The sequence below is a fragment of the Gilvimarinus gilvus genome, assembly GCF_030518155.1.
In the GTDB taxonomy this organism is placed as follows: domain Bacteria; phylum Pseudomonadota; class Gammaproteobacteria; order Pseudomonadales; family Cellvibrionaceae; genus Gilvimarinus; species Gilvimarinus gilvus.
In genome coordinates, this window is record NZ_JAULRU010000418.1 from 1 (window position 1) to 57671 (window position 57671).

Here is a 57671-nt window from a genome sequence, read left to right on the forward strand (position 1 = left end):
GGGCAATGCTGTTCACTTAAGAGGAGCAGCATTGCGATCCACCGGATAGCGAGTCTTTGATATCTTAACCGTTCGAGGCGTTGTTGGTCTCGAACGCCTTTCTAAAAACAGGCTGCCGACTCCGGCTCTAAGCTCTGACAATCGCCGCCCTGTCCCCGACAGTGGATTGGAACCCGCCATCACAATCAGCTGCACGGCTATGTACTGACAGACTGGCTTAAAGCGTATCTGCGATGGCGAGCGCTCAAAGGCTATGGCTGCCAGCGCCGCCTCTCGCCGGATAATATTGTACGTCAACAGCAAGCCCCACAACTCCTGATAGACCAGCTCTACCTTCTTGCTACGCAGCGTGACCGCGTTTTGTTGCATTGAGCTTTTTATATCTCTAAACCCCAGCTCTATCTCCCAGCGCTCTTGGTATAGCTTGGCAATATCGCTGGCGCTGTATTGTTCTACTGGCAATGAAGTCAACACCGTTTTCATGCCTCCTTTCACTTGATAACTGACTTGCCTGGCGTCCCAGTACTCGGGTAGCGCCGGGTTTTTCTTTCTTGCTTGAGGGGATACCTGCATACGCACCAACGCATCGTTTTTCCCATAAACGGCGAGCGTCTCTCGCTTAATATTTTTCCGCTCAGGGATCAGCCAGTGACGGCTTTCACCTTGTGTGGCAAGCGTGAGCAGTAGGTCCGCGCTCCAAAACCCCTTATCAAACAAAGTGATTGAGCGATCAGGTAGCTGGGAGAGAAACGAGGTGGCAAGAGGAATTTCTCCCCGGCGGTAGGGGCTAATCTGCGCGTCCACGACCGTATGCGAGCGGACATTCATCAGGGCGACTAGCCGCAGCATCGGAAACGGCGTCTGGCGCTGAGTGGAGGTATTGCCCGAGCCAAAGTGCTCACGCAACTCTGCTGTGTCCTGTGTTCGAAACAAGGCCCCGTCGACGGCAAAGACTTGGAGTCCTTGCCACTGATCGCCCGGATAACGCTCATGTCCCCAACACTGTCCTGTTTGACGGAACAGCCATTGTACCGGGTCTGCGCCGAGGCGTTTACGTGCCTCGGTTATACCGCTGCGAGCCAGAAGTTCTTGTGACGCCAATCCTTGCGCACAAATGTTCAGACGCCGAGCCACTTCATGTACGGGCTCATCACGAAAGACCGCCATACCTAAGACAAGCCATAGTACCTGATCGGCAGGCAATCGACGCCTACGGATACTGGCTGAGTGTGTTAAACGCAAGGCAGACTCAACCCACTCAACGGGGATGTTGTGCGTAAAGGTACTAAGGTCGGAGAAGTTAAAGAGATCACTTAGGTCGAGAAGGTCTTGTTGAAAAGCCATAAAAAAATCCGATTCCATGCTTGAAATCGGATTTTCTACTAGGCCACGCTGTACTTCAAATGCTTAAGTGAACAGCATTGCCACTGTGTGGGGCCTTTTTTATGCCTGTTAAAAATACCGCAGCCGACAGGACGGGACGATAACCCGCGAAGCGGTGTTCGACTCATTCGCCGGGAGCGAATGAGCACAGCCACAAGGCTGCCCGAAGGGGGAGCACCACGGATGGTGCGAAAAACAAAATGGCAGGATAGCCATTCTGCACAGCGGGTATGCGCTGCCCGAAGGGAGAGGGCCAGGGAAGGACCGAGTGTATCCCGTCCTGTTCGTCGCTGCTCCATTTAGTTGGGCTTTGGGGCTGCGGTGGCGTACATACTCGGTTTGGCGCCGCGGATCCCATAATTGGGCCATTTTTAAGCTCAATTATCATACTTCTGTCATATTCCTGTGCGAACTTAACTCTGAAGCGGAACTTAACCGTGTTCTGCCGCTCTACAGTCAGGTAATAAAGACATTGAGGTAATTTTGATGCAAGACTATCTAGAAGAGTTGCTCGATGTAACTCAAGACGATTTAGACGATGAATACTGCGAAGACTACGCCGAAGTATAATGGCCACACACTGGCCATTATCGGCCGGTTTCCTACCTGAAAGCCCTAAAATCGGAACTAAATCCCACATTTACACCACACTTCGGCTCAAAATCAAGTCAATTGCTGATTTATAAGCAAGCCAACCCTATAATCAAGCTATGACTTGGACAAGTTGGTAATTGCCCGACTGGAGTAACAGGTGTTCGAATGTCTGCCCGTGACGAACTGAAAGAAGCGATAGCGATCTTTGTCGATGAACGAGTCGATAGGGAGCTGCAATATCCGGAATTCGAAGCCGTAATGGATGGTTTTGTGCCCATGCCTGACTTCGCCGGAAAAACCGTAAAGGCGGTCTACCTTCTAATCAATCGCGATTTCAAACTTAAAGCCTGCGTGTTTTTCAAGGTTGATTTCGATGTGAACGGCATGATCACGGCTAAGTGGAACGTGCCATTGCAACAATTGGCAACTTCGGCAGCGAAAGGACCCGATTTGGGTGCGGGTCCAATAGCCCTGGCATGCTATAGCCAGTGTTCGATTCCCGTTCAGCAAGGCAGCTTGTGGGATCCAGTTATGGAGCCTGGCCGAAACAGCTTTGTGCTGCTTAAAAAGTCGACTGCCGCAAACAAGCTTGGCCTCGTATTCCCGGACATCGAAGACGACTCTAGGCTTGTTAATGCTTCGGTAAATGACCGTGAATTAAAAGATAAGCTAGAGCGGGAATACGCCAGAGAGATGCGCACTCGACTCGCTCACACATTGAAAGAGCAACGGTTGCGAATCAACACCATAAAGAGCCAAGCGGCCTTGAAACTGGATGGGCTCAAGCGCGAACATCAGGATAGGTTAGGTAAGTATCAGGCAGAAATAAGAAATTTGCAGGAGTCAAATCTGGCACTGCAAAGCCAGGTAGATAGTCTGCACAAAGACTTAGAGCTTAAAGATACCAAGGTACAAGGTATTCGCGAATATTTTGAGCATAAGCTGAGTTCGACGAAAATGGATGGCGGGGCCCAGCTTGAAGCTTTAGAGCAAGGCTATTCGCAAGAGTTAGAATTGCGTATTGCGGAGGTAAGTGAAGAGCTGCAGCAGCAGCTGGACATGAAGGACATGGAGCTGTTTTATCGGCAGCAGCAGGAAGAGGCGCTGCGAGAAGAATTGGATAAACTGCGTGGCGAGCACGAAGAACTGGTAGAGCACGGTGCCACTAAAATACTCGACCCGCTTACCAAAGCGGGAATTAGTTTTGTTGCTTATCAGCCCGGACTTGGGCAGATTACTTTGCCCCCCGAGGAGGTGGCAAACTTTGTTTCTTCTCCGTTGGAATTCGCCGCAGACAAGTGTGGCGTACCCATTGAAAATTACCGCTTGTGGCTAGACCACTTTCAATCGCCATACTGTAATGCCAAGGATCAGGACGGAGAAGAGTGTGGTGTAGGAGTGAAGCGTGTGCCAGAACCCACTGATTTTCACGATGGCGAAACCAACCGATGCGATGCTCACCGCAGTATTGGTGGCGGCTTAGTCGCCGGGAGAGGCTAGTGAGCGCGCTAAGTGCCGACGCTGAGCTCTTGGATCGCGCCATGCAAGTGCGTTATCAGCCTGTTTACCTGCCAGAATGTACTAAAGCTGGGGTCACCGTGCGACTACGCCGTGATGATTTGATTGACGATCTGGCGGTAGGCAATAAGTTTTATAAATTGTTTTTAAATATAAAGCAGGCTAAAGCTTCCGGTAAAAACCGGATTGTTACGCAAGGTGGCCCCTGGTCGAATCATATTTTGGCAACGGCGCTGGTATCGGCTCAATATGGGTTGAAGAGCAAAGCGTTTATCCGAGGCGCACATCACCGCTTTTTCAGTGAAACATTAAAGGACTGCATCTCAAATGGGATGGAGCTAGAGTTCGTTAGCACTTCGAAGTATGACCAGTTAGGTGCGCAAGATGTTCAGGCTGAGGATTTTTTTGTGCCCGAAGGGGGAAGTAATAAAGCAGGCGTTGCCGGTTGTGAATACATCGGGCGTGCGCTAAAAGCACTTCCATACAAGCCAGCGAGTGTATGCGTGGCTGTGGGCACGGGCGGAACCTTCGCCGGATTGGTAAAAGGCTTGAATGGGTGGTGCCATACAGTAGGAGTGCCTGTTTTAAAGGCCGCCTCCGGTTCAACTAAACTGTATGGTCTGGACTCAATTAGCCGCTATCCGTGGAGCTTAATATGGGGCTTTCATTTGGGGGGGTACGCAAGGAAACTACCCAGAAGTGCACTGGACTTTTGTAGACAATTTGAAGCCAGAAATTCTATTGCACTCGATCCAGTCTATACGCTGAAGCTGTTGTGGAGTATTGAGCGCCTGGCGTCTCTCGGTTATTGGCGGCGAGGTCAGAGCGTGGTGGCCTTGCACACAGGTGGGTTGCAAGGGCGCAGAGGTTTTTCTGACCAACTCGATTGGCAGGAACCCAAATCACTTAACGCAAGTAATTGTTATGGATAATTTAGTGCAACAAAATCATGCGCCAGTCCCCGTAGATCCGGTGTTGATCAAATCTCTGGTGCCAATCAAAGAAATGAGTTCGGCTCACCTAAGTGAGCTACTCAAGTACGCGCAAACTGAATTTTTATACAAGGGCCAGACTTTATTTAACCGTGGCGCGGTTGATCATTGTCACTTGTACCTGTTGTACGGTGATATCCTGCTGGAAGATGACAAGGGGCAGGAAACTCTGATTAAAGGTCGTGCATCCTTGTTGCCCATCGCACATTCAAAGCCGCGTAAGTATCAGGCTACAGCTCTTACCGATTGTTCCGTATTGCGGTTTGACAGTGAGGTTTTGGATAAATTGCTCACCTGGAGTCAAGTTGCAGATTATTTACATACGATAATTGCGCGCGATCGTGATATGGATGAGGATGTTCAATGGATGATGCAAGTCTTGCATTCCAACCTTTTTTTCAAAGTATCCCCTCTGAATGTTGATGAAATATTTGCCAAAATGACGGCTAGATTGGTCGATGCTGATGAGGTCATCATACGACAAGGGGAGTTAGGGGAGCATTGCTATTTTATTAAGGAGGGGCGTGCAGAAGTAACCAGACAAGGTGCCACTGGTGTCGAGTTGATTGCCGATATTGGTGAGGGGCGCTGTTTTGGCGAAGACGCATTGGTAAACGATGCCCCACGTAATGCCACGGTTACAATGACTACCGACGGTGTCTTGATGTGCTTAATGAAGCAAGATTTTTATCGGTTGATTAAATCCCCCGAAGTGTCGGAAATTTTGTTTAAAGATCTGGACACCGGTGAAAAATCGACACATGTTTTAGTGGATGTTCGTTCTGACGAAGAGTATGGGGAAGGGCACCTTCCTTACGCGGTTAATGTTCCGTTGCATTTGCTTGGAATAAAATCACGGCTGCTGCGCCTCGGTGTAGAGTATGTCTGCTATTGTGATACGGGGCGCAGGAGTCAGGCAGCTGCACACTTATTGACTGAGCAGGGTTACTCCGTAAAGGCGCTTGCGCAGTGTGATGCCGTGTTTAGTGCCCCAGAGCAGGTTGCAACGATGGAAGTTGGGAACAACTATGTGTTGCGTGACGGTCGTTCTGTGTCCGGCCAGTAGTCGGACACCACGAAAAATCTCTTTTTTTCTTTCCATTTGCCGTCAAAATCGCGAAACAGCTCAGCAACCATACGCGGGCGATTATCATAGCGAATCTGGCTTGCTAGCGCGATTTTAAGTTGCTGCGCGCTAAGCGGCTGTAGACGGGCGTGGTATATTGCTGGGCCCAGCCAGCGGTTGCGTGGAATCACTGAATAGAACTCAGCTGCACACACTTTGTCTAAATTGGCAACATGAAGCCATACATTTTGCTTGTGCCTAATTAGGCGGTCGGAAATCGGCTTTATATGGTCGAATGGGAAAAACAACATACCTTTGAGTATGAGCGCTTGTTCTGTATTAGCGTTGTCTATATTCAGTTGCCGCAACCTGTTCTGGGTTATCTCATGTCCGAGAATTGGAAATTGATGTTCCTGCATGCGGCCAATCTTTTTACCTAAGTTATCATTGGTGTTAGGTCCTATCCACTGGTCATAGTTGTTTTCGTCGGAACCCGAGAGCAGATAGAACTTCACTGCGGCTTCAATGTGTATTTGGCGGGTTCCTTGTTTAACGATAAAATCCAAAGCACCAAGTGTTCTGCCAGACTTGCTAATCTGTAAGTTGTAAGCGAGCACTTCAGTTTGCGTTGTGCGCTGCCAGAAAAACGCCCACAAAGATTCAAAGTAGAGCCCGAGCCTGGTGCTTTTACGCTTGGCAAGGTGCTTAAACAGTGGATCAGGGTCTCGATCCAACTTGCGCAGCCAAGCTGCGCAATTAGCCAAATCGTTCTCAGGGCTATATAGGTTCACGCCACACATCTTTTCGGCACAAATCAGATCCGGGCCCAGGCAGCTCTGAGCAAGGTCACGTACCTGTGGCGTTGCTAGCGAATGTAAAAATTCAGTCAAAGGCTCGATGATAAGCTCCGTTTATTGTTGGCGTGATATGATCCTCTTGCCATAATATTAATAATTCAAAGCTGTGGGGACCCTGATGACACAATTTTCTCGTATTGGGCTTATAGGCCGCTTAAACAACGACCGGGCCAAGTATACCGTACGCCGCCTAATACAGTTTTTACAGACGTGCGAGGCAATCGTTGTTGTCGAGCAGCAAACGGCTATGCTCTGTGAAGTGGACACGGAGTATCCGGGCATTGATGTTGTCGATATGGCGGAGCTTGGCCGAAGTTGCGATTTGGCCATTGTGGTTGGCGGTGATGGCAGCCTCCTCAGTGGCGCGCGAGACCTAGTTGAGTACAACGTGCCTATTCTGGGTATTAATCGCGGCCGTTTAGGCTTTCTAACCGACATCGTACCTGAAGATATTGAACAAAAAATATCCGAAGTATTGACGGGAAAGTACGTTACTGAAGAGCGGTTTATGCTCGACATGCAAGTCGAGAGGGCCGGCCAGACGTTGTGTGGTGGGGATGCGTTAAATGACGTTGTATTGCACCCTGGCGAGTTTATCCGGATGCTCGAGTTCGAACTCTACGTCGATGGCCACTTTGTTACATCGCAACGTTCAGATGGCATGATCGTATCGACTCCGACCGGTTCTACCGCTTATGCGCTAAGTGGAGGCGGCCCGATTATGCACCCGAAGCTTGACGCCATTGGCCTGATTCCAATGAACCCGCACACCTTGAGTAGTCGCCCCATGGTAGTGCCCGGTGACAGCGTTATTGATATTTTAGTGGGCGAGGGTAACAGTGCCATTCCGCAGGTCACCTGTGACGGACAGACCCACGACCCGGTGCGTGGTGGAGACCGGGTCGTCATCAGCAAAAAGCCGCAAAAGCTACTTTTAATCCACCCGCTTAACCATAATTTTTACGAGCGCTGTCGCTCTAAGTTGGGTTGGGGGGGACACCTTCTTGAGAAGTCATGACGAGTAGGTTGGCGGGGCATCGTTTAGAGATATCAGCGTCGAAATTGGACATTATCGGCGATGTACACGGTTGTGCGGTAACCCTGGAGCGATTGCTTGAGCGGCTTGGTTACAGTCGCAAAGGGGGGGTATTTCAACACCCAGAGAGGAAAGTTATCTTTGTCGGCGATATCATTGACCGCGGCCCCAGAATCCGTCATGCACTGGGCTTAGTTCGGGATATGGTGGATGCTGGCAACGCCATACTCGTACTGGGGAATCATGAGCTACATGCGCTTTTTTACTGCTTGCCCAATCCCCGTGTTCCCAGCAACTACCTAAGGCCCCGTACACCACGTAACGCTCATATCATCGAAGACACCCTAGAGCAGTTCGCAAACTACTCTGGCGACTGGCTGGATCACCTAAGGTGGCTAAAACAACGCCCTTTGTATTTCGAGGTGCCGGGCCTTAGAGTCGTTCACGCCTGCTGGGATGCGGACGTTATTGCCAGAAGATGTGCCGTCATCGCGGAAGATGACTGGGCCCAACTCGCGGATCCGGCGAGCTCCCTTTCGCGTGACATCAAGCGGTTAACCTCAGGTGTTGAATTGCCACTTCCCAGCCCCCACATTATGACGACGGCCGAGGGTTTTAAGCGACACAGTTTCCGGGCGAGTTTTTGGCATAAAAATCCTCGGGTGTTGGGGGATATAGCCTTTCAGCCCGACCCATTACCTACAGAAGTTGCCCAATTACCGATCGATGAAGCTATTAGGCGTGAATTGGTGATGTATGCTGATGACCAACCGCTACTCTTTGTCGGCCACTACTGGCTCAATGGCGCACCCAGGCCGATTACATCAAATATTGCCTGTTTGGATTACAGTGCGGTAAAGTTCGGCCGCTTGGTTGCCTATCGCTGTGAGGGCGAGGCGCAAATCCACCCGAATCATTTTAACTGGGTTTATGTAGACCCTTAGGCCTATTTTTTGTCCTGGATACCCATTCAAACGTTCCCAATTGAGCAGGATCTTGCTCAAATTCACCATGTTTTGCAAAGTCGTGGACTGGTGCATCGGGTTATAGAGTACAACGGTAGACAAGTACTCTACGTGAGCGAGCAATACCAAGACGCAGCTCGCCAGCTGTTGGCTATGTGGCAAAGAGGGGAGCACATTGACAGGAATTACGCCAGCGCCGCTGCGGTCACTGTTAAACCTGCGATGCAGCTGCGTCAAACTCCGGTAACTTTGGCGCTCATACTCCTGAGCGCATTGGGGTATGTGTTGGTCGCCATACCAGAATTGATTCACTGGCAGCTCGCGCTGATGTTTGTTCCCATGGACCTTGTGCAAGGTCAATGGCTGGATGTGCAATCACTGAGCGATACGTTCGAGCGCGCGCAATACTGGCGTTTAGTGACTCCAGCTTTTGTACATTTTTCGATCTTGCATCTGGTTTTTAACAGCCTCTGGACCTGGGAGCTGGGACGTCGAATCGAACGTTTGAATGGTGCATTGTTCGCCATGTTGTTCTTCTTGTTTGCAGCTTTTGCCGCAAATATCAGCCAGTACTTTTGGCCTTCGGACGCCGCGCGCTTTGGCGGAATGTCTGGTGTTGTCTATGCCTATTTAGGGTATATAGCAGTCATTCATAGGTTGTTGCCCCGGCCTGAAACCAGTTTACCTCGCGGAATTACGGCTTTTATGTTGGCTTGGTTGGCGATTTGTATGACGGGTATAGTCGACCAGGCCATCGAAGGTGGTGTCGCCAATGGTGCCCATCTGGGTGGCTTAATAGCAGGTGTTGCCATTGCACTTTTGCAAGCCATGTTTAAACGAACGCATTCGGAGCGGACATGAACGACGATTTCAGGCAGGTTATTGCCAATCTTACCCCAGAGGTTTACCAAAACCTGAAAAGAGCCGTCGAACTGGGCAAATGGCCTGACGGTAAGGTGCTTACCCAAGAGCAGCGGGAAACCTGCATGCAGGCGGTTATTGCGTTTGAGCACCTTCATGTGCCTAAAGAGGAGCAGTCTGGTTATGTCCCACCCAAGCCTGGCGATGCTTGCGATACTGATTCAGACGCTGGTCAAAGTGCGGAGCAACCTATCAAATGGCAGTGATACCTGTAAAAACCTTACCTGGCGATGTAACTGGCGCATTGAGGAAAATGTCCGTTGAACTCTCAGCCAGTGGCGATGCAGTGGAATACTCATTGCACTGTGGGGACGCAGTATTCTCAGCTAACGCACTGATTGGTCAAACCTTGACCCTTGCCTATACGGGTGAAATTCGCTGCCTCCATTGTGATCGCAAAACCCGTAAGAGTTTCAGTCAGGGCTACTGCTACCCCTGTTTTCAGTCTCTTGCTCAGTGCGACTCGTGCATCGTCAGCCCGGAAAAATGCCATTACCACCTCGGGACGTGCCGTGAACCGAGCTGGGCCGAACAATTCTGTATGAACGATCATGTTGTTTACCTGGCAAATTCATCGTCGCCGAAAGTTGGCATTACGCGGGCCACGCAAATTCCCACACGCTGGATCGACCAAGGTGCTGTGCAGGCGCTGCCCATTTTCACAGTGCCGAATAGGCGAATGGCGGGGTTGGTTGAGGTTGCTTGCAAACCGCATATCAGTGACCGGACTCAATGGCAGAGAATGCTTAAAGGCAGCCCTGATCCCGTTGATTTACGGCAAATTGCCATTGAGCTGATCGACAAGCTGGAACCGGAGCTCGAGCAATTGCGCAGCGAACATGGGGCGGACAGTATCGTATCTTTGCTAAGCGCTGAAGCTGAAAGCGTCGATATATGCTACCCGGTACCGACTCCACCGCTAAAAGTAAAATCCGTAAACCTTGAAAAAACCCCGGTCTTTACCGGCGAGTTGACTGGTATAAAAGGCCAGTACTTAATTTTTGGTGACCAGGTGCTGAATGTACGGAAGTTCGGTGGTTACCATGTCACAATTTTCGTTTCCTGAGGCCACTATGAATATTGCTGAGCCAACTTCTGCTGTACAAACTGTCTATTTGAACGACTATCAGCAGCCGGCATATTGGATTGATAAAACCGAGCTGGAAGTCGATATATACTCGGGAGAAACTTTTGTACGCTCCCGCCTAACGATGCGTAAGAATTCATCCATTGAAGGAGCCCAGCTGGATTTACATGGTGAAGGCTTAGAATTGCTCGAAATCGCAATAGACGGTGAACCACTGTCAGAAGAGCGATATGTACAAGGCCCGTCTGTATTATCACTTACCCCTGAGACTGAAAAATTTGTCCTGGAAACTAAGGTGAGAATCGAGCCTGAGCAAAATACTTCGCTCGAGGGCTTGTACCGATCGCGCACTATGTACTGCACACAATGCGAAGCCGAAGGCTTTCGCAAAATCACCTATTATCTTGATCGCCCGGATGTTATGAGTGATTTTACGACTCGGGTATCAGCGGATAAGTCTCGGTGCCCCGTACTATTATCCAATGGGAATCTGGTTGAGGCCGGAAGTTTGGACAATGGCCGGCACTTCGCAACCTGGCACGACCCTCATAAGAAGCCCGCCTACCTATTTGCATTAGTGGCGGGCGACTTGGCTAAGGTGGAGGACAGCTTCACAACCTGCAGTGGCAAGCAGGTGGCGTTAGAAATTTTCGTTGAAGAAAAAGATCTCGGCAAATGCGATCACGCCATGCAGTCGCTTAAGAAATCCATGCAATGGGATGAGCAAACCTATGGGCGCGAATACGATTTAGATATATTTATGATCGTTGCTGTTGACGACTTCAATATGGGGGCAATGGAGAATAAAGGACTGAACATTTTCAATACCTCCTGTGTGCTGGCAAGCCCCACAACAACCACTGACGCAGGTTTTCAGCGGGTGGAGGGTGTGGTTGCTCACGAGTACTTTCACAATTGGTCTGGTAACCGCGTTACCTGCAGGGACTGGTTTCAGTTGAGCCTTAAAGAGGGCTTTACGGTTTACCGAGACTCTGAGTTTTCTGCGGATATGGGCTCGCGCACCGTTAAACGGGTTGAAGATGTATCTTTGCTGCGCACTCATCAGTTTGCAGAAGATGCAGGACCTATGGCGCATCCAATACGCCCGTCAAGCTATATGGAAATTTCCAATTTCTATACATTAACAATATACGAAAAAGGCGCTGAGGTTGTGCGGATGATAGCAAATCTGCTGGGGCCGGAGCTGTTCCGAAAGGGCACTGATTTGTATTTTGAACGGCATGACGGCCAGGCGGTTACCACCGAAGATTTTGTCCGGGCTATGGCCGATGTCTCCGGTCGAGATTTTTCTCAATTCGACAATTGGTACAACCAGGCGGGCACACCGGAGCTCACAATCGTTGATGCTTATGATGAAAACGCCCGGGAGTATACGCTCACCGTTTCCCAGTACACACCGGCCACACCCGAATGCGCTGTTAAAAAACCATTCCATATACCGCTGCGCATGGGCTTGATTGGAGAAGCTGGCGAGTTAGCCTTGACGCTTGCAGACGAGATCGCGGAAGACCTGCCAGAGGACAATACCGATCGCGTATTGGAAGTAACGCAGACGACGCAGAGTTTTGTGTTTCACAATGTGCCGGAAAAACCGGTTCCGTCGTTACTGAGAAACTTTTCGGCGCCCGTCAAATTAAAATACGATTATAGTCGGGACGATCTGTGCGCCATAGTCATGCGTGACAGCAACGGCTTTACCCGTTACGAAGCCGTGCAAAGTTTGTGTATGGCTGCCATCAACGATGCCATGGCCGCCGGCGAGGGCGGTCGATTTGTGCTCGACGAGCGCTTGCCGCGGGTCTATCGAAGCTTGTTCGCTCAAGCAGAACTCGATCAAGCCATGTTCGCCTATATGCTGACTCTGCCCGCTGAGGGTTATATCGCTGAGCAGCAGAGCGAGATAGACCCTCAAGCGATTTATCAAGCCCGTAGCAAAGTGAAAAGTGCCTTAGCGCAAGCATTGGCTGGCGAGCTTGAGCAGACCTACCGCGCATTGTCTGTTGACGTCGAGTATAGCGCCGACGCGGAATCTATTGCGCGGCGCAGCCTTAAAAATGTATGTTTGTCCTATCTAATGGATCAGCCTTCGGACGCGACGTTAGAATTGTGCAAAACTCAGTTTGAGACTGCAACCAACATGACCGATGAAATTGCTGCATTAACAGCGATGGTAATGTCGGAAAATGCCAAGGCGCAGGCTGCAGCGGCAGTCGCCTTATCCGATTTTTATGTAAAATGGCGTGACGAGGCACTGGTGGTAAATCAATGGTTTGCTCTGCAGGCGCGCAACCCCGCTGCGGGCGGCCTAAAACGAGTGAATGACCTGCTGCAACACGAGGCCTATGACAGCTCGAATCCCAATAAAATTCGTGCCGTTATTGGCGGATTTTGTGGTGGTAATACCCCAAACTTTCACAGTTTAGGTGAGACGCCAGAGCAGGGCGGTTATGCGTTCCTGGCGCAACAAATTCAACAACTTGATGCAAAAAATCCGCAAATAGCGGCGCGCTTACTAACGCCGCTAACGCGCTGGCGTCGCTACGCGCCGGCTTATAGCCAGGCCATGCGTAGCCAACTGGAGGCCTTGCTGGAAATGCCGAGCTTATCTCCGGACTGTTATGAGGTGGTCAGTAAAAGTCTGGCATGATAGACAGGCAGAGTCATGCGCAATTAGGAGAATAGGTGGATGAGTGAGTCCAAAAGCAACAAACTTGTTATCGCGATATCTTCCCGGGCGCTGTTTAATCTGGATGAAAGTCACCGGGTTTACACCGAAAGCGGCTTAGAGGCGTATGCTCGCTATCAAATGGAGCATGAAGAAGAGCCTCTCGAGGTCGGTGACGCCTATCCAATGGTAAAGAAGTTGTTGCATCTAAATGAAAGCTTACCAGGTGCTCCCAAAGTTGAGGTTATATTGCTTTCCCGCAACAGCGCGGATACGGGGCTGCGGGTCTTTAACTCCATTGAGCATTATAAGTTAAACATTACTCGCGCGGCCTTTTGTGGTGGTCTCAGTCCCTATCGCTATGCATCTGCGTTTGGCTGTCAACTGTTTTTATCCACTGAAGCCGACGATGTGAGGCACGCGCTAGAGCACGGAATTGCCGCTGCAACCTTGATGGCGCCGAAAGCGGGTAGCAATAATCAAGGGGAGCTGCGTTTCGCCTTTGATGGTGATGCGGTCCTTTTTTCCGATGATGCCGAGCGAATTTTTAAACAAGAAGGCTTGTCGGCCTTCACCGCCAGCGAGCGAGCCGCGGCCAAAACCCCATTGCCAGGTGGGCCCTTTAAGCCGTTTCTCGATGCACTACATCGATTACAGGCTGAGTTTGTAGACGCGGAGTCTTGCCCAATACGCACAGCGCTCGTGACAGCCCGCTCGGCGCCCGCTCACGAACGCGTTATTCGCACACTGCGGGCCTGGAATATTCGAATTGACGAGTCTTTGTTCCTCGGTGGTCTCGCCAAGGGTGAATTTTTAAAAGCCTATGGCGCGGATGTTTTTTTTGATGATCAGCAGGCCCATATTGATTCGGCGAGTGCCCATGTGGCGACCGGCCATGTACCACATGGTGTAGCCAACAGCCCAGAGTTTGCCAAAAAAACGTTAAAAATCGATCAGTAAAGGCGCAATATCTAGATTTTTGGTGCTTCTTGCAAAAATTGACTATTCTTGTCCTGAATAATCAACTATATTTTTATAACACGATTTCCAATGGCCATTTGGAGGGCTTATGAAGCTGCAACAACTCCGGTATATATGGGAAGTGGCTCACCACGACCTAAATGTATCCGCGACGGCGCAGAGTCTGTATACCTCGCAGCCAGGCATTAGCAAGCAAATAAGGCTGCTGGAAGACGAATTAGGTGTGGAGATATTTTCGCGCAGCGGAAAGCACCTGACCAGAATTACACCTGCGGGTGAGGCGATTTTGAAGACGGCAGGGGAGATCCTGCGCAAAGTCGAGAGTATCAAGCAAGTTGCGCAAGAATTTAGCAACGAGCGTAAAGGCAGCCTTTCAATTGCGACTACTCACACACAGGCCCGCTATGCACTGCCACGAGTAATAGAAGGCTTTATCGATCAATATCCTGAGGTCTCGTTGCATATGCATCAGGGTACGCCGATGCAGATCTCGGAGATGGCTGCCGATGGGACAGTAGACTTCGCTATTGCGACAGAAGCTCTTGAGTTGTTCAGTGACCTGGTGATGATGCCCTGTTATCGATGGAATCGCTGCATTGTCGTGCCTAAAAATCACCCGCTGGCAAGCCTGTCTGAGCTTAGTCTCGAAGAGGTCGCAAAACACCCGATTGTGACCTACGTATTTGGCTTTACCGGTCGCTCAAAGCTCGATGAGGCCTTTATCAATCGCGGCTTGGCGCCTAAAGTTGTATTCACGGCCGCCGATGCTGACGTAATCAAAACCTATGTTCGCCTTGGCTTGGGTATTGGAATCATCGCCCATATGGCGTTCGACGAAACTCTGGATAGCGACTTAGTGGCGCTCGATGCGAGCCACTTGTTTGCATCGAGTGTGACCAAAATTGGATTTAGGCGGGGTACTTTCATACGCGGTTTTATGTATGACTTTATTCAGCAGTTTGCACCTCATCTTACCCGCGACGTGGTAGATCAGGCCTATGCGTGTCACTCTAGGGCCGAGCTTGAAGAGTTGTTCGCAGGCATTCCACTTCCTTCCTATTGAGTCTTTGCCGGGGTTGTGACTTGCAACCCTGGTACATTTCAACTTTCTTAGCGTGTTTGTGATCTAAACCTGGTCATCAAACGAATACCTATACAGATTTCAGATTATGTACAGGTGCTTAGCCATATGGAAGATTCAGCCAAAATCCCGGTTGCTATCAGTCAATGCTTGCTCGGAGAGCGCGTTCGCTTTGACGGTGGCCACAAGCGCTCGAGGTATGTAACCGATCAGCTAGGGCAGTATTTTGATTTCCAGTCATTCTGCCCCGAAGTCGCTATTGGATTAGGTATACCACGCAAACCCATACGCCTAGTCGTAACAGACGCGCAGACCCGGGTCCAGCAAGTGGATAACCCTCAGATGGATGTTACCGATGAACTGCGTCAGTACGCCGCTGAAGTCGCGCCCGGATTGCATGATATTTGCGGATACATTTTTATGCAAAACTCGCCAAGTTGTGGGGCGTATGGCATGAAGCGCTATGGCGAGAACGGCTACCCTTTGGATAAAAAGGGGCGCGGCGCTTTTGCAGACGAGATTATGCAACGGCTACCACTTCTCCCTGTCGAGGAGGCTGGTCGTTTGAATGATGCTGGGCTTCGGGAAAACTTCATCACCCGAGTTTTCGCTTATCGTGACTGGAAGCTTTCAGTAGCGGCAAGCCCATCGCCTAAAGCACTGATTGATTTCTATTCGCGCTACAAGTATCAGGTAATGGCGCACCATGTACCGAGCTACAAAGCCATCGGTAAACTTCTCGCGGACCTAAAAACGCCGCCGATTGAGCAAGTTTGTGATGAATTTGTACGCATTTTCATGACTGCACTGGAGCATTTGGCGACGCGCAAAGGCAATACCAACACAATGATGCACTTGCGTGGTTACCTAAGAGAGCAACTAAACGTCCGGGACAATCAGGAACTCAGCGACTTGATTGAAAATTACCGACTTGGGTTGGTGCCGCTGGTCGTGCCTATGACGCTATTAAAACATCATTTGATGAAAGTGGATGATGAATACCTACACTGTCAGACTTTCTGGAGTCCTCACCCTGAGCGCTTAGGTCTGCGCAATGTCATTGCCAGTTAAAGCCCCGACGAGCGGCTACAGTATAGGCGAAGTCGCCCGTATGAGCGGGGTCAGTGTGGCCGCGCTGCGCGCGTGGGAAAGGCGTTATGAATTTTTAAACCCTGGTCGGAATGATCAAGGGCACCGCTTGTACGCCGAACATGACCTCTGGTTAGTCTTACAAGCAAAGAAAATGATAGAGCACGGCATCTCACCGGGAAGCATAGACCTGGACTGGTTTGTAGGTATTCAAAACACGGATTGTTCTGAGCTTAATCAGCAAGTGTTACAGAGTCTCGACCTTGGCGATATGTCAACCACGCTTTCACTGTTGTCGCGGTTGAACGAAGCGGCGGACGATTGTCTTATGCATGAGCTCTTCTGTCTTGGCCAACAAACCACACGTATGCGCCGAGCCGATGGTAGAGGCGATCTTCTGCTCTCGCATTTGCTCAATTACGCATCAGGGAGCGATGCATCTGCGTTGCCGCTAGTGGTGGTAATTTGCCCGAAAGAGTTCGCCTTTTGCTTTCGTTTAATGGGTGTTGCCGCCGTTAAGAGGGGCATAGTCAATCTGTTAACCATTCCTGCTACTAGACCTTATAGCGCGAGTATTCCGTTGCCGTGTGAAGGTGACGAGGCTGTAAAGATCTACATGGCACGTTCACTCGATAGCACGGAAGATCAGAGAGATTTGAGTGGTGGCGCTTATGTCGAATATTTCGATAATCCCAAAGACATAGTCACGCGTATTTTCAAGCCTGACATGCGTAAGGAAGTAGTGCAGGAGAGAAGAGGATCAGATGAAAACTGAAGAAGAAAACGGCCTAATTGAAAAACTAACGGGACAATACCAATCGTTTAGTGCAGGCTCGATTGATTCTATCGTGGACCTGTACTCAGAGGATGTCGAGTTTATCGATCCGGTGCAAAGAATCGTAGGTAGGTCCGCGTTGCGTTCATATTTTCAGGCGCTGGGATTGAATCTTACTTTTTGTCATTTTAGTTTTTCTTCGACAGTAAAAAGCAGAGGGGACGACGGTAATGATATCGCTGTACTGTTTTGGATTATGCGGTTTTCGCATCCAAAGCTTAACGGTGGAAATGCGAGTGAGTTAAGTGGCTGTTCACACATAATCTACACTGATAAGGTCATCTACCAGCGAGACTATTACGATTTGGGCGAGATGGTGTATGAAAGTATTCCTCTGTTGGGGAGTGTCATTCGCCGCATTAAGTTACGTTTGGGTGAGAAATGACAAGACTTGTTTGGTTTCGAAATGATTTGCGTACAATCGATAACCCCGCATTACACTATTGTTGTGAGGGTGAAGTAGAAGAGGCGTCTCGCGCAAACAGTATTCGTGTAGCGGCTATTTACGTACTATGCCAGGAATACATCGACACCCACCCGATTGGTGAGAAAAAGCTGGGCTTTATCAAAAACGCGCTGCTCAACTTGTCGTCCGATCTGGCTCAGCTGGGTATAGTATTGGATGTTCTGTACGTCGAGCGAAAACGGGATATCGCAGAATCTGTTGCTGACTATTGCCAAAAATGGAAAGTGACCGATGTTTACCTAAACAAGGAATACCCTTTAGATGAGCGAGAGCGGGATCGAGATGTAGAGAAACGCTGCCTCGAAGAAGACATTGCCTTTCATTCGTATCATGATCGCTGTTTGATCCCCCCGGGAGCTGTGAAAACTCAGGCCGGAAGCTACTACAAGGTTTTTACGCCGTTTTCCAAAGCGTGGTTGCAACTTGCGCGTGCGACTGATTTTACTGTTTATCCCAGGCCGTCTTCTGTGCGAGAACCCGTTGATGTTGCGCATCGGGCAATCGAGGCTGTTTTCCTGAATGTCACCAAAGAAGGTAATAGTTCTTTGTGGCCTGCGGATGAGAAAAGCGCACTGGAGGCACTTCGCACTTTTACCAAAAATCATATAGTCGACTACCACAATTACAGAGATATACCTTCCGAGCTCGGTACATCTAAGATTTCACCTTACCTCACTGTTGGCCTATTGAGTCCTAAACAGTGTTATATAGCAGCCCGCCAGGCAGATGCATCAGGCAATTCCCAAGGTGTTTCAACTTGGTTGAACGAATTGATATGGCGCGAGTTTTATATGCATGTGGTCGCGATTTTTTCGAAGGTATGCAAGGGGTTTCCGCTTATTACCTACACAGAAAATATTCCATGGCGCGATAGTGAGGCAGACTTTGAGAAGTGGTGTGCAGGCATAACCGGCATCCCTATCGTAGATGCCGCTATGCGGCAACTCAATAGCACCGGTTGGATGCACAATCGACTGCGTATGGTGGTGGCGATGTTTTTAACCAAAAACCTCTTAATTGATTGGCGCAAAGGGGAGGCATATTTTATGTCTCAACTTATTGATGGCGATTTTTCGGCCAATAATGGGGGTTGGCAATGGTGTGCATCGACAGGTACAGATTCTGCACCGTACTTTCGTGTTATGAACCCTGTAGCGCAATCCGAACGATACGATCCTAAAGGGGACTTTATTCGCCAATGGGTTCCGGAGTTGGCTCACTTGGACAATAAAAAAATACACAATCCCAGCGGAGTAAATGGTTATCCGGAGGCAATGGTAGATTTAAAGTCGACTCGTAAAGAGGCTATTGCCGTCTTTAAATCCGCAAAAGACGCGGTAACAGGAGAATACAATGAGCTCTGAAACATTAGCCGGACGGAAAATTCTTCTAACTGGCGGAACACAGGGCATAGGGTATGCCCTACTTGAGCTGTTACTGCGCTCCAATTGTACAGTGTATGTTTTGGCTCGCAATACTGATCCGCTATCGCGGCTGGTTGAACAGTATCCGGGGCATGTAATTCCCTTAGCTGCGGATGTAGCCGACGCAGAACAGTTGAAGGCTGCACTGGAAGACGTTGCGGAAATTGATACTTTAATTCTCAATGCGGGAACATGTGAGTATATACAGGCGAGTCATTTCGATTCTAAGTCATTTGCACGTGTGCTGGGTGTAAATTTACAAGGAAACGCCAACATACTGGAGTTTACGATACCCAAACTGCTTGAATCGCAGAGGGGGCCGCACATTGTAGGTATTTCGAGTTTGGTGACTGAGCTTGCACTGCCACGATCCGAAGCCTACGGTGCAAGTAAGGCCGGATTCGAATATCTCTTGAGTTCTTTGCGAGCTGATCTTTATAGGTATGGTGTTGATGTCACTATTGTTCAGCCCGGGTTTGTAGAAACCCCTCTGACGGATCGCAATGATTTTGAAATGCCGTTCATCATGAAAGCTGACGAAGCCGCCCGGCATGTGCTTAAGGCGATAACACAGCGACGATACACTTATCGTTTTCCCTGGCAACTGGCGTTGACAATGAGAATCGCCGCAAAATTTCCCGTTCCTATGATTCTAAAGTTCGTACAAAAAATGGCGCCCAAGCATGAGCAGTGATATTAAAAGAATAGCCATTATTGGCGCTGGTGTGAGTGGTTTATACACCGCTTATCTCCTCAATAAACAATATGACGTGACAGTATTTGAAAAAAACAAAGATATTGGAGGCCACACTGCAACTAAGACGGTGTCGGTTCCTTCGGGCGATTACTGTATTGACACAGGATTCATTGTATACAACGATCGCACTTACCCCAACTTTATTAAGCTGCTAGATGAGCTAGGGGTTGAAGGGCAAAATACCAACATGGGGTTTAGTGTCAGTTGCGACCATATTGGATATGAATACGCCGGAACGTCGTTGGGTGGATTATTTGCCCAACGAAAAAATTGGCTGAGTATCAAGCATTGGAAGCTCCTACTTGATATTACCAAATTCAATAGATTGTGCACCAAGCTCTATCAGGCCAGGAAAATATCACAAGATGCGACCCTCGGAAGCTTCTTGCTAGAGCATAAATTCTCAATCGAGTTTGAACGCTACTACATTCTGCCTATGGTCTCGGCAATCTGGTCTTCTGGTACCGAAATGGCGAGTCAAATGCCATTGCAGTTCTTCATTCGATTTTTCTATAACCATGGCCTGTTAACAATATTCAATCAGCCTCAGTGGAAAACGGTAACCGGTGGCTCTCATAGCTACTTGCAACCATTAACCGAGATGTTTGCCGATAGAATCGTTACCGAGGCAAATATACAGTGCGTAACAAGGGAAGATCGGGGTGCGGTATTACACTTTTCAGGGGGGACAACTGAACGGTTCGACGGTATTGTGTTCGCGTGCCATAGTGATGAGGCACTTAGCTTACTAAGCTCTCCTTCAACGGTCGAACGAGAAATATTAGGCTCGATACCCTACAAAGGAAATCAGGTGGTGTTGCATACAGACGCCTCAATATTGCCTTCAGCAAAATCAGCCTGGGCGAGCTGGAATTACCGATTAGATGGCACTGGCGATAGCCAGACGCTGCTTACCTACAATATGAACATTCTGCAAAATATTGATTCGCCCGAGACATTTTGTGTTAGCGTCAACCCTAACAACAGAATTGACGAAAAACTGATTTTAGGTCAATACACGTATCATCACCCGGTGTTCACACAAGAGTCGGTTTTGGCGCAAGAACGCTGGCAAGAAATATCTGGTGCAGATCGAATCTACTACTGTGGTGCGTATTGGCGTAACGGCTTTCATGAGGATGGGGTAGTTTCTGCGCTCAATGTAGCCAATCAGTTTGGTGTCAGTCCATGACCGCAGTCGGCAGCGCTATTTATTCGGGAAAGGTAAGGCACCGGCGCATGCTGCCAGTCAGTCATGAGTTTACCTACAATATTTCCCTTTATTATATGGATCTGGATGAAATTGACTCACTGATGGCTGCCTCTCGTTGGCTGTCATGTACTGGCTGGAATATTGGGCAGTTTAAACGTTCCGACTACATGGAACCGTTTGACCAAAGCTTGAAGTCGATTGCCGTAGCAGAGGTCGAAAGGGCCCTTTCTTGTTCTATTTCGAATCCCAAGGTTTACTTACTTACCAACTTGCGACAGTGGGGGCAGTGCTTCAATCCCGTCAGTCTTTATTATGTGTATGACGCTCAAGAGCTCATCGCAATAGTCGCTGAGGTCAATAATACGCCCTGGAAAGAGCGCCATCGATATGTAGTTGGATTGGTTGGGTTGGAACCTCCTTACCAGCAGTCGTTTGCCAAGTGTTTTCACGTATCACCCTTCAATCCAATGGACATGCAGTACCGTTGGCAGTGCAACGAACCGGGTAGCTCTTTGGATGTTCATATGGAAAATTGGGCCGGTGAAGAAAAACACATGGATGCGACGCTCTCTCTGCATCGAAAATCTTGGGTGCCGACCAATCTGAATCGATCTTTACTACGTACACCCTTCAATAGTTTAAAAGTTTCGCTGTCTATATATTGGCAAGCAGCAAAGCTGTGGTGGAAAAAAGCACCGATATACGACCATATACCTAAGGTCAATCACAAAAACTGCGTTGAGGAGGCCGCTCGTGACAAACGCAACAGCCCGTAGAGGAATCGATGAGCTTCGTGGGCATCGATCAAAGATGTTTAGCCGTAGTCATAAGATCGCCAGAAAATTGGTTATGAGGCAGCTGGAAAAGCTACAGCTTGGGTGTCTTCGGATTCACGAAGGAGAGCACTGCTTCGAGTTTGGTGAAAATCCAGATTTCGCAAGTACAGTAGCTGATATTCATGTGCATGATTTTGCCGCTTATCGCGATGTTGCTTTTTCCGGGTCTGTAGGCTCCGGAGAGGCCTATATGTCGGGCTACTGGTCTTCGCCGAACCTTACCAACGTCGTGCGGATTTTTGTGATGAACCTATCGACGCTTGACTCTATGGATCAATCGCAGTCCTGGGCAAGCAAGATGGCACTGCGGGCTTTCAGCTTCCTTAACCGAAACTCCAAAGAAGGCGCGCGCAAGAATATAGGTGCTCACTACGATTTAAGTAACGAATTTTTCTCTTTGTTTCTTGATGAAAGAATGATGTATTCGTCAGCGATTTTCCCAAATGATGGCTATTCATTGTCTGAGGCGGCCACTCACAAGTTAAAGACTGTGTGTGATAAATTGCGACTCAAAGAGTCGGATCACTTGCTGGAGATAGGCACGGGGTGGGGTGGGCTAGCAATTTATGCTGCCAGCGAATACGGCTGTCGTGTGACAACCACAACGATATCTAAAGAGCAATACGATCAAGCGATATCTGCGGTTAAGAAACTGAAGCTAGATGGTAGGGTGAAAGTTCTATTGAACGATTACCGCGAGTTGAACGGAAGCTACGACAAATTGGTGTCAATTGAAATGATTGAAGCTGTCGGGCATGAAAACTATGCGGACTATTTTCGTCTATGCGGCAAGCTGTTGAAACCTGACGGGTTGATGCTGATTCAGGCCATCACGATAGCAGACCAACGGTACGAGTTGGCGAAAAACAGTGTCGATTTTATTCAACGCTATATATTCCCTGGCGGTGGGCTGCCGTCCACTCACAAAATCATGGAGTTAGTGGCACGTCATACGCCCATCAATTTAGTAGACTTTGAGGAGATTGGCCACCACTACGCCAAGACTTTAAAAATGTGGCGTGAGAGCTTTTGGAGCCGCATTGATGCCGTGCGTGACTTAGGCTTTGATGAGCGTTTTATTCGCATGTGGGATTACTATTTGTGCTATTGCGAGGGTGGCTTTATGGAGCGAACCATTGGTACAGGGCAGTACGTATTCGCAGGGCCAGAGTACAGGGTAGACTCACCAAATGAATAGACTCCCTTGGCTTTTTACTGCCGCAAATGTTCTCCTGTTTCAGGTGGGGTGGGCGGTGGCGGTTTTATTGGGCAGTAAATGGGCGCTGTGTTATACCGTTACAGCCAGCGCTTTACATTTCTGGAAAAGCCATTCTCCGAGATTTGATCTGCTCAGCGCTCTGTTGTTAGTTGTACTGGGCATTGTGCACGACAGCCTACTTTTGAATAGTGGCATCCTTATCATCGGTGAAGCTCGAGTGCCGCCTATCTGGCTCATGGCTATATGGTTTCTAATGGGATTAACGCTGAATCACAGTTTAAAGTTTATCTACGAAAGGTGGATTTGGTCTGCCGTACTGGGGTCTATGGGGAGTGTTTTCGCCTACTCCGCCGGAGTCAAACTAAGTGGCGCTAGTTGGGGCGTGTTTGGCTTTTGGGGGCTGGCATGTGTGGCAGCCTTGTGGGTTTTTGTGTTGCCGTTGCACAAAGTACTAATGTCCAATTATTTAGCTGGGCCTGGAAGAGTCGTCAATCGGGGTTCCGCTCAATGAGGTTTAATAAAGTTGCAGTGCTGGGTTTAACCTCTCTTTTGGCTATGTCATTGGTCTCCCAAGCCCGAGAAAATCAGTCAGACATTGCGGTTGCCGGATTTGCCTATGCAGACCAGGGCGATCAATGGCTCTACCGGGAAGACTACATTGTATTGCCTGACAATAGGGTAGAGGTAGTCTACTCAAATCAATCGGGAGATGTACTGGCAAGGAAGGTACTGGACTACAAAACTGGACTGACCACTCCCAGTTTTTACTTTCATGACAGTCGCTTCTCCGTGACTAAATCCGCTCAAGTAACCGACGCTCTAATTACCCTGAGCCTTAAAACCTCCGAGGGAGAAGAAAAAACAGTTTTGCAGCAAGAATCCAAGCAGGTGATTGATGCAGGTTTTACGCATTTTGTGCGCCAGCATTGGAATGAACTTCTCAATGATCAGGCAGTTGAATTTTTCTTCGCGCTGCCGAATCGCGGTGAAAACGTAGAGCTCGAAGTAAGAAAGGTTACCTGTGAGGGGGAGACTGTAGATGTATTGTGCTTTAGATTTGAGTTGGCAAATCGTTTCTTGGCGATGTTCGTTGACTCGATTGCTCTTGAATTTGATGAGGAAATGAGACTAACCCGCTACAGTGGTCGCTCGAACCTTTCTTCTGATGCCGGTAAAGATCAAGACGTGATTATTACCTATCAGTACTTTGACCAGGGGCAAACCCTTTAAGGTCATAGGCAAAGGCGATAATATAGGCGACGGCAATATAAAGTTTTTCAGGTATCTCATCTCCAAGCTCAAGAGTAAGTAAAAACTCCACCAGTGATTTATTATCACACAGAGGAACATCGTGTTCTTTGGCAATGTCTATTATCTCTTGCGCTATGCTACCCGAACCTTTTGCACTTAGCACAGGTGAGCTCTCACCATCATAATATAGCGCCACAGCTTGTAAAAGCTCCTGATGATTTTCGCTGTCGCTCATGTTTTTACATCCACTAAATTGTAGCTAAGCTCGTTGGCTCTTCCCGCCGGTTTACCTTGATAGTAATTGACATTAGATAATATGACGCCAGCAGATTTCATTGCCTTGCTAACGGTGTCGAGTTTGGTCTTCGCTTCGTCCAGAATTTTATTGTTTTGAGCCCAGATGCCTAAGCCGATTTGTTCGTTGAAATAACGCATATGAATATACAGATCCCCAATGGCGTCGGTATTAATATGTAATTTGACTAACCATGATCGCGCTGTGCTTGGGCTATCGGGCTGTGGTTCATTCTCCTGTTCTTCAAAACTAATACGAGCGTGGTCTGTGTGCTCTCCCCAGCGCACGGGTAAATCAACGGAGAAGTGGCTACCCGGGCTTGCCGGTTCACCCGCGCGCAGGGTTGCAGTGTCCGCGCCGACTTGTTGTCCCCGAATCTTAGCCAGACTGTTCAGGGTTAGCTGATGCGTTAGTAGGATAAGCTGCGTTTGCAGTGTGGCAGAGTCAGCAGTGCTGATTCTGGCTGTGCCTCCATACAGTAGCGCTTGAGAAAGTGATGGCGTTAGTTGTCGTATATCCAACAGCTCAGGCTTCACAGAAGTTGTTGAACCCGGTATCGGACCAGAGCTTGCGCCAAGCGATGTTGTGGTACTTGGCGGAGCTACTCCAGGCAATGGGGGGTGACCGGCAGTATGTGTACTTTGCAAATTCCTAACGATTTGGCTGATAGCGTCTGTGTTTGGTTGTGGTTGTGGTTGTGGTTGTGGTTGTGGCCGGCCTTTGCTGGCTGTGTTCATCATCGGCCCCTGATTCTGAAGGCCGGGCATGTTCGATGCGACTAGATGAGCCAATTTTAACAGAATCGCTTTGCGATCCGACCCTAACAGTAAATTTAGGTTCGAGCTGGGCGATGCAGTTTGGGTTTTTGCCAAATTTGATTCGAAGAAGGAACCACTGTTGTTTATCAGTTGTTTGGCTTGAGCTCCGAGCGAGTCTCTGGGAGTTTGTTTGATTTGCTCCGTGGATAGCGAAAGCTTCGCCAGATCTTTTAGCGCGCTATCTATGCCCGCTGTCAATTTGTTTCTTGGCAAGAGCTTAATGAGTTGTTGCAGGGGTTGTGTCTGTTGCTCAATGCTGCTTGAGTGCAGTCGCGGAATGATTTCCCGAAGCGTCTGATTGAGGGCCGCAGGCTCTGCGGCGGTGGCACGGGTTGCGGTAGCGTTTAAAGCACTTGTATTAGGCAATGGCGCAGGGGCAACTCGCTCAGCGCCTGCGGCCTTCGCGGCCTCTAAATGAGTGGTATTGGAACCCGGGGCGATTGGTTTACCGTTTTCACTGGCAATAACTAATTGTTGGGGGCCGGCGCGGGTTACCAAAACCGCGTCTCCCTTAGTGACAGGTAGACTGCTCAGCAGAGCTACCTGACGAGCTTGTATGGCAACGTTAATTAGACGCAGGGCGGGCTGGCTTAGCAGCGAACTTGCCAGTGCGGGCTTTACGGTTACGCTGCTTGAGGGGGCGGCCTGCGGCTTGGTTGGCAGTGGTTCGGCCGATGCTTTTGCGGTTGCCTGCGACTGCAGAAAACTCCGCTCTTGGAGAGAAAGGGCCCTAACGCTGGTCACTTGCGCGGCAACAGACTGGCCTAGCTTCAGTGATAGACCCGAGAGCAGCTTTGCAAGGTTAGGCGTGCCTTCTGGAGGTTTGACAGAGGGTTTACCGTGTAACTGGGTGAAATCTATCGGCATATTCGTCCTGATAGCGTATCAAAATATTTCTTTGTATTGCGCTGGGTAAACTTTTGCCTCGCGGGGCTATATAATCGGCGCGCAGTTATAGGTATAGTCGGCCATTGTTCAGTTAAGTTGAGCCGCTATGTCTACAGTGGCACCCACAATGACGGAAGCTAATTTTTTGCAAGCCAGTTTGTCGATTAATAGTATCAGCTGTGAGCGGGATGAACGAATATTGTTCAAAAACCTCTCGTTTCGCTGTGATTCCGGCAGTCTCCTGCAAATATTGGGCTTTAACGGGGCGGGTAAAACGACGCTATTGCATACCTTGTGTGGGTTAAGACCCGCCGCAGAAGGCGAAATTCAGTGGCTAGGCACGAGTATTTTGCAAAACCTTGCCGAATATCGTCGATCACTCTTTTTTTTGGGGCATCAGGCGCCGGTTAAAGGGCATTTGACGGTTCGCGAGAATGTTGAATGGTTAAAGGCTCTGCATGGCTCGAACCCCAGTGGTTCCGTCGATGACGCCCTGGAGCAAGTCGATCTGGGGGCCTACAGTGATACTGCCTGTTACAGCCTATCGGCAGGTCAAAGGCGGAGAGTTGCGCTGGCGCAGTTGTACTTAAACCAGTGCCCATTATGGGTGCTGGACGAGCCCTTTACAGCCATAGACAAGGCTGGCGTGTCCAGGCTAAGCGAGCGGATATCAGAGCACAGCGAAAGGGGCGGTATTGTGGTACTGACATCGCATCAGCCCATTGAACTTAGCGACGTTAACCTCCTGGACATATCTCGGTTTCAGCCATCGCCAGAGGAGCAGCTTTACTGTGGCTGATGCGCGTGTAGTTAGTATCTGGCGGGGCTCCAAAGCGATTTTTTGGCGCGATATGCGGCTTATTTGGCGTCACCGTAGCGATATCGTCAACCCGGTAGTGTTCTACCTAATTGGCATTACCATGTTGCCTTTGGGGATCGACGCCTCACGCCAACTTTTGGCTGCAATTGCTCCGGGCATGTTGTGGATTATGGCCATGCTGGCAACACTACTGTCTCTGGACGCTTTGTTTCGTTCAGATTTTGAAGATGGCAGTTTGATTCAGTTTCAGCTGTCTGATCAACCGTTGTATCTCACGGTACTGGGCAAAGTTTTTGCCTACTGGCTGAGCACAGGTTTGCCATTAACCCTTATAGCACCGATTTTAGGACTAATGCTGTCTTTGCCGGCAGATGGTTATTGGGCGCTGGTATTTACCTTAATACCCGGGACCGCGGTTTTAGCTCTGGTAGGCGCCTTGGGTGCAGCTTTAACCGTGTGCCTACGCAGCGGTGGGCTGGTTATGACCTTAATCATTATGCCACTGTATTTGCCCGTTTTGATTATTGGCTCCAGCGCTGTTTCTAATGCAGTTGCGGGTTTTGGCTACCAGCGTGAATTGGCACTGCTTGGGGCGGGCTTGGCATTGGCTCTAATTATAATGCCTCCGGCGATTGCCGGGGCGCTCAAAATTTCATCCAATCAATAGAGTTGGAGGTACACTTTTGGCTTGGCAATGGTTTCACAGGCTCGGTTCGCCGCGTTGGTTCTACGAAAAATCAAATCGCTGGCTTACGTGGCTCATACCCCTGACGCTAGTGCTACTGGCCACTGGGTTTATATGGGGACTGGCATTTGCGCCGATTGATGCGAAGCAGGGCAACAGCTACCGCATTATCTTTATTCACATGCCGGCAGCGGTCGTCGCATTGGCCGGTTATTATGTAATGGCGATTGCCGGCGGCATAGGCTTGATTTGGCGAATGAAGCTACCGCTAATGATGATGAAGTCTGCGGCTCCTGTAGGCGCTGTCCTGACAGCCTTGACATTGATTACCGGATCGCTGTGGGGGCACCCGACCTGGGGTACATTCTGGGAGTGGGACGCACGTAACATTTTCATGTTGATATTACTGTTCCTCTATTTGGGCATAGTACTGCTAGGGTCGGTGTACCCATCACGCGATGCCGCCGATAAAGCCTGCGCGCTGTTGGCTCTGGTGGGGACCGTCAATGTGCCCATCATTTATAAGTCTGTCGACTGGTGGTACAGCCTGCACCAGCCAGCCAGCATTAAATTTACCGGCGAAAGCAGTATATACAGCTCTATGCTGTACCCACTACTAATCAGTGTTTTGGGATATTACTGTTTATTTTCTCTGGCTTTAATTTTGTATACGCGCCATGAAATTTTAGTGCGCGAAGCTCGTACCAAGTGGGTTAAAGATCTATTGCCGCTACACAGCAAAGGAGGTAGAAGTGCCAGCCTTTAAGTTCGAATCTCTGGCAGATTTCCTGTACATGAGTGGCCACGGTATCTATGTCTGGTCCTGTACCGCTATAGCTGTAGTCTTATTAGGGGGGCTGATTCTCCACCCACTGTGGCTGCAAAAGCGCCAGTTTAAAAAAATGCGCTCGCAGCAAGCGTTAATCGATGCGCAAGCAATCAAGCATCAACAAGTGAATAACAACACCTAGGTAGAAGTATGCATCCAGTACGTAAACAACGTTTATTTATAGTGCTGGCCATCGTGGCCTTGTCCTCGCTGGCCATTGGTCTGTTAGTGTACGCGCTCAGTGAAAATATTAACCTTTTTTATCCGCCGGCAAAATTTAGCGCCAACGAGGTGCCGCGCGATGTCAGGGTGCGGGCAGGTGGTTGCGTTGAACCAGGTTCCGTAGTACGTGAATCAGACTCTCTACAGGTCAGCTTCTGGCTGGTGGATGGCAGTGGTCGTTTAAAGGTTAGCTACGACGGTATTTTGCCCGATCTTTTTGCAGAAGGAGAGGCTGCAGTGGTCAACGGGGCCTGGGAACACGATGATGTCTTCTATGCGGATCAAGTGCTGGCAAAACACGACGAAAACTATATGCCTCCAGAGGTGGCTGAAGCCATGAATAACGGAGAGAAACATCAGGCAACCTGCGAGGAAGCTAAATATGGTTCCTGAATTGGGTCACTTTGCGTTGATTATTGCTTTGGCTCTGAGTGCAGGGTTATTTGTGTTGCCGCTCTGGGGGGCTTTTAAAGGCAATGCGATCTTAATGCACACGGGGCGATCGTTAGCCACTGGCCAGTTTGTAATGATCAGCGTAGCGCTGGTGTGTTTGGGCTACGCCTTTTTACACGATGACTTTTCCGTATCGTATGTGGCTGGGCACTCCAACTCTTTAATGCCGGTGTATTACAAAATCAGTGCAATCTGGGGTGGGCACGAAGGATCCTTGTTGTTATGGATTTTTATGTTGTCAGGCTGGACGTTCGCCATTGCGTTATTGAGTCGCTCTCTACCGCTGGATATGCAGGCTCGGGTCCTCGCGGTTATGGGGTTTGTGGCGACGGGTTTCGCCTTATTTATATTGTTGACCTCTAACCCGTTTGACAGAATTTTGCCGATGGCCCCGCTCGAAGGATCTGATCTTAATCCTCTGCTGCAGGACCCCGGTCTAATTTTTCATCCGCCTCTACTTTATATGGGGTATGTAGGCTTTAGCACCGTGTTTGCGTTTGCAATAGCGGCACTGCTAACCGGCAAGCTTGATACGGCATGGGCTCGCTGGTCTCGCCCCTGGGCGACCACGGCGTGGGCTTTTTTAACGTTGGGTTTGGCACTAGGCAGCTGGTGGGCCTACTACGAGTTAGGCTGGGGCGGTTGGTGGTTTTGGGATCCGGTTGAAAACGCCGCGTTTATGCCGTGGCTCGTCGGCACAGCGCTTATACATTCCTTGGCCGTGACGGAAAAGCGAGGCTTTTTTAAGAGTTGGACTATATTGCTGGCCATATTTGCTTTCTCGTTGAGCCTGCTGGGAACCTTTTTGGTGCGCTCCGGCGTTCTCAATTCGATTCATGCTTTTGCCAATGACCCCGAGCGAGGCTTATTCGTACTTGGTTTTCTCGGTGTCGTTGTTGGGGGCTCTTTGTTGCTGTTTGCATTAAGGGCACCGGTTGTCAAATCGAGGCCAGGGTTTAGTCTGTTTTCGCGTGAGGCCCTATTGCTTGCCAATAATGTCCTGCTGGTAATCAGTATGGTGACCGTACTATTTGGCACTTTATTTCCGCTCATAGCAGATGCATTAAAATTAGGTAAGTACTCGGTCGGGGCGCCATATTTTAATTTAACGTTTACACCGTTTATTACTCTGGTTTGTTTGCTAATGGGTGTCGCACCTTTCAGTCGCTGGAAACGGAGTTCAGGCAGTGCAATTCGGGCCGCCTTAAAAGTTCCTCTGGTTGCGGCAGCGCTAATGGCTATAATCGTTCCGCCAATTTTGGGCGGTTACACCGCGATTGCTGTGGCGGCTGCGTTTATTGGCTCGTGGGTGTTTGTGACAACCTGGACCGACTTATTCGTTAAGTCCAACCATAGGCTTGGGTTGAGAAAGGGCTTGTCGCAGTTAAGTTTGAGTTATTGGGGAATGGTTTTTGCCCACACTGGAATTGCATTCGCCGTATTGGGGGTTGGTTTTACAACCCAGTACAGTGACGAGCAGAAAGTTCGTATGTCGGTGGGGGAGCCAGTTCAAGTCGCCGGCCGAGAGTTTACCCTGGAATCGCTAACAAAGGTGCAGGGACCAAACTATGTCGCCGACGAGGCGCTGGTGGTTATGCGCAAAGATGGCAAGCTTATCCGCGAGTTTAAACCGCAAAAGCGTCGTTACCTCGCCAGTGGCCAAATCATGACCGAAGTGGCTATATCGCCTGGCTTTTGGCGTGACATCTATATTGCGGTAGGCGAATCGGAAAATATTTCGCCCAATACTCGTCCCATGCGCATTCACTATAATGCTTTTGTACGCTGGATATGGTTGGGCGCACTATTAATGGCGCTTGGCGGATTATTAGCTGTTGTCGATAAACGTTACAGAAAGAGGGTGCCGCAAAATGTGGGCGCGGTGAGTACACAATCAACTTCGGTGGAGGCAAGTTAAATGGGGCGCTTTAAACTGTTCTTGCCTTTGATTGCTTTGGTTGTGTTGTTGCCTCTTTTTTACGTGGGCTTAAAGTTAGACCCTACGGCCATGCCTTCAGCGCTGGTGGGAAACTCCGTTCCTGAATACTCATTGTCGCTGGTGAGTAACGAACAGCAAAGCGCTTCGAACGAAGACTTGAAAGGGCAGGTCACCCTGTTAAATGTATGGGCTACCTGGTGCTTTGCCTGCAAAGCGGAGCATCCTTATCTCAATAAATTGTCGCAGCAAGGAGTCAACATTGTAGGGGTCAACTACAAGGATGATCGCAATGCGGCTAAGAAGTGGTTGCGTGAACTACACGATCCTTATCTATACAGTCTGTACGACAATGAAGGCCGCTTAGGGTTGGAGCTGGGTGTAACAGGCGCTCCGGAAACATATTTGATCGATAGCGAGGGCGTCGTGCGCTATCGCCATATTGGGGTGGTCGATGAACGAGTGTGGAGCCAAATCCTAAAGCCCCTGTACGAACAGTTTACGGCGACAGCATCTAACTAGAAGGACTATCCTGCCTATTTGTTATTCGCACCATCCGTGGTGCTCCTCCTTCGGTCAGCCTTAGACTTTGCTCATTTGCTCTCGGCGAATGAGTCGAACACCGCTTCGCGGGTTCATCGTCCCGTCCTGTGGGCTGCGGTATTTTTAACGGGCATAAAAAAGGCCCCACACAGTGGAGCCTTTCTAAATAGTGGCGGACCGGACGGGACTCGAACCCGCGACCTCCGGCGTGACAGGCCGGCATTCTAACCAGCTGAACTACCGGTCCGCAATCCTGAGTTGGTGGGTGGTACAGGGATCGAACCTGTGACCCTCGCCTTGTAAGGGCGATGCTCTCCCAGCTGAGCTAACCACCCCCGTTCAGGAGATGCGTATTCTAATGAAATCGAGGTTGAGGTCAACCACTTTTTTAAATTTTTCTTACAAATGCCTGAAGTCTTGATTGCCTTTGGTTGTTGGGCTCGCACAGGTATGGGCACGCAGGTATACTTCGGGCTGAATTTCGGGAAAGAATCATATGCGATTAGTGTTATTTTTATTGGGCTGTTTATTGGCCGGTTCTAGCTTGGCAGAGCAAATTTACCAATTCGATGACCCGGTTGATCGGGCACGTTTCAAACAGTTTAATGAAGAGTTGCGTTGCCCTCAGTGTCAAAACCAGAATCTGGCCGGCTCTGACTCCATTGTTTCAGAGAGTGTACGGCAAGATTTGTACGAACAGATATTGGCTGGACGTAGCGATAAAGAAATTACCGATGACATGGTTCGCCGTTACGGCAACTATATACTGTACAAGCCTCCATTTAAGCCAGCAACGGCAGCGCTGTGGTTGTCCCCACTCATTCTTTTGGGTATTGGCAGTTTCGTGCTTTGGCGGATGGTGCGCCGACGAGCCCGGAGCGACGACGGAGAGCTATCGGCTGCCGATGAAGACGCGGTAAACCAACTGGTGAAAAAGTACAGCGATAAGCAGGTGCCAAAATGAGTGTATTAGTTGCAGGCGCTTGTATTTTGTTGCTCGGCGCGGCAGTTACGGTACTTTGGCCTATGTGGCGCTATCGCGCAACTGACCAGGCCGTTGTGGTCGATGACTCGGCACGAGAAGCCGAGAACGTTGCTTTGTACCTAGAGCATATGCGGGAACTCGATGCTGATCTGGCGTCTGATCGTATCGAAGAAGCGCAACATGGAAAATTGGTAGCCGAACTCAAACGAAACCTTCTCGCCGACCAGAAAGGTGGGGGGGCCAAAGTGGTCAGTGGCGCGAGCAGTAGCCTCATTCTGGCGGCTGGAGTGATTTTGCTCTGTGTCTTCAGCATATGGTTATATCTGGCACAAGGGTTCAGTGGTGACGTACTTTTTACCGAGCTTCAGGCAAAAGTCTCCGATCACAATATGGCCGCCCTTAGACAGGGGAAGCAGCCTGACATAACCCCCACGCTTGAGCTAATTGATACCCTGCGCGAGCGTATTAAGACCAAACCAGATAACCCACAGTATTGGTACTTGCTTGGGCGCTACGGCAATCAGGTAGGCCAGTATGATACTGCGGTAGAGGGCTTCCGTGGTGCCTACGAACTGGCCCTCAATGATCCCGGTTTGGCGTCACAACTGGCCCAGGCGCTCTTTTTCGCCAACGGGAATCGCATGAATTCTGAAATTAGCTTTTTAGTTGACCGAGCTTTGACATCAGACCCTGACGATACTACGGCTCGCGGACTTGCCGGTATTGAAGCATTTGCGGCTCAGGATTTTCGGGCCGCTATCGAACACTGGCAAAGAGCGGTAGATTTAACACCAGTCGGAGCCTCTGGACGAGAGGCGTTGTTGGCCGGTATTGCCCGTGCCAAACAGGAGTTAGGGGGTGATTCAGCGGCAGCGGCGACAGTCAAAAGTTGGCGCGTTCCTGTCGCGGTGTCTATGGCCGATGATTTAGTAGTACCACCCAACGCGACCTTATTTGTTTTTGTCAGAGAGTACCAGGGTAGCCCCATGCCTCTTGCGGCAAAGCGCTTGCAGGACGTTAAGTTTCCATTGTCAATTATAATTGATGAAACAATGGCCATGACAACTACTGACCGTTTGGCTTCTGGTGGAGCGGTTGAGGTCGTTGCACGCCTGTCAAAAAGCGGTGGGGCAATGGCTCAGCCGGGTGATTTGGAGGGACGCGTGGGCCCCGTAGACTTGTCAGAGTTAACGGGCCAGATCGATGTCCGTATCGATCATTCACTTTGATTCTGACGCCATGTGGAGCCATTTGTTCGCTTTTCGATCAAACGTCTAAAAATTACCCGTGACAGCACATTTTCTTTGAAAATTGCTCTGTCATTCAGGTGTAATGCATTGTGCAAGTGTGTAAAATTTCGCTTTTGCGTGGGCGTGATTGTTAGGCCCTAGGGCGTAGGTCATCACCGTCCAGGGATTGGAATCATCTGACGTTTGTCGCACCTAAGAAATCGAGCTGCCAATTTCCGGTGGCATAATGAGTGACATGGACCTATGCGGTTAAAATGTATCAAATTGGCGGGGTTTAAGTCTTTTGTTGACCCTACAACGGTAAATTTTCCCAGTAATTTATGTGCCGTAGTCGGCCCGAATGGGTGCGGCAAGTCAAATATCATCGACGCCGTGCGTTGGGTCATGGGGGAATCGTCCGCCAAAAACCTGCGCGGCGAGTCTATGACGGATGTTATTTTTAACGGTTCCGGTGGCCGCAAACCAGTAGGCCAAGCCTCCATTGAGCTGGTTTTCGACAACAGTGACGGCTCCTTACTGGGCGAGTACGCAGCCTTTACCGAAATCTCTATCAAGCGCAAAGTAAGCCGGGACGCCCAAAATATCTATTATCTCAACGGCGCAAAGTGTCGCCGTAGGGATATTACTGACATTTTCCTGGGCACCGGTCTTGGACCGCGCAGCTATGCCATTATCGAACAGGGCATGATATCTCGCTTGATTGAAGCGAAACCCGAAGAGCTGCGCGTATACATCGAAGAGGCGGCGGGAATCTCTAAGTACAAGGAGCGTCGGCGTGACACCGAAAACCGGATGCGTCGAACCCATGAAAACCTTGAGCGTTTAACCGATATCCGAGAAGAACTTGAGCGCCAGCTTTCTCGTTTAGAGCGGCAGGCACAAGCGGCAGAGAAATATACCGAGTACAAGAAGCAAGAACGCGGCCTAAAAGCCCAGGTTCAGGCTCTAAAATATCGGGACCTAGACGCCCAGGCTCAGTCCAAACAGTCGGCCATTCGCGACCTCGAAGTCAAGATGGAATCGTTCGTCACCGACCAGGTCAGCAAAGACACTCAAATCGAGAAATACAGAACGCAGTACACGGAACTTGGCGACAAATTTAACGAAGTTCAGGGGCGTTTCTACTCTATTGGCGCAGACATTGCCCGAATAGAGCAAAGTATTAAACACGCTGAAGAGCGTAATCGGCAGCTGCAAACAGACGTAGAGCGTACCGACCGTGAAGCCCGTGAAGTGAAAGATCGGTTGCAAACAGACACTGAGCGCGAGCAGCTTTGGCAGGCAGAACTGCTGGAGATTGAGCCGGAGCTAGAAATGATAGAGGCCGCGGAGCAGTCGTCAGGAGACCTGTTGCAAGAAGCGGAAGAACTGATGCAGAGCTGGCAGAGCGACTGGGATCAGTTTAATCAGCGCGCGGCAGAACCGCGTCAACGAGCCGAAGTACAGCAGTCCAGAATCCAGCATTTGGAGCAGGTGCAACAGCGCTTATTGGTACGAATTGAAAAACTCGAGGAAGAAAAGCGAGGCCTGGGTGAAGACCTCGGGCAAGATGACGAAATCGACATACTTCGGGAGGAGATGGTCGAGCTGGAGCTGGAGCTCGAGTCGACGCGCGAAAAAAGCGACGATTATGTGACAACTTTGGAAAACAAGCGGTCAGAAAATCGTCAACTCTCAGATGAGCTCGACCGTCAGCGCGGCGCCCTGCAAAGCATGCGCGGCCGTCACGCCTCTTTGGAGGCGCTGCAACAAGCCGCCTTAGGTGAAAAGAACAAGGCGGTGAGCGAGTGGCTGGAAGCGCAGTCTCTGGTTGATGCACCGCGTGTGGCGGAACAAATTACCGCTCGTAACGGTTGGGATACTGCGCTCGAGACGGTACTGGGTAATACCCTACAAGCCGTGTGCGTAGACGGTGTCGACCGCGTTGTCGGGACCATAGAAGGACTGAGCCAGGGAGAGCTGATTTTACTGGACTCAAACGCTCAAAGTGATACCGCCCAGTTCAGCAAAGCGGAAACGTTGGCCAGTCATGTCGAGGCACAATGGGACATTAAAGGGCTGCTCGGTGGTATATATGTGGCCGATAGTCTTAGTGATGCTCTCGCTATTCGCAGTACCCTGAGCGCCGGTGAGTCCGTCGTGACCAAAGAGGGCATTTGGTTGAGCGCGCACTGGATAAAAGTGGCACGAGAAACCGATGCCAGCGCCGGTGTTATTGCACGCCGACAGGAGCTGGAAACGCTGAGCGAAGATATTGCCGCTAGTGAGCAGTCAGTAGAAGACTTAGCCATAAAACTGGAACAAAACCGCGAAGCGATTAAAAATACCGAAAGCGAGCGAGAGCAGCAGCGCCGTGAATTGGATCGCCTAAATGCTCGTCACAGCGAGCTGCGTTCCAATATTAGCGCCAAACAGGTCAAGGTAGAGCAGCTTGGCGAGCGCAAATCCCGGCTTAATCGTGACGTTGATGATGCGCGCGAGCAAATGGAGCAAGAGGCCGAGCAACTGGCTGAAGCGCGCACCATATTAAGTGACGCCATCGAGTCAATGGAAGCCGATACGCAAGAGCGCGAAACCTTACTCGCCACGCGTGACAATTTGCGCGGCAAGCTCGATGGAGCCCGGCAAAAGGCTCGTCATGACAAAGACAAGGCGCACGAGTTGCAATTGCGAGCATCATCACTGAATACGCAAATCGATAGTATTAAGCTTAATATTGCCCGAATGCTGGAGCAAAGCGAGGCGCTAGAAGAACGACGTGAGCAACTCGCTAAGTCTATGAGCGAGAATCGCGATCCAGCTGAAGAAAATAAGCTGGAGCTAGAGGCCGCGTTAGCGAAGCGAATTTCGGTCGAAGAAGAGCTTAGCGAATCTCGCCGGGCTCTTGAAACGGTAGAGCATGACTTGCGAGAAGCCGAGCAATCACGCAACCGGGCAGAGCAGGAAGTTCAGGCCGTACGGTCCCATCTGGAGCAAGAGCGGCTGGCCGCGCAGACCTTTGAAGTGCAGCGCAAAACATTGGCTGATCAGTTGGCCGAGGATAACTACGATTTAGAGAGTCTTTTGCAGAGCATTCCAGAAGATGCAGAAATCAAGCCTCTTGAGCTCGAGCTTGAACAAATCGCGGCCAGAGTTTCTCGTCTTGGCGCCATTAACCTTGCCGCTATTGATGAGTACAAGTCTGAATCGGAGCGGAAAAATTATTTAGATGCGCAAAACGAAGACTTAATGGAAGCTTTGGAAACACTTGAAAATGCCATTAAAAAAATCGACCGTGAAACACGTACGCGCTTTAGAGAAACCTTCGATAAGGTAAATACTGGGCTACAGGAACTCTTTCCTAAAGTGTTTGGTGGTGGCCACGCTTATTTGGAATTAACCGGCGAGGATTTGCTCGATACCGGCATCGCTATCATGGCCCGCCCGCCGGGTAAGCGCAACAGTACCATTCATTTGTTGTCCGGTGGTGAGAAAGCGCTTACCGCAATCGCTTTGGTATTCTCAATTTTCCGTCTGAATCCAGCCCCATTCTGCATGCTGGATGAGGTGGACGCGCCACTGGATGATGCCAACGTTGGCCGTTATGCCCGGATGGTTGAAGAAATGTCTGAACATGTACAGTTTATTTATATTACCCACAACAAAATTGCCATGGAAATGGCGCATCAGTTGATGGGTGTGACTATGCACGAGCCCGGCGTTTCGCGCCTGGTTACTGTAGATGTTGATGAGGCCGCCGAACTCGCTGCGGTATAACTGTTAATAAATTTATGAAGATGCTGGATAGGGTGCTATGAAAGATTGGTTAACCGTCATAGTGGTTTTGCTAATAGTCGGTATTTTACTCGATGGTTGGCGTCGTATGCGGCTGGCGAGTAAAGACAATATTCGGGTTTCTAAGCGCGCGCGTAAATTTGATTCGCGCGGCACGGATGATGAACACCTGTACCCCAGTGAGTTGCCCAATGGCGGCGCTCGGGTAATCGCTAAACGGCCTGTTCATGGCAATTCAAGTCATCAACAAAAACAAACCAGTAGAGTTGAAAATACGGCTTCGACCAAATCCGGTCAAATACCCCAGCAAGTATCTCTCAATTTAGATGAATCGGTTCCGATGTTGATGGAATCAGTTGAACCACAGCAAAAAGCCGAAGCCGAATCTGCCGAGGCACACGTTGAATCAGCTTTCGAATCATCCACAGGAGCAATTGCGGACGAGCGGGTAGAGCCTAAGTTTTCCGCACTTGACGAGACTGAGTTTGCCGCGGATGAGCCAGTTTTTTCCGAGCCGCAGGAGGAAGCACCAGCGCAGCCAGATGAAGTCATTATTATCAATGTGATGGCGCGTGAAGGAACTCAATTTGCGGGTGATCAGCTACTTGATGTGCTCTTGCAGTGTGGTATGCGCTATGGAGAGATGAATATTTTTCATCGCCACGCGCAAGACAGTGGCGACGGGCCGGTACAGTTTAGTTTGGCGAATATGGTACAACCAGGCACCTTCGATTTGGACGGCATGGATAACTTCACAACCCCGGGGGTTAGCTTGTTTTTAACTCTGCCTATGCGCAGCGACAGTATTAAGGCATTTGACAACATGCGCTACACCGCGCAAACCGTTGCCGAGACGCTTTCCGGCGAGTTAAAAGATGAACAGAGAAGTGTAATGACACGTCAAACGATGGAGCATTGCCGCCAACGTATTGCGGAATACGAGCGTAAACGCTTGTCGCGCGCCAGTCACTAAGGGGACGGATAGTGACAACGCCAGCGTCAATCGATGATGCGCGCAAGCGTTCGCAATTACTGCGCGATGAAATCGATGAACACAATTATCGCTACTATGCGCTCGATGCTCCTTCCATTCCAGATGCAGAGTATGACCGGCTTCTCAATGAATTGCGGGAGCTAGAGAACGACTACCCTGAATTAGTGGATAGCGCCTCGCCAACGCAACGTGTGGGTGCCGCACCACTTGCCGCTTTCGACTCCGTGGCACACGAAATGCCAATGCTGTCTTTGGATAACGCTTTTAGCGATGAAGATCTGCAGGCATTTGACCGGCGTTTAAAAGATCGACTGAAGTCAGCCAGTGCGATTGAGTACGCCTGCGAGCCAAAGTTGGACGGTATTGCTATTAGCCTCTTATACGATGCGGGGCAGCTCGTCAGAGCCCTAACGCGTGGCGACGGCAGTACCGGGGAGGATATTACCCAGAATGTACGCACTATACACTCGGTACCGCTCAAACTGCGGGGCAACACATTACCTGAAAGAATTGAAGTTCGGGGCGAAATTTACATGCCCAAAGCAGGCTTTTCTGTACTCAATGAAAAAGCGGCAGCCAGTGGCGAGAAGGTTTTCGTAAACCCCAGAAATGCGGCTGCCGGTAGCTTGCGACAGTTGGATCCGCGAATTACGGCAACACGGCCTTTGGAATTATGTGCCTATAGCGTTGGCATTCACCAAGGCTTAGAGCTTCCCGACCGACACACAGACATACTTCATCAAATGAACGCCTGGGGCTTTAAAATAAATCCCAATATGGCCACTGCTTCATCTATTGAGCAGTGCATGGCATATCACCGCCAGCTTGGTGAAAAGCGTGACAGCTTGCCTTACGATATTGATGGCGTTGTTTTCAAAGTCAATCTAATCGGGCTGCAAGAAGACCTTGGTTTTGTTTCGCGAGCACCTCGCTGGGCAATTGCCTACAAGTTTCCCGCTCAGGAAGAGATTACTCAGCTGCAAGATGTGGAGTTTCAGGTAGGAAGAACAGGCACCTTAACGCCAGTCGCCAGATTGCAGCCGGTGTTTGTGGGCGGAGTTACGGTATCCAATGTCACTTTACACAACAAAGACGAAATAGAGCGGCTGGGAGTTCGCGTCGGTGATACGGTCATTATTCGGCGCGCTGGCGATGTTATTCCACAGATTGTGAGTGTGGTTGAAGAGCGTCGCCCAGCAAATGCGCGGGTTATTGAATTTCCCACTGAGTGCCCGGTGTGCCATTCACCTGCGGTGCGCATCCCTGGAGAGGCCGCTATACGGTGTGAGGGCGGTCTAATTTGCCCGGCGCAGCGCAAGGAGGCTCTGATTCACTTTGCCTCCCGAAAAGCATTGGATGTTGATGGCTTGGGCGAAAAGATCATCGATCAGCTAGTCGACCGGGGCCTGGTAAAAAATGTGGTCGATTTGTTTTCACTGTCACAGCAGGATGTTTCCGCACTCGATAGAATGGGTGATAAGTCAGCAGCGAATCTATTAGCGGCATTGGAGAAGTCAAAAACTACTAGTTTACCGCGGTTTATTTACTCTCTGGGGATACGCGAGGTAGGAGAGGCGACCGCCCGCAATCTCGTTGCACATTTTGGGACTTTGCAAGCTATTATCGAGGCGGACGAGGATGCGCTGCTGGCTGTAGACGATATAGGCCCCGTTGTAGCGCGATTTATCCGGGATTTTTTTGTCGAGCAAGAGAACCTCGACATAATTAAAGACTTGCAACACTGTGGTGTGCACTGGCAAGAAACCAAAGTTATTGACGCAGAGAGTCTTCCCCTGGCGGGCAAGACCTGCGTATTGACTGGAAGCCTTGATGCCATGAGCCGCGACGAGGCCGGAGACAAGTTGCGCGCACTGGGCGCAAAAGTATCTGGCAGTGTTTCTAAAAAAACGGATTTCGTGGTTGCGGGTCCTGGCGCTGGCTCTAAGCGGGCAAAAGCCGAATCCCTAGGTTTAGAAATCTTAACGGAAGAGCAATTACTTGAGTTGCTGAACCAATACTCAACCTGACGCGAAAGGTGATGTGTTATGGATTGCGAATCGATTGTGTACGGCTGTATTAAAGACAGCATTATCGGCGAAGGGCAGAGTGAGCGAATCCAGATAAACCGGGGAGCTATGCTTACCTTGCCGCGTGCAGAGGACTGGCCGTTCTTGTGCCAGGAAATGTTTTCTATTCCCGACCCGATCGCGCAGCCTGGCAATTACCAAACCGACGTAATGCATTTTGGGGCGTCTTATCGCGCGGTGGAGTACGAGTGGAATCAGTGGATTGAGCAATTTGAAGGTCTGCTGAGCCGTATGTATTGGGTATCCGCAACCGTACACCTAGAAACCGAGTTAAGTGGCACGCACACGTTCACTTGGGAGTGCAAGCGCAATTTTCATGTTCCGGGCTCTGGAGATATGTTCGTCCAGTGCCAGTGGAGCCACGAAGACTATTTAAGAGCTTAATTTATGCGCAACGCTGATTTTCGTTTTCGTCGCTTGCGTCGTACCCCGGCGCTGAGAGATATGGTTCGCGAGACTGAGTTATCTGTAAAAGACCTGATTCTACCTGTCTTTGTTCAGGAAAATGCGACCGCGCCCGTAGCGATCGACTCAATGCCGGGCGTGGTTCGACACCCGGAAAGCCAATTAGCCGATGTGGTTCGACAGGCCTGGGACCTAGGCATCAAAGCCGTTCTCCTGTTTGGTGTTTCTGAGCACAAAGATGCCGCCGGTTCCGATACCTGGGACGATGGTGGCTTACTCGCGCGCATGATTGCAACGGCGAAAACCGCAGCGCCCGACATCACCGTAATCAGCGACAATTGTTTCTGTGAATATACCGATCATGGTCACTGTGGTGTGGTTAGTAACGGGGACGTCGATAATGACAAAACTCTGCGCAATCTACAGAAACAGGTGGTAAATTGCGCTAGGGCGGGGGTCGATATGATTGCCCCCTCTGGCATGATGGACGGTATGATTGGGGCTATTCGAGAAGCTCTGGATGACGCGGGTTTTAGCCATTTGCCGGTAATGTCATACTCGACTAAATTTGCCTCGGCCTTTTATGGGCCGTTTCGCGATGCTGTGGATAGCACCTTCAAAGGCAGTCGCAGCACCTATCAAATGGACTTTGCGAATGGCCGGGAGGCACTGGCCGAGTCGTTAGAGGATGAAGCGGAAGGTGCGGATATACTCATGGTTAAGCCCGGCATTGCCTATCTCGATGTGCTTGCCGACATCAGACGCCACAGTAGCCGGCCTCTGGCGGTGTATCATGTCAGCGGCGAATACGCCATGATCAAAGCGTCGGCGGCGGCTGGGGTTATTGACGAGGAAGCCATTGTCAAAGAGACAATGGTTGCGTTTAAGCGAGCGGGTGCCGATCTTATTATTACGTATTACGCAATGGATATTGCCCGATGGCTCAGCCGGTAACCTCTCTATATGTCTAAACAACTTGTTATTGCTTTAGTTGCCACTATCTTCGGAATAGTCACCATTGGTGTGGGGCTTTTTGTACTGAGCCAAACACCGGCTACAACGCAGATAAGTCCAGGGCAAGCGCCAGAAACAAAGGATCTGGCTGAAACCCATCTGTATGTTCCTCAAATTGATGCCTCGGGTACTCTCACAGGTCGTGATATCTCTGATTTAACCCCCGGCTCAGAACCCTGGTGTGACGCGATGATGGATATGCCGGACCACGAATTCCAGGCCGAAAATGCCAAAGTTTTTGCAGACCACTGTATTTACACCAAACCATAATTCTAGTGAGCGTTAGCCTGTGAGCTTAGACCTCGAACACACCATGAACTCAATCCGGGATAACTCCCTGCAGGGAAAATTTCACCGTCTGCGCAGCAACAAAGCGTTTGAATTATTCGTTGTGGGCATTATTGTTTTTTCGGCATTGGTAATAGGTGCAAAAACTTACGACATCCCTCCAATTCTCTCGCAAATCATCGTGATAACCGATTGGTTTATTACGCTTTTCTTTCTGGTTGAAATCACCATACGGTTTATCGGTGAGCCTTATAAGAGAAACTTTTTTAAATCGGCATGGAATATATTTGACGCCCTGATTGTTATTGTCAGTTTGGTTCCGATTGAAGACAGTGAAATGGCCTTGATTGGTCGCTTGATTCGTGTATTCCGTGTTCTGAGAATGGTTTCAATTATTCCAGAGTTGCGAATATTAATCAGCTCATTACTTAAAGCAATGCCGCAACTCGGCTATGTTGCGCTGCTGATGTTTATTATCTTCTATATATACGGTGCGGTAGGCAGTTTCTTTTTTGCCCCAATTAACGATGTCCTTTGGGGGGATATTGCGGTCAGTATGTTGACGCTGTTTCGGGTGATGACGTTCGAGGACTGGACAGATGTTATGTACGAGACGATGGAGCAGTACCCGCTAAGCTGGATATTCTACGTCAGTTTCATATTTCTAACGGCGTTTGCTTTTCTGAATATGATTATCGGGATTGTTGTTAACGTCATTGAGTCGGAAAACCGTGCCCGCCAACTGGAAGAGGAGGGCGAGCAGCCAAACCGGGCTGACCTCGAGGTACAGCTTCAGCACCTGCAGGCTTCTGTGGATGAACTGTTAAAACGGGCGGGCAGTAGTGGGGAGCAACGCTAGGGGAACAGTGCTCATGTGCGCGAATCTAGGTTTACAGTAGCGCTTCAGGAAAAAAACGTGTGAGCTTTTTGCGCAACGCTTCAATCTCAATGGGCTTGGCAAGGTAATCATTTACGCCATGATCAATAGCCTCGCGAATTTGACTGGCCTGGGTTATCGATGTGGTCATTACAAATTGACTTTCGTTATAACGGTCCGATGCCAGCATGGCGCTGTGCACCTCCAATCCACTCTTAATAGGCATATTCCAGTCAGAGAGTATTAGGTGAAATGGCAGCGGTGTGTCATACATTAAATTAATGGCTTCCTGACCATCCATGGCTATATCGACGTTAATAAAGCCCAACTGTTCTAGGTTGGCAGCCAATAATTTTGCACAGTATTCATCGTCGTCAACGACAAGAGTTCTAACGTCTGCGGCCTTAAGGTTTGCAGTGGTGCTTTTTGTCTGACTATCAAATTTTGTTAAAATGGCTGAAAGCTTTGTCAGCAACTGTGTTGCACTGGCTTGCTTTTCACTTGGCAGGGAATTGATATTTTTACTTAGCCAGCTGACCCTTTGTCCCAGAGTGTCTTTCAGCAATGCGAGTTCTTCAGGTGAGAAGTTCATGACGGCAGAGTGCTACCTCCTATCTCATAGGTATCTCTCCCTACTATAGAACAGACTTTGAATGTTTGCCTTGATTTTTCAGGTGCAATTGATATGGTTGCCAGCTTTACCCTAAGAGTGAGCGACTATGACGGATGTAAGCCAGCTATTCGATCGTCTCAATTCCCTGCTTGATCGTATCGAGCCTCTGTTGGTGGATAGTACACCTGCATGTGACTGGCAAGCCCCGGCCTTTTATTGGCGCAGTACTAAATCTGGCGGCTATTTGCAGGCTGTGTATGATCCTCATCATATAGACCTCGAAGCATTGCAAAATGTCGACCAACAAAAAAAAGCCATATTGCGCAACACGCGTCAATTTGCCCAAGGTTTACCCGCAAACAACATACTTCTGACAGGTGCCCGGGGAACCGGCAAATCAACTCTTATAAAAAGTTGTTGGTATTTACAAAAGGACCTGGTGAAGCTGATAGAAATCGATAAGCCAGATTTGGGAGATTTAGGCCAGTTGCTGACTATCTTGGCTCAGATGCCCGATGAACGCTTTATCGTCTACTGTGATGACTTGTCGTTCGAGGAGGGAGAGCATCAATACAAAGCCCTTAAATCTGCACTTGATGGTTCCATTATAGCCCCACGCGATAACGTTGTGTTCTACGCCACGAGCAATCGACGCCATTTACTCCCGCATAAAATGAGCGAAAATCTCGAAACTGATCTGGTAGACGGCGATATTCGTCCCGGCGACGCTGTCGAAGAAAAGACCTCGCTGTCTGAACGGTTTGGTCTCTGGCTAAGCTTCTATCCTTTCCGTCAGGAAGAGTACATGTCCGCAGCCCAAACCTGGGTTGAGTCGATGGGCGGGCAGTGGAGCGATGAAGTGCGTGCGGCGGCGCTGCGCTGGAGTATGGCCAGGGGCTCACGCAGTGGTCGCGTCGCCTGGCAATTTGCCCGCGACTACGTCGGCAATCAACGCCTGCAGTAACAAGCCGGCTGGCGGCTCTGCCGGGGCCTCAGCCTGCCACTCGTATTTGACTATCGTTTTCTTTTAGCAGCGATTCGTACAGGTCGACATAACGCTGACTGCTAACCCCCCAACTAAAGTCTTGCGCCATGCCATTTTTCTGCATCTTTGTCCAAAGTGGCGTGTTCTGATAACAAATATAGGCTTTATTCAGTGTGGCCAATAAGCTTGTGGCGGTAGCATCGCAGAACAAAAATCCAGTTTCATCGATGTTATCCACGCCCAAACTGCCTTGCGTATAACCTTCAAGTTGAGAGTCGCTCAAATTAACCACAGTGTCGCGCAGGCCGCCAACATAGTGGCACAGCGGCAGGGTACCATAGCGCTGGCTGTACATTTGGTTGAGCCCGCACGGCTCGAACAGTGATGGCATCAAAAACACGTCGACACCAGCTTCAATTCGGTGGGATACACCCTCATCATAACCAATGTAAATTTTAACCTGTTGGGGAAATTTAGCTGCGAGTTCCAATAACGCTGTTTCATATTCTTGTTGACCCGAGCCCAAGGCGACAAACTGAGCGTCCGTTTGCGCGAGAAATTGCTCGAGTGCAGGTATCAAAATGGCGAGGCCTTTTTGTTCCACAAGCCTACCTATAAAACCCAGAAGCAGCGTATCGGGGGTAGTTGCTAGTCCCAACTCCTTCTGTAATGCCGTCTTATTGAGCTGTTTTTTACTTAAGCTGCGGCGATTATAGTGGCAGGACAAATGCGTATCTGTACCAGGATTCCATACCTTATCGTCTATTCCGTTGACAATACCTGTCAGGTGACGTTTGCGCTGCTCCAATACGCCTTCAAGCCCGCAACCAAAGTCGGGGGTTTGAATTTCTTGAGCATAACTCGGGCTTACAGTGGTAACCCTGTCGCTATATACCAGGCCTGCTTTTAGGTAGGAGAACTCCCCCCAAAATTCCACTGATTCGTGATGCCACCAGTGCGTTGGCAATTGTAAAGCGTGAAAGGTTGCCTGATCGAAAAGCCCCCGATAGGCTAAGTTATGAATGGTAAACACGGTTTTGGGGCGATGCTCGCGTTCGTTGAGCAGGGCCGGTATTAGGCCGGTTTGCCAGTCATGGCAGTGAACCACATCGGCTTTCCAGTCAAGGCCAGCTTCGTTACAAGCTATGAGTTCGGCGACCTTGCAATAAACATAGAAACGCCACGCATTGTCGTGCCAGTCAACACCTAGCTCATCGCCATAAAGTCCACCCTCACGGCTCGAGAAGGTTTTATGGTCAATAAACCAAACCGTTACCCGGCTTCCGGCCAGGCGCGATTGCCAAATTCGGACAGTTTCGCCCAGTATTTCGAGCTCATTGAGCAACTTGAGTCCGTTTGGTTTAGCGTTAGCGAGAGCTACTGAGTATCCCGGCAGTACTAACTTAACCTGTACACCTTGCTTGAGTAGGGCTCGGGGTAGTGCGCCCCCAACGTCCCCCAAACCGCCAGTTTTAGCGAGAGGGTAGGCTTCGCTACAGCAAAACAATATCTTCACAGTGAGCTCCTAAGGGTAAGTTTAGCGGCACTTGAGTACAATGCCAGCCAGAGGTGGCAATGTGACCTCTATGGAATGCGGCTGGTTCATCCAGGGCGTGCTTTCAGTGCTCAGATTTAAGCCGTTGCCAACGTTGCTGCCACCATAGTACTGCGAGTCCGAGTTGAAAATTTCATAATATTCACCCGCGCTCGGCACGCCAACCCGGTAATTTTGCCGGGGAGTCGGGGTAAAGTTGAGGATGACAATGACGTGCTCATCTGCACTGCGGCGAACGTAGCTGACCACCGACTGCGTATTGTCGTGGCAATCTATCCATTCAAAGCCGCCGTGGTCGTAGTTTAGCGCGTGCAACGCAGGTTCCTGGCGGTACAAATTGTTTATATCAGCCAGTGATTTTTGCAAGCCGGCATGGCTGTCATAGCCTAAGAGCGCCCAGTCCAGCTGGCCCTTGTCTCTCCATTCGTCCCACTGACCGAACTCGCACCCCATAAAGAGAAGCTTGCTGCCTGGGTAGGTAAACTGATAGGTGTACAGTAAACGGAGATTGGCAAACTGTTGCCAGTAATCGCCGGGCATTTTATTGATCATGCTGCCTTTACCATGGACTACTTCGTCGTGGGAAAAAGGCAGCTGGAAATTTTCGGTGTATGCGTACATCATGCCGAAGGTAAGACTGTCGTGATGGTATTGGCGGTATATGGGGTCTTTCGACATGTACTCCAGAGTGTCGTGCATCCAGCCCATATTCCATTTTAAGGAAAATCCCAACCCTCCCAAATAGACGGGCCCGGAAACCTGAGGCCAGGCAGTGCTCTCTTCGGCTATCACCAGTGCGCCAGGGTGGCTGCCGTGGCACTGAATATTGAGTTCGCGAATAAAGCTAACCGCTTCAAGATTTTCATTGCCGCCATAGCGGTTGGGTATCCACTCGCCTTCATCGCGAGAGTAGTCGAGATGCAGCATGGAGGCGACCGCATCTACCCGCAGCCCATCTATGTGAAACTCTTTTAGCCAGAACAAAGCGCTGGCAATAAGAAAGTTCTGTACTTCGTTGCGACCGTAATTGAATATTAATGTGCCCCAGTCTTTGTGCTCGCCCATGCGCGGGTCTTCGTGTTCGTAGAGGGCGGTACCATCAAAGCGCGAGAGCGAGAATTCATCTTTAGGAAAGTGCGCCGGAACCCAATCGAGGATAACCCCCAGACCGTAACGGTGGAGGTAATCGACAAAGTAGCGAAAATCATCGGTATTACCAAAGCGACTGGTCGGTGCAAAATAGCCGGTACATTGATACCCCCAAGAGTCATCCAGTGGGTGCTCAGAAATCGGCAGAATTTCAACATGGGTAAAGCCAAGAGGCTTTACATGGCTAACGATTTGTTCAGCCAAATCGCGGTAGTTAAGGTAAGCGCCATTTTCTCCTCGGCGCCAAGATCCCAGGTGCACTTCATAGACGGACAGCGGGCTTGTCGTCCACTCCCACTGTGATCGTTGCTGCATCCACAGTTCGTCGTGCCACTCATAATTATCCAGCGTGTTGTCTATAACCGCTGCCGTAGCGGGTCGAAGTTCGAACTGGCGACCGTAGGGGTCGGTTTTACTGCAAACCTGACCGTTTTCGCGGCTGCGAATTTCAAACTTATATATATCCCCGGCGTGAAGCCCGGGTATAAAAAGCTCCCAAATTCCGGAGGAGCCCCTTGAACGCATCGGATGGAACCTGCCGTCCCACTGATTAAAATCGCCGGTGATACTGACTCGCTCAGCCCCTGGTGCCCATGTGGCGAAAAGCACCCCCGCAATGCCATCGATGATTTTCGGCTGCGCCCCGAGCAAACGGTAGATATCCCAGTGGCGGCCTTCGGCAAACAGGTGTAGGTCGTAGTCCGAAATTTGTGGCGCAAAGGTATATGGGTCGTGACGCTGCACAGGGGTTTGATCCGATGTTCTCCAGCGCACAACATAGTGCTCTGGTATGGCGGCGTCTTCAGTTTGTCTGTAGGTGTAAAAATCAGTGTCGGGAATATGCTGCAGCGGGGCAAAGCCGGTGGCGGTTTCGATTTCTGCGCTGCCACAGCCGCCGGGGAGGTAAACAGTGATTTCATGTTCTACTGGCTTGTTAGGCGCCGCCGGCAGTGAGTGACGTCCTAATACAGAAAACGGATCGTGGTGTGTGGCTGCACTAATACGTTGCATGTCAGTGTTTATATGTAATCCTTTGGGGCGCGTCATTCGTCGCTTTATCCTTCATTGGGTCGCAAAACACAAAACCGTCATAGTTTTCCGATAAAGTGTGTCTCTGACTTACATGGATGAAATCAGTTCGGGGCGTTATCGTATGCATTTGCACTTTTGGTGCCAAGCAACTATTGCACACTATCAAATATCCTTAATGGTAAATACATCTTACACAAGTTTAAGTCATGGCAATGACAAATTGCCGCTTATCTTAGACTACGTGCTACCTTTTCGACTTCAGCAATTCTCAGTGCCTGGAACTGACTAATTTTAATGGCACTCTTATTGCTCTTAATAATTTTGTAACACACCAGTTCACCTCTTTGCGCAGTAGGGTCTAGACTCATTGGGTCTACCTTTAAGAAATGGACAACGATCTGGGTATTTCACTATCCGCTTTTTTGATGCAAGGAGCTACTCACCTATGAGTTTTCAATCTTCGGGACGTTTCGTAAGCCGGCTTACACGCGATACATTGGCATTAGTTTTGGCTGGAGGGCAGGGTTCCCGACTGAAAGACCTAACAAATTGGCGTGCCAAGCCAGCGGTGCACTTTGGCGGAAAGTTTCGCATTATAGATTTTCCATTGTCGAATTGTGTTAACTCCGGCATTCGTCGAATAAGTGTGCTGACTCAGTACAAGTCTCACTCACTGAATAGACACATTCAGCGAGGATGGGGGTTTCTCGGCGGTCAAATGGGGGAGTTTGTAGAACTTCTGCCGGCGCAAATGCGTTTGGGGGAATCTTGGTATGCGGGAACGGCAGACGCGGTGTTCCAGAACCTAGATATTATTCGGCGCCATGACGCGAGTTATGTACTCATACTCGCCGGAGACCATGTGTACAAAATGGATTATGGCACCATGATCGGCGCCCACGTAGAGTCTGGCGCCGATATTACGGTTGGCTGTATTGAAGTGCCCAGCGCAGAGGCGTCGGCTTTCGGCGTGATGGATGTCGATGAAAAGTACAATATTGTAAAGTTTCAGGAAAAGCCCGCAGAGCCTGAATCAATACCCGGCAAACCCGGTGTCTCTCTGGCGTCTATGGGTATTTACGTGTTTTCCACTGATGTTTTGTATGAAGCCCTGGAGCAAGACACCAGTGTAGAGGGTTCCAGCCACGACTTTGGCAAGGATATTATTCCAGGCCTACTGGGCCAAAAAGCGGTACACGCTTTTCCTTTTAAAGACCCTGTCAGTGGTGGCGACGCATACTGGCGCGATGTAGGCACGGTTGATGCGCTATGGAAGTCAAATTTGGAGTTAACCGGGATCGTACCAGAGCTGGATCTTTATGATGATGAATGGCCAATTTGGACCTATCAGGAGCATGTGCCACCGGCCAAATTCATATTTGATGACAGTGGCCGCCGCGGCATGGCAGTTGACTCCATGGTGGCAGGCGGGTGTATTGTATCGGGCTCGACGGTTCGACACTCGCTATTGTTCCCCAGAGTTCGGGTACATTCCTACGCAGAGGTTATCGACTCGGTATTGTTTCCAAAAGTCGATATTGGCCGCCACTGCAAAATAAAGAAAGCCCTAATCGATCGCGATTGTGTCATTCCCGAGGGGATGGAAATTGGGTATGACGAAAAACGCGATAGTGAGAGATTCTATGTCTCGCCAGGCGGCGTCGTACTAGTGACTCCAGAAATGTTAGCCAAATTATAGAGGCTCTACCATGAACAATGCTGTAAAGGTTCCGGTGGTTTTCCTGTGGCATATGCACCAACCAGATTATCGCGACTGTGTGACCGGCGAGTACTACTTTCCCTGGACGTATTTGCACGCCATAAAAGACTACACAGATATGGCGGCGCATCTGGAGGCTCACCCAACGTGCAAAGCGGTATTCAATTTTGTCCCAATTCTGCTAGAGCAAATTGATGACTATGCGGTACAGCTTCAGGCGTATTTTGATGCAGGGGAGTCTTTGTCAGACCCGCTTCTGGGGCTGTTAACGTCGGCCACCAGGCCAGAGCCGGGCAGCGACAAGTTTCGAGATCTACTCAATAAATGCACCCGGGCCAACCGTGAGCGAATCATTGAACGTTTCGCACCGTTTCGTCAGTTGGTGCATTTGTTCGAAACCTGGCAGCAAGACGACGAACTACCGTGTTACTTCAATCAGCAATTTTTAACGGATCTGGCGGTATGGTATCACCTGGGCTGGATGGGGGAGACAATTCGCCGCACGGATGCGCGGGTAAAGCGCTTGCAAGAGCAGGGAACAGGCTACAGCCAAGCTCAGTGTGAAGAGCTACTGCACGTTATTCATCAGGCTATGGCGGGTATTATTCCACGTTATAAAAAGCTTGCTGAAGGCGGGCAAATTGAACTCATCACCAGCCCCCATGCGCACCCGATATTGCCTCTGCTGTTGGAAATCAAGAGCACAAAAGACGCTATGCCAGACGCGCATTTACCCGCCTCATCGCATTACCCCGGTGGGTTGGAGCGTGCTAAATGGCACCTGCAGCATGGTGTCAATGTATTTAAAGAACACTTTGGCTTTGCGCCCAAAGGCTGTTGGGCTTCTGAAGGAGCGCTCAGTGACGAAACCTTAAAACTTTTAGCGGGCGCTGGTTTTGAGTGGACTGCCACCGGTGACTCCGTACTGTTTAATAGCCTTAATAAGCAAGGCAACGAATCCGCTAAAGAGCTGATAGAAAATGACACGGCCCTCCGGCACAGAGAATTCAAAATTGAAGCCAGCCCTACGGGCGTGTATTTCCGTGACGATGGCCTGTCAGACAAAATAGGATTCGAGTACGCCAATTGGCATGCCGATGACGCGGTAGCGGATTTTGTACACCATTTAGAGAATATTGTCGACGCCGCCCCCGATACGGATAACTGTGTAATTTCCATCATCATGGACGGCGAAAATGCGTGGGAGTACTACCCTGAAAATGCCTACTACTTTTTAGATGCTTTGTATCGCACCCTGGCCGATCATCCAACGTTAACGACCAGCACCTACAGTGAATTCTCTAAGCGCAACCATCCGGCTGTGGCGTTGCAAAGTCTGTGTGCGGGTAGTTGGGTGTACGGTACCTTCTCTACCTGGATAGGGGATACCGACAAGAACAAAGCCTGGGATATTCTCTGTCAGGCAAAAATTGATTACGACGAGGTGGTAGAAGCGGGTACGCTCACATCCGCGAACCATGAAACGGCCAAATTACAACTATCGCTCTGCGAGGGCTCTGACTGGTTTTGGTGGTTTGGTGATTATAACCCCTCAGAGAGCGTAAAGGATTTTGACTATTTATACCGTCAGCACGTATCCAACCTGTACGAGCTGATTGATGTGCCTAAGCCCGCAAAGTTAATGAATCCAATCAGCCAGGGAACGGGTGCCCCGGCAAACGGCGGCGTGATGCGCCAAGGGCATCAGGGGTGAAAGTGGAGAGTAAAACCTCTAAGCCCGCCAACGTTTTTAAGCGCCGTACGGCGGGTTGTCTGCTGCATCCTACCTCACTGCCGGCCGAAAAGATCGGCAACCTGGAGCCGCCTTGCGGAAACATAGGTGTTGGGGCACAAAGATATCTAAATTTTTTGTCCAAAGCGGATTTAAAAGTCTGGCAAATGTTGCCAACCGGACCAACTCACGATGACGGCTCCCCATACCAAAGCTGGTCAGCTCATGCAGGCAGCCCTAAGCTAATTTGTTTAAAGACTTTGTGTTTATGGGGTTGGCTGGATGAAGACTCGCTTATACATTCTGCTAGCGTTACAGCGGGTAAGCTCTGTGAAGAGAATCTTGCCCAGCTGCGCGAAGTAGCATGTACTCAATTTTTTGATTTTATAAACACATCACAAGGGAAGTCGGTTAAGAAAGACTTTGAGGCATTTTTGCAAGCAGAAGCTTCGTGGTTAGAGGATTATTCGCTTTTTCTCGCCATCCGCAAATCCCAGTGTGGTCGGTGCTGGTTGGACTGGCCAACCCCTCTCAGGCTGCGAGAGCCCGCGGCCCTTGACAATGTAAGAGCGCAACATACGGCATCTTTACGGCAAGCTCAATTCGAACAGTTTGCGTTTTCCTCGCAGTGGAAGGCGCTGCATCAAGCATCTCAAGATAACGACGTTTTACTGTTTGGCGACATTCCGATTTTTGTTGCACTCGATAGCGTCGATGTTTGGGCTAACCCTGATCAGTTTATGCTAGACACTGAAGGCAAACCCGTCAGTGTCGCGGGAGTGCCGCCCGACTATTTTTCTGAAACAGGGCAGCACTGGGGTAACCCACATTATCAGTGGTCGGCCATGGAAGATGATGGATTTGTCTGGTGGAAACAGAGATTGGAGCGCCAACTGGACCAATATGATCTTATTCGGATCGATCATTTTAGGGGCTTAGAGGCCTATTGGTCGATCCCCGAGGGCAGTGTTGATGCGCGATCAGGTGAGTGGGTAGAAGCCCCCGGCGAGAAACTGCTGGAGAGTTTTGTTGAACACTTTCACAGTTTACCGATTGTGGCAGAAAACCTTGGTCTGATTACCGAAAATGTGGAGTTTCTCAGAAAAAAATTCTCGCTGCCTGGCATGTTGGTATTGCAGTTTGGGCTGGACGGACAGCTGCAGAATATTAATGCGCCACATTACCATGAGCCAATGAATATCGTATATACCGGCACTCACGATAACGATACATCAAGAGGTTGGTTGGAGCAGTTGTCGCCGCAACAATCAAGCTTTGTACAAGAATACCTTAACCACCCAGATGTAACATCGTGGGATTTGATAAAAACGGCTCTGTCTTCTGTGGCTCGTATGGCGATCATTCCCATGCAGGATTGGCTGGATTTGGATAACTCAGCCAGAATGAACACGCCGGGTACAGTAGAAAAAAACTGGCTCTGGCAATTTTCTTGGACGGATGTACCTGACGACCTTTGTGAAAAGGTTCGCCAGGAAGTTCATTTATACGACCGGCTTGGTCGTGACCTCCCGTTTGCGGGAGTAGACAGTGACGTAGTATGACAACAATGCATCAGGAGGCTTTATGGAACATCGTTGCAGTCCCCGTTTCCCAACAGACGTAAGGGCTGAACTCATAACCAAAGACGAGCGGGTTGGCGTAGCACGGATACGCAATGCCAGTACCCTAGGATATTTTCTGTCCGGCGTATCTTCAGGATTGCGGTTACATCAGCAAGTGACTTTGAAATTCTCCCTTGAGGCCGATTTCAAAGTGAGTGGTCGAATTGTTCGTATTGAAGAGAATGGCTTTGCCGTTGAACTAGAAACCATGGCCAGCAAAGAGTATTACGATGCTCGTAAGTTTGTAGAAGCCATTAAAACATCGGCCGAGGCAAAACCTGCCAGTGCTTCTAAGTTAGTAAACCAATAGTAGATTTAAAATGAATTGCCAGGGAGCTAATAACCAATAACAACGCCCTGGTAGTGAAGCCGCTAAAGTTTTCCTTTCCCGATTTATTGCATCAACCTAAAATGACAGCGCTGACAGCAAGCCACCGTCAACACTGTAGGTCTACTCAATTTTTTTCTTAGAAAGCCAATTCGAGTGATACTCTTACGTTCCTGGGCTCCAGTGGGTGAAAATGTCGATCTTCAACCGGTGCAAACTCACCGGCTAACTGCGATGCGTAGTAGTAGTCGATGTCGTGATCGGTACTGTCCAGCGCATTGAGCACATCAAGCGCAAGGGTAACGTTAGAAAACTGGTATCCAGCCCGTATATTGACGATGCTTGTGGATTGCGAGGATTGATCTCCGGTTTCGGTTAAAGGTCTGGGGCCAAAGTAGCGCGCGCGGACACTGCCAAAAAGTCCGTTGTTTAAGTTTGCCGATATACCCAGCTGCACAACATCCTCAACAGCGCCGGGTATATAGCGACCGGGCTGTTCGTCATCAAAGCGAGCGTTGGTGTATGCGTACTCGACATCCAATGTCCACACGTTATCAATTCGGTAATAGGCGGTTAGCTCCACGCCAGAGCGAGCACTGGCAGCGCTTGCCTCTGTATTGCCAGCGTCACCGACAAACAGTAATTCACTGTCGAGCTCCAATGTCCAGAGTGCGGCCGACAGATTAATCTTGTCGCCCAGAAAACCACGTAAACCGAATTCGGCGCCTTTAGAACGAACCAGAGGGTTGACGGAGTCAATGGCGCTGCCGTCACTCGGGTCAATCGTAATCGTGGTTACCCGCGCATCATTGGAATGGAAGCCACTGCCGGCGGAAAGGTAGGTTTCCCACTGCGTACTGATGCGCCAGATGGCGCTGGCTTTCAGTGACACGATATCGTCGGAAGCCGAGCCGCTGTTGCTACTGAGGTTTACCTCTGATGAATTAACGCCGACCCGGTCACTGACGTCAAAAGTGTAATAGTCATAGCGCGCCCCCAAAACGGTGCTGAAAGAATCGCTCCAGGCAATGTTGTTTTCCCAGAAAAGTGCAGAGCTAAACTCATCAATCGCATCTGAGCGCACTACGCCCCGGCGTTGCCTGTTGTCGGTATTGTAAAGCCCGACTTCGCCAATGTCGTCGAGGCGAATTTGTAGCCCCCACCGATTTTCCATGTCGCGCTGTAGAAACTTCGTGTGAGCCGAAACGGATAGCTCACCACCGTATATTCGGCGATCGTCCACCTGCTCGAACTGATCACCATGCTCGGGATTGTCTAGCCGGTAGGTGAAGTTGGACCATAAGTTCATGCCGTAGTCGATGGCATAAGCTGACGCGTGAAGGCGTTCGCTGTCATAGGCTACATTAATGCTATGGCGATGCGATTGGCCGCCGGTAGACAGGTCAATGGAGCCATATTCATCAATGAAGCCACTGCTTACCGCTCGATCCGGTATTTGATCTGCGCTGTTCCACTCGTTGTCGTAGCTCATTATGCCCCAGCTGACTGTGCCATGGTCGAGGCTATGGGTGCCGTTTAGCTGGACATTGAGCTTGCCCAGGTCTTCGTCAATGTCACTCCAGGGGCCTTGGTATTGGGTGTATTCAATGGCCCACAGTAAATCACTGTTGCCGTTGCTCAGACTATCGCTGGCGAGTAAACGCTGGTAGTCGTACTCACCGACGGTGAGTTTGAGTCGGCCCTGATCGCGTTTCGTCATGGGAGTGATCGAGGCCGCCCCGGCGCCGCTAAAGTCTCCAACATCGGCGTAGTAGGGCCCTTTTTGGTAGTGTAGGGTCTTAACCAATTCTGGAATGATAAAATTTAAGTCGGTATAACCCTGGCCGTGACCATGGCTGCGCATGTTGACTGGCATACCGTTGTACTCGGTAGAAAAATCCGTGCCGTGATCTAAATTAAAGCCCCGCAAAAAGTATTGATTGGCCTTGCCGGTGCCACTGTGCTGGGTCACAACCATGCCCGGCACCAGCTCCAGCACTTCGCCGACACGCAGCAGTGCGCGCACGTCAATATCATCCTGGGACACAACTCCTTCGGAGGCGGATACACTTTCGCCGATAAGATTTTGATGCCGCCCCGTCACGTTTACTTCCTCAATCACGGGGTGAGCGTGTAGCAATGGTGTCACTAAACAACTACCGATTAAGCCTGCGCTGGCAAGCGATGCGCGCTTCATGCATACTCCTTAAATGGATATTTCCTATCTCTACGCGGTTGGCAACAATTTGGATTCAACCGGTCTAAAAGGTGCGAAATAGTTTCGTAAAAGGAGCCGAATCAGATAGCAGTAGAATGATTGATTTATCGGTTGTATCAGCTAAAAGATATATAATTCATAGAGCTGTATAACCGAATTGCTGCGCTACCCATATTCTGGAAAACCGCTTGACGGTCAGTTTTTAACATTACCAATGAATCATCGATCACAAAGCAATACCTTGCTTTAATCGGGTAAGCTAGCAGGCCAGCGATTGAGCGGCGTGCATTGAATGTCCGGCTACCGATGTGGCGCAAACCATCATTGATGTTAGCCGATTAAACAATTCGGTTCGCCAAGCGCTAGTGGCAAGCTTTTTTGATGGCTCGCATACCCAACAGCGAGTAAGGCGCCCGCTCGACCCTAACCAGCCTGAATCCCACCCTGCTATATTCCGCTTATGGCAGGTCTGTCGGGGTAGGTGCTATTGGATCCGCTGCATATGCTGCTAGAACTGCTTTAACGCTTATCCATACCGGCATTGCCCGCGTATAGACTCAGGGAACTTGGCCGCCCGGCTCGACTCCTGTATATTTAACCAGTAACAACAACGGTCGGAATTACAATCTATGAGCTTTGATGCCATCAAAGTGCGCGGTGCGCGCCAGAACAACCTGAAAAACCTCGATCTCGACATTCCATTGGGGGAGATGGTGGTGGTCACCGGGGTCAGTGGTTCGGGCAAATCAACCTTAGCGTTCGATACCATCTACGCCGAAGGCCAGCGCCGCTACGTCGAGACATTCTCCGCCTACGCGCGCCAGTTCCTCGATCGTATGGACAAGCCCGCCGTAGACAGTATTGAGGGCATTCCACCGGCAATCGCCATTGAGCAGAGCAACACCGTGCGTACCTCGCGCTCTACCGTCGGCACCATGACGGAGCTAAACGACTATTTAAAGCTGCTGTTTGCAAGGCTTTCGAGCCTGTACTGTTCAGGTTGTGCGCAACCGGTGGTTACCGATAACGCGCAAAGTATTATTGAAAATTTGTACGAAAATTATCCAGGTGATCAACGGCTGATGGTTTGCCTGCCGATTACCGTACCGGAAAAACTCAGTGACGACGAGGTATTGCAACTGCTCAACCAGCAGGGCTATGCGCGTATTCACAGTCGCACGGGCAGCCGGGTAGAGGTGGTGCAAGACCGCCTGCGCTTAACCGGCGAAAACAAAGGGCGCCTAACCGAAGCACTGGAAGCCGCCTTGCACTATGGCAAAGGGCACCTACTGGTTTA

The 57671-nt window shown here is 49.9% G+C and carries 51 protein-coding genes and 2 tRNA genes (1 of these 53 running past the window's edge); 43 read left to right on the forward strand and 10 right to left on the reverse strand.

The features are described 5' to 3' along the window. Positions 1-12: 12 nt before the first annotated feature. Positions 13-1362, reverse strand: a complete 1350-nt coding sequence (locus QWI17_RS06860) for an IS4 family transposase (RefSeq protein ID WP_370661377.1) — start codon at positions 1360-1362, stop codon at positions 13-15. Between the two features lie 780 nt (positions 1363-2142). Here QWI17_RS06860 and QWI17_RS06865 point away from each other — a divergent pair. Genes QWI17_RS06865 through QWI17_RS06875 form a run of 3 tightly spaced genes read left to right on the forward strand, consistent with a single transcriptional unit; the run spans position 2143 to position 5553 of the window. Continuing rightward, positions 2143-3477: a hypothetical protein gene (locus QWI17_RS06865; protein WP_302721779.1), complete on the forward strand. Its 1335-nt coding sequence runs from the start codon at positions 2143-2145 to the stop codon at positions 3475-3477. After that, positions 3477-4427, forward strand: coding sequence for a 1-aminocyclopropane-1-carboxylate deaminase/D-cysteine desulfhydrase (locus QWI17_RS06870; protein ID WP_302721780.1), 951 nt, complete (start codon positions 3477-3479; stop codon positions 4425-4427). The genes QWI17_RS06865 and QWI17_RS06870 overlap by 1 nt, the downstream gene beginning before the upstream one ends. Further along, positions 4420-5553, forward strand: coding sequence for a cyclic nucleotide-binding domain-containing protein (locus QWI17_RS06875; RefSeq protein ID WP_302721781.1), 1134 nt, complete (start codon positions 4420-4422; stop codon positions 5551-5553). The genes QWI17_RS06870 and QWI17_RS06875 overlap by 8 nt, the downstream gene beginning before the upstream one ends. On the opposite strand, the gene QWI17_RS06880 is transcribed toward QWI17_RS06875, so the two are convergent. Beyond that, the gene (locus QWI17_RS06880) at positions 5514-6443 is read right to left on the reverse strand and encodes a DUF1853 family protein (RefSeq protein WP_302721782.1); all 930 of its coding nucleotides are present in this window, start codon (positions 6441-6443) and stop codon (positions 5514-5516) included. The two genes, QWI17_RS06875 and QWI17_RS06880, sit on opposite strands and share 40 nt — an antisense overlap. Before the next feature lie 85 nt (positions 6444-6528). On the opposite strand from QWI17_RS06880, the gene QWI17_RS06885 reads away from it, so the two are divergent. The 18 genes from QWI17_RS06885 (at position 6529) to QWI17_RS06970 (ending at position 24236) form a co-directional block, all read left to right on the forward strand. Then, entirely contained in the window at positions 6529-7428 is a 900-nt protein-coding gene (locus QWI17_RS06885; protein WP_302721783.1) for an NAD(+) kinase, read from the forward strand. Then, positions 7425-8390 (forward strand): metallophosphoesterase, encoded by a 966-nt coding sequence (locus QWI17_RS06890; RefSeq protein ID WP_302721784.1) that lies wholly within the window; start codon positions 7425-7427, stop codon positions 8388-8390. Before QWI17_RS06885 ends, QWI17_RS06890 begins: the two co-directional genes overlap by 4 nt. Before the next feature lie 9 nt (positions 8391-8399). Next, on the forward strand, positions 8400-9272 hold the full coding sequence (locus QWI17_RS06895; RefSeq protein ID WP_302721785.1) for a rhomboid family intramembrane serine protease: 873 nt from the start codon (positions 8400-8402) through the stop codon (positions 9270-9272). Further along, positions 9269-9538 carry a YeaC family protein gene (locus tag QWI17_RS06900; RefSeq protein WP_302721786.1) on the forward strand — a complete coding sequence of 90 codons (270 nt, stop codon included), beginning with the start codon at positions 9269-9271 and terminating at the stop codon, positions 9536-9538. The genes QWI17_RS06895 and QWI17_RS06900 overlap by 4 nt, the downstream gene beginning before the upstream one ends. Then, on the forward strand, positions 9529-10398 hold the full coding sequence (locus QWI17_RS06905) for a DUF2797 domain-containing protein (protein ID WP_302721787.1): 870 nt from the start codon (positions 9529-9531) through the stop codon (positions 10396-10398). Before QWI17_RS06900 ends, QWI17_RS06905 begins: the two co-directional genes overlap by 10 nt. Positions 10399-10405: 7 nt before the next feature. Then, positions 10406-13087 carry an aminopeptidase N gene (pepN, locus tag QWI17_RS06910; protein ID WP_302722036.1) on the forward strand — a complete coding sequence of 894 codons (2682 nt, stop codon included), beginning with the start codon at positions 10406-10408 and terminating at the stop codon, positions 13085-13087. Between the two features lie 39 nt (positions 13088-13126). Further along, entirely contained in the window at positions 13127-14065 is a 939-nt protein-coding gene (locus QWI17_RS06915; RefSeq protein ID WP_302721788.1) for a 5'-nucleotidase, read from the forward strand. A gap of 109 nt (positions 14066-14174) precedes the next feature. Next, positions 14175-15149, forward strand: coding sequence for an HTH-type transcriptional regulator CysB (gene cysB, locus QWI17_RS06920; RefSeq protein WP_302721789.1), 975 nt, complete (start codon positions 14175-14177; stop codon positions 15147-15149). A gap of 126 nt (positions 15150-15275) precedes the next feature. Then, positions 15276-16238: a YbgA family protein gene (locus tag QWI17_RS06925; protein WP_302721790.1), complete on the forward strand. Its 963-nt coding sequence runs from the start codon at positions 15276-15278 to the stop codon at positions 16236-16238. Beyond that, a complete protein-coding gene (locus QWI17_RS06930) occupies positions 16222-17031 on the forward strand; it encodes a MerR family transcriptional regulator (RefSeq protein WP_302721791.1) in 810 nt (269 codons plus the stop codon). Before QWI17_RS06925 ends, QWI17_RS06930 begins: the two co-directional genes overlap by 17 nt. After that, a complete protein-coding gene (locus tag QWI17_RS06935; protein ID WP_302721792.1) occupies positions 17021-17476 on the forward strand; it encodes a nuclear transport factor 2 family protein in 456 nt (151 codons plus the stop codon). The genes QWI17_RS06930 and QWI17_RS06935 overlap by 11 nt, the downstream gene beginning before the upstream one ends. Continuing rightward, positions 17473-18921, forward strand: coding sequence for a deoxyribodipyrimidine photo-lyase (gene phrB / locus QWI17_RS06940; RefSeq protein ID WP_302721793.1), 1449 nt, complete (start codon positions 17473-17475; stop codon positions 18919-18921). The genes QWI17_RS06935 and phrB overlap by 4 nt, the downstream gene beginning before the upstream one ends. Beyond that, positions 18911-19675 (forward strand): SDR family NAD(P)-dependent oxidoreductase, encoded by a 765-nt coding sequence (locus tag QWI17_RS06945; RefSeq protein ID WP_302721794.1) that lies wholly within the window; start codon positions 18911-18913, stop codon positions 19673-19675. Before phrB ends, QWI17_RS06945 begins: the two co-directional genes overlap by 11 nt. After that, entirely contained in the window at positions 19665-20930 is a 1266-nt protein-coding gene (locus QWI17_RS06950) for an NAD(P)/FAD-dependent oxidoreductase (RefSeq protein WP_302721795.1), read from the forward strand. Before QWI17_RS06945 ends, QWI17_RS06950 begins: the two co-directional genes overlap by 11 nt. Next, the gene (locus tag QWI17_RS06955) at positions 20927-21727 is read left to right on the forward strand and encodes a DUF1365 domain-containing protein (protein WP_302721796.1); all 801 of its coding nucleotides are present in this window, start codon (positions 20927-20929) and stop codon (positions 21725-21727) included. The genes QWI17_RS06950 and QWI17_RS06955 overlap by 4 nt, the downstream gene beginning before the upstream one ends. A 73-nt stretch (positions 21728-21800) precedes the next feature. Next, a complete protein-coding gene (locus tag QWI17_RS06960) occupies positions 21801-22985 on the forward strand; it encodes an SAM-dependent methyltransferase (RefSeq protein ID WP_302721797.1) in 1185 nt (394 codons plus the stop codon). Beyond that, positions 22978-23517: a DUF2878 domain-containing protein gene (locus QWI17_RS06965; RefSeq protein WP_302721798.1), complete on the forward strand. Its 540-nt coding sequence runs from the start codon at positions 22978-22980 to the stop codon at positions 23515-23517. The genes QWI17_RS06960 and QWI17_RS06965 overlap by 8 nt, the downstream gene beginning before the upstream one ends. Continuing rightward, entirely contained in the window at positions 23514-24236 is a 723-nt protein-coding gene (locus QWI17_RS06970) for a hypothetical protein (protein ID WP_302721799.1), read from the forward strand. Before QWI17_RS06965 ends, QWI17_RS06970 begins: the two co-directional genes overlap by 4 nt. Here the strand turns inward: QWI17_RS06970 and QWI17_RS06975 are convergent. Next, positions 24199-24492, reverse strand: coding sequence for an EscU/YscU/HrcU family type III secretion system export apparatus switch protein (locus QWI17_RS06975; RefSeq protein ID WP_302721800.1), 294 nt, complete (start codon positions 24490-24492; stop codon positions 24199-24201). The genes QWI17_RS06970 and QWI17_RS06975 overlap by 38 nt on opposite strands. Further along, positions 24489-26237, reverse strand: a complete 1749-nt coding sequence (locus QWI17_RS06980) for a hypothetical protein (RefSeq protein WP_302721801.1) — start codon at positions 26235-26237, stop codon at positions 24489-24491. Before QWI17_RS06980 ends, QWI17_RS06975 begins: the two co-directional genes overlap by 4 nt. 148 nt (positions 26238-26385) lie before the next feature. Here QWI17_RS06980 and ccmA point away from each other — a divergent pair, with 148 nt between their 5' ends. The 7 genes from ccmA to QWI17_RS07015 are packed head-to-tail and all read left to right on the forward strand — an operon-like array spanning position 26386 to position 31725. After that, positions 26386-27057: a cytochrome c biogenesis heme-transporting ATPase CcmA gene (gene ccmA / locus QWI17_RS06985; RefSeq protein ID WP_302721802.1), complete on the forward strand. Its 672-nt coding sequence runs from the start codon at positions 26386-26388 to the stop codon at positions 27055-27057. 52 nt (positions 27058-27109) lie between these two features. Beyond that, positions 27110-27745, forward strand: a complete 636-nt coding sequence (ccmB, locus tag QWI17_RS06990) for a heme exporter protein CcmB (protein WP_302722037.1) — start codon at positions 27110-27112, stop codon at positions 27743-27745. Positions 27746-27761: 16 nt separating this feature from the next. Beyond that, the gene (gene ccmC, locus QWI17_RS06995; RefSeq protein WP_302721803.1) at positions 27762-28529 is read left to right on the forward strand and encodes a heme ABC transporter permease CcmC; all 768 of its coding nucleotides are present in this window, start codon (positions 27762-27764) and stop codon (positions 28527-28529) included. Further along, positions 28516-28734 (forward strand): heme exporter protein CcmD, encoded by a 219-nt coding sequence (ccmD, locus tag QWI17_RS07000; protein WP_302721804.1) that lies wholly within the window; start codon positions 28516-28518, stop codon positions 28732-28734. The genes ccmC and ccmD overlap by 14 nt, the downstream gene beginning before the upstream one ends. Before the next feature lie 8 nt (positions 28735-28742). Then, positions 28743-29207, forward strand: a complete 465-nt coding sequence (gene ccmE / locus QWI17_RS07005) for a cytochrome c maturation protein CcmE (RefSeq protein ID WP_302721805.1) — start codon at positions 28743-28745, stop codon at positions 29205-29207. Further along, entirely contained in the window at positions 29197-31185 is a 1989-nt protein-coding gene (locus QWI17_RS07010) for a heme lyase CcmF/NrfE family subunit (RefSeq protein WP_302721806.1), read from the forward strand. The genes ccmE and QWI17_RS07010 overlap by 11 nt, the downstream gene beginning before the upstream one ends. Continuing rightward, complete coding sequence (locus tag QWI17_RS07015) at positions 31186-31725, forward strand: DsbE family thiol:disulfide interchange protein (protein ID WP_302721807.1); 540 nt, start codon at positions 31186-31188, stop codon at positions 31723-31725. Between the two features lie 191 nt (positions 31726-31916). Here the strand turns inward: QWI17_RS07015 and QWI17_RS07020 are convergent. Together QWI17_RS07020 and QWI17_RS07025 are read right to left on the reverse strand one after the other, a co-directional pair. Further along, positions 31917-31993 (reverse strand) — tRNA-Asp (locus tag QWI17_RS07020). Positions 31994-32005: 12 nt separating this feature from the next. Next, a tRNA-Val gene (locus QWI17_RS07025) sits at positions 32006-32081 on the reverse strand. 161 nt (positions 32082-32242) lie between these two features. Here QWI17_RS07025 and QWI17_RS07030 point away from each other — a divergent pair. The 9 genes from QWI17_RS07030 to QWI17_RS07070 all read left to right on the forward strand — a co-directional run bounded on the left by QWI17_RS07030 (position 32243) and on the right by QWI17_RS07070 (position 43402). Continuing rightward, positions 32243-32710: a cytochrome c-type biogenesis protein gene (locus tag QWI17_RS07030; protein WP_302721808.1), complete on the forward strand. Its 468-nt coding sequence runs from the start codon at positions 32243-32245 to the stop codon at positions 32708-32710. Continuing rightward, positions 32707-33960, forward strand: coding sequence for a c-type cytochrome biogenesis protein CcmI (ccmI, locus tag QWI17_RS07035; protein ID WP_302721809.1), 1254 nt, complete (start codon positions 32707-32709; stop codon positions 33958-33960). The genes QWI17_RS07030 and ccmI overlap by 4 nt, the downstream gene beginning before the upstream one ends. Positions 33961-34224: 264 nt before the next feature. Then, on the forward strand, positions 34225-37737 hold the full coding sequence (gene smc, locus QWI17_RS07040) for a chromosome segregation protein SMC (protein ID WP_302721810.1): 3513 nt from the start codon (positions 34225-34227) through the stop codon (positions 37735-37737). Positions 37738-37774: 37 nt separating this feature from the next. Next, positions 37775-38728 carry a cell division protein ZipA gene (zipA, locus tag QWI17_RS07045; RefSeq protein WP_302721811.1) on the forward strand — a complete coding sequence of 318 codons (954 nt, stop codon included), beginning with the start codon at positions 37775-37777 and terminating at the stop codon, positions 38726-38728. Between the two features lie 11 nt (positions 38729-38739). Beyond that, positions 38740-40776: an NAD-dependent DNA ligase LigA gene (gene ligA, locus QWI17_RS07050; protein WP_302721812.1), complete on the forward strand. Its 2037-nt coding sequence runs from the start codon at positions 38740-38742 to the stop codon at positions 40774-40776. Between the two features lie 18 nt (positions 40777-40794). After that, entirely contained in the window at positions 40795-41220 is a 426-nt protein-coding gene (locus tag QWI17_RS07055; RefSeq protein WP_302721813.1) for a hypothetical protein, read from the forward strand. A 3-nt stretch (positions 41221-41223) separates the two neighbouring features. Continuing rightward, on the forward strand, positions 41224-42195 hold the full coding sequence (hemB, locus tag QWI17_RS07060) for a porphobilinogen synthase (protein ID WP_302721814.1): 972 nt from the start codon (positions 41224-41226) through the stop codon (positions 42193-42195). Between the two features lie 9 nt (positions 42196-42204). Continuing rightward, the gene (locus QWI17_RS07065) at positions 42205-42525 is read left to right on the forward strand and encodes a DUF3012 domain-containing protein (protein ID WP_302721815.1); all 321 of its coding nucleotides are present in this window, start codon (positions 42205-42207) and stop codon (positions 42523-42525) included. A gap of 43 nt (positions 42526-42568) precedes the next feature. After that, on the forward strand, positions 42569-43402 hold the full coding sequence (locus QWI17_RS07070) for an ion transporter (RefSeq protein ID WP_302721816.1): 834 nt from the start codon (positions 42569-42571) through the stop codon (positions 43400-43402). Positions 43403-43433: 31 nt separating this feature from the next. On the opposite strand, the gene QWI17_RS07075 is transcribed toward QWI17_RS07070, so the two are convergent. Continuing rightward, entirely contained in the window at positions 43434-44012 is a 579-nt protein-coding gene (locus tag QWI17_RS07075) for a response regulator (protein WP_302721817.1), read from the reverse strand. 127 nt (positions 44013-44139) lie between these two features. On the opposite strand from QWI17_RS07075, the gene QWI17_RS07080 reads away from it, so the two are divergent. Further along, on the forward strand, positions 44140-44997 hold the full coding sequence (locus QWI17_RS07080; RefSeq protein ID WP_302721818.1) for an ATP-binding protein: 858 nt from the start codon (positions 44140-44142) through the stop codon (positions 44995-44997). A 28-nt stretch (positions 44998-45025) separates the two neighbouring features. Here QWI17_RS07080 and glgA read toward each other — a convergent pair whose 3' ends face one another. Then, entirely contained in the window at positions 45026-46534 is a 1509-nt protein-coding gene (gene glgA, locus QWI17_RS07085) for a glycogen synthase GlgA (protein ID WP_302721819.1), read from the reverse strand. 21 nt (positions 46535-46555) lie between these two features. Beyond that, complete coding sequence (gene glgB, locus QWI17_RS07090) at positions 46556-48769, reverse strand: 1,4-alpha-glucan branching protein GlgB (protein WP_302721820.1); 2214 nt, start codon at positions 48767-48769, stop codon at positions 46556-46558. A gap of 430 nt (positions 48770-49199) precedes the next feature. Between glgB and glgC the strand changes: the two genes are divergently transcribed. Genes glgC through QWI17_RS07110 form a run of 4 tightly spaced genes read left to right on the forward strand, consistent with a single transcriptional unit; the run spans position 49200 to position 54138 of the window. Continuing rightward, a complete protein-coding gene (gene glgC / locus QWI17_RS07095) occupies positions 49200-50453 on the forward strand; it encodes a glucose-1-phosphate adenylyltransferase (protein ID WP_302721821.1) in 1254 nt (417 codons plus the stop codon). A gap of 10 nt (positions 50454-50463) precedes the next feature. Further along, positions 50464-52188 (forward strand): glycoside hydrolase family 57 protein, encoded by a 1725-nt coding sequence (locus tag QWI17_RS07100; RefSeq protein WP_302721822.1) that lies wholly within the window; start codon positions 50464-50466, stop codon positions 52186-52188. Between the two features lie 2 nt (positions 52189-52190). Then, positions 52191-53768 (forward strand): 4-alpha-glucanotransferase, encoded by a 1578-nt coding sequence (malQ, locus tag QWI17_RS07105; protein WP_302721823.1) that lies wholly within the window; start codon positions 52191-52193, stop codon positions 53766-53768. 22 nt (positions 53769-53790) lie between these two features. Beyond that, positions 53791-54138, forward strand: a complete 348-nt coding sequence (locus tag QWI17_RS07110; protein WP_302721824.1) for a PilZ domain-containing protein — start codon at positions 53791-53793, stop codon at positions 54136-54138. Positions 54139-54295: 157 nt separating this feature from the next. Here the strand turns inward: QWI17_RS07110 and QWI17_RS07115 are convergent, their stop codons facing one another. After that, positions 54296-56353: a TonB-dependent receptor gene (locus tag QWI17_RS07115; protein ID WP_302721825.1), complete on the reverse strand. Its 2058-nt coding sequence runs from the start codon at positions 56351-56353 to the stop codon at positions 54296-54298. A 650-nt stretch (positions 56354-57003) separates the two neighbouring features. Between QWI17_RS07115 and uvrA the strand changes: the two genes are divergently transcribed. Further along, positions 57004-57671 carry the beginning of an excinuclease ABC subunit UvrA gene (uvrA, locus tag QWI17_RS23740; protein ID WP_370659594.1) on the forward strand. 4975 nt of this gene lie beyond the right edge of the window, so 668 of the gene's 5643 nt are visible here — the first part of the coding sequence; the start codon lies at positions 57004-57006; the stop codon falls past the right edge of the window.

What these genes read in the sequence shown, in the direction of transcription:
- QWI17_RS06860 (WP_370661377.1), bottom strand. Translation starts at nt 1,362, where the DNA reads ATGGAATCGGATTTTTTTATGGCTTTTCAACAAGACCTTCTCGACCTA.
- QWI17_RS06865 (WP_302721779.1), top strand. Translation starts at nt 2,143, where the DNA reads ATGTCTGCCCGTGACGAACTGAAAGAAGCGATAGCGATCTTTGTCGAT.
- QWI17_RS06875 (WP_302721781.1), top strand. Translation starts at nt 4,420, where the DNA reads ATGGATAATTTAGTGCAACAAAATCATGCGCCAGTCCCCGTAGATCCG.
- QWI17_RS06885 (WP_302721783.1), top strand. Translation starts at nt 6,529, where the DNA reads ATGACACAATTTTCTCGTATTGGGCTTATAGGCCGCTTAAACAACGAC.
- QWI17_RS06890 (WP_302721784.1), top strand. Translation starts at nt 7,425, where the DNA reads ATGACGAGTAGGTTGGCGGGGCATCGTTTAGAGATATCAGCGTCGAAA.
- QWI17_RS06900 (WP_302721786.1), top strand. Translation starts at nt 9,269, where the DNA reads ATGAACGACGATTTCAGGCAGGTTATTGCCAATCTTACCCCAGAGGTT.
- QWI17_RS06905 (WP_302721787.1), top strand. Translation starts at nt 9,529, where the DNA reads ATGGCAGTGATACCTGTAAAAACCTTACCTGGCGATGTAACTGGCGCA.
- pepN (WP_302722036.1), top strand. Translation starts at nt 10,406, where the DNA reads ATGAATATTGCTGAGCCAACTTCTGCTGTACAAACTGTCTATTTGAAC.
- QWI17_RS06915 (WP_302721788.1), top strand. Translation starts at nt 13,127, where the DNA reads ATGAGTGAGTCCAAAAGCAACAAACTTGTTATCGCGATATCTTCCCGG.
- cysB (WP_302721789.1), top strand. Translation starts at nt 14,175, where the DNA reads ATGAAGCTGCAACAACTCCGGTATATATGGGAAGTGGCTCACCACGAC.
- QWI17_RS06925 (WP_302721790.1), top strand. Translation starts at nt 15,276, where the DNA reads ATGGAAGATTCAGCCAAAATCCCGGTTGCTATCAGTCAATGCTTGCTC.
- QWI17_RS06930 (WP_302721791.1), top strand. Translation starts at nt 16,222, where the DNA reads ATGTCATTGCCAGTTAAAGCCCCGACGAGCGGCTACAGTATAGGCGAA.
- QWI17_RS06935 (WP_302721792.1), top strand. Translation starts at nt 17,021, where the DNA reads ATGAAAACTGAAGAAGAAAACGGCCTAATTGAAAAACTAACGGGACAA.
- phrB (WP_302721793.1), top strand. Translation starts at nt 17,473, where the DNA reads ATGACAAGACTTGTTTGGTTTCGAAATGATTTGCGTACAATCGATAAC.
- QWI17_RS06945 (WP_302721794.1), top strand. Translation starts at nt 18,911, where the DNA reads ATGAGCTCTGAAACATTAGCCGGACGGAAAATTCTTCTAACTGGCGGA.
- QWI17_RS06950 (WP_302721795.1), top strand. Translation starts at nt 19,665, where the DNA reads ATGAGCAGTGATATTAAAAGAATAGCCATTATTGGCGCTGGTGTGAGT.
- QWI17_RS06955 (WP_302721796.1), top strand. Translation starts at nt 20,927, where the DNA reads ATGACCGCAGTCGGCAGCGCTATTTATTCGGGAAAGGTAAGGCACCGG.
- QWI17_RS06960 (WP_302721797.1), top strand. Translation starts at nt 21,801, where the DNA reads ATGAGGCAGCTGGAAAAGCTACAGCTTGGGTGTCTTCGGATTCACGAA.
- QWI17_RS06965 (WP_302721798.1), top strand. Translation starts at nt 22,978, where the DNA reads ATGAATAGACTCCCTTGGCTTTTTACTGCCGCAAATGTTCTCCTGTTT.
- QWI17_RS06970 (WP_302721799.1), top strand. Translation starts at nt 23,514, where the DNA reads ATGAGGTTTAATAAAGTTGCAGTGCTGGGTTTAACCTCTCTTTTGGCT.
- QWI17_RS06975 (WP_302721800.1), bottom strand. Translation starts at nt 24,492, where the DNA reads ATGAGCGACAGCGAAAATCATCAGGAGCTTTTACAAGCTGTGGCGCTA.
- QWI17_RS06980 (WP_302721801.1), bottom strand. Translation starts at nt 26,237, where the DNA reads ATGCCGATAGATTTCACCCAGTTACACGGTAAACCCTCTGTCAAACCT.
- ccmA (WP_302721802.1), top strand. Translation starts at nt 26,386, where the DNA reads ATGACGGAAGCTAATTTTTTGCAAGCCAGTTTGTCGATTAATAGTATC.
- ccmB (WP_302722037.1), top strand. Translation starts at nt 27,110, where the DNA reads ATGCGGCTTATTTGGCGTCACCGTAGCGATATCGTCAACCCGGTAGTG.
- ccmE (WP_302721805.1), top strand. Translation starts at nt 28,743, where the DNA reads ATGCATCCAGTACGTAAACAACGTTTATTTATAGTGCTGGCCATCGTG.
- QWI17_RS07010 (WP_302721806.1), top strand. Translation starts at nt 29,197, where the DNA reads ATGGTTCCTGAATTGGGTCACTTTGCGTTGATTATTGCTTTGGCTCTG.
- QWI17_RS07015 (WP_302721807.1), top strand. Translation starts at nt 31,186, where the DNA reads ATGGGGCGCTTTAAACTGTTCTTGCCTTTGATTGCTTTGGTTGTGTTG.
- QWI17_RS07030 (WP_302721808.1), top strand. Translation starts at nt 32,243, where the DNA reads ATGCGATTAGTGTTATTTTTATTGGGCTGTTTATTGGCCGGTTCTAGC.
- ccmI (WP_302721809.1), top strand. Translation starts at nt 32,707, where the DNA reads ATGAGTGTATTAGTTGCAGGCGCTTGTATTTTGTTGCTCGGCGCGGCA.
- smc (WP_302721810.1), top strand. Translation starts at nt 34,225, where the DNA reads ATGCGGTTAAAATGTATCAAATTGGCGGGGTTTAAGTCTTTTGTTGAC.
- zipA (WP_302721811.1), top strand. Translation starts at nt 37,775, where the DNA reads ATGAAAGATTGGTTAACCGTCATAGTGGTTTTGCTAATAGTCGGTATT.
- QWI17_RS07055 (WP_302721813.1), top strand. Translation starts at nt 40,795, where the DNA reads ATGGATTGCGAATCGATTGTGTACGGCTGTATTAAAGACAGCATTATC.
- hemB (WP_302721814.1), top strand. Translation starts at nt 41,224, where the DNA reads ATGCGCAACGCTGATTTTCGTTTTCGTCGCTTGCGTCGTACCCCGGCG.
- QWI17_RS07065 (WP_302721815.1), top strand. Translation starts at nt 42,205, where the DNA reads ATGTCTAAACAACTTGTTATTGCTTTAGTTGCCACTATCTTCGGAATA.
- QWI17_RS07070 (WP_302721816.1), top strand. Translation starts at nt 42,569, where the DNA reads ATGAACTCAATCCGGGATAACTCCCTGCAGGGAAAATTTCACCGTCTG.
- QWI17_RS07075 (WP_302721817.1), bottom strand. Translation starts at nt 44,012, where the DNA reads ATGAACTTCTCACCTGAAGAACTCGCATTGCTGAAAGACACTCTGGGA.
- QWI17_RS07080 (WP_302721818.1), top strand. Translation starts at nt 44,140, where the DNA reads ATGACGGATGTAAGCCAGCTATTCGATCGTCTCAATTCCCTGCTTGAT.
- glgB (WP_302721820.1), bottom strand. Translation starts at nt 48,769, where the DNA reads ATGACGCGCCCCAAAGGATTACATATAAACACTGACATGCAACGTATT.
- glgC (WP_302721821.1), top strand. Translation starts at nt 49,200, where the DNA reads ATGAGTTTTCAATCTTCGGGACGTTTCGTAAGCCGGCTTACACGCGAT.
- QWI17_RS07100 (WP_302721822.1), top strand. Translation starts at nt 50,464, where the DNA reads ATGAACAATGCTGTAAAGGTTCCGGTGGTTTTCCTGTGGCATATGCAC.
- QWI17_RS07110 (WP_302721824.1), top strand. Translation starts at nt 53,791, where the DNA reads ATGGAACATCGTTGCAGTCCCCGTTTCCCAACAGACGTAAGGGCTGAA.
- QWI17_RS07115 (WP_302721825.1), bottom strand. Translation starts at nt 56,353, where the DNA reads ATGAAGCGCGCATCGCTTGCCAGCGCAGGCTTAATCGGTAGTTGTTTA.